Here is a 57,671-nt window from a genome sequence, read left to right as displayed (position 1 = left end):
GCTGGTCAGCCTGCTGAAGGAGCTATTGAACCGGGATAAGCTGAAGGTCACCGTCCGTAAAGAAACCATCCGTCTGCTGGGTGTGTATAGAAGTGAGGATAGTCTTCCGCTGCTCCTGCACGAGTTCGGGAAACCAAACGTGCACAAGGATGTATTGATTGCTATCGGACATGCAGCCAAACAACTGCTGGACGATGAACGCAGCTGGGAGATTCTAAGCGCCATCGCAGCTTCTCCGCAAAGTGATGTGGCAGTTAGCTTATTGTCCCAGCAGCCTGCTGCGCTTCCGGTTGACTATAGACCGCGCTATCTGTCCTTAATTCTGGAGATTGCGGGTCACCCGGATGCATACGTCGGCAGACATGCCTTCGTTATTATGAGCTGGTGGACGGATGGACATGAAGAGGTGATTGCCGCTGCCGCTGCTCAGGCGATTACGGACCTGGAAGACAGTACCCGGTGGGAATTTGCGATGAACACCCTGATCGAAGCCTGCCAGGATGGCAAGATCAATGAGGCGGTAGCCGGGATCTGTCAGAAGCTGGCTGGTCCGGTGGTGAACGATGAATGGAATGCAGCTACGGACAGAGATGTGCCGCACCGGCAGCGGCTATCGAAATTAATAGAGAAGCTGGCCCTTCTGCCGAAGGAGACACGCCAGCAGCTTATTCCATTATACCTGGAGCTGATTCATATTCTGGCTCCCGACGAGACGCTGCAGCAGCTTGTAATGAAATTATATATCGCAATACTAGATTGGAATAACGTGGAGGAATCCGCCGCCTATCTGAACCGGATGGTACATAGTTTGTCCGATCAGCCGCAGCTGTTAGGCGAGGCGTATAGCCAGATCACGTATAATCTGGATACAAGCACCGGATACTGGACGCCGGAGACGCTGCTTGAGCTTGTAGACAGATTGCGGACGGAACCGCGGTATGAAGCCGCGTATATTGGACTTTCCTTGCTGGAAGCAGCGGGAGCTGCGCTTCGCTGGAGTCCGGAAGCCGCAGAGTATTTGCGGGGGTACAGGAATCACACGAATATCGCAGTCCGCACCCATGCGCTTAATATTTGGACGGCGAAGGAGTAGGTAGCAGGGGATTAAGCAAGCAACAGACAAGTCAGAAGCGTTACTCCAGAGACAGCCGCATATGCAGAATAGGCCAAGGCTTGCCTTGCTCATCCCGTTCAGACCGGTCATAGACCGCAAATCCTAAATGTTCGTAGAACCCGGCAGCCTGGGGATTGTCTTCATTGACATCCACATCGCGCACGTTCAGTGTGTGTATGGCGTAAGTGACCAGCTCTTTACCGATGCCTTGTCCCCTGACGGCCGGGTCTACGAACAGCATTTCAATCTTCTGCTCCTGAACACCGATGAAGCCGATAGGACGACCCTCCTGATCTGTATAGGCGAGCAAGTGGGAGATTTGCGCAATTCCTTGCTGCACCAGGGGGCGTAAATCTTCAATATCCTGTCCGGTGAGGAAAAGATGCGTAGCCCCCACGGCATTCTCCCAGATGCGCAGCAGGTGATCGGATACTTCCCGGGTTCTAAGTGTGACCTCTTGTATACGGTTCATGGTTCCTCCTTGGCAAATTTCTTTTGGTTGTTGATTCTAGCATACCGCAAGCACGACATTAACACCTATAAAAATTGGGGGTAAACCTTTAGTTTGCAGAGAGTAATGTAAACGCTTACTATATATAATCTATTTTGAAGGAGGACAGGCCAATATATGGCATATAGCTCAGGATAAGTTATATTCCGTGAACAGAAGCTACTGGCAAGTGAGGGCGGGTAAGACAGGCTGTACCCACAAAATATTCTTGGGAGGTAATTCAATGTTTAAGTTAAACAAGAAGATTCTAACGGTAGTTATGGCAGCCACTATGAGCTTCAGCGCATTCGCAGCCACCGCAGGTGCAGCAACTGATTATTGGCAGAACTGGACGGATGGCGGCGGGACGGTCAATGCTGTGAACGGGTCTGGCGGGAATTACAGTGTGAACTGGTACAATACCGGCAATTTCGTGGTCGGTAAAGGCTGGAATGTCGGATCACCGAACCGCACGATCAATTACAATGCAGGCGTCTTTGCCCCGTCCGGCAACGGATATCTGACGATGTACGGGTGGACTAGAAACTCACTTATCGAATATTACGTGGTTGACAACTGGGGTACCTATAGACCTACCGGACAATACAAAGGCACGGTGAACAGTGATGGCGGCACTTATGATATCTATACCACTATGCGGTACGATGCTCCTTCCATTGACGGTAATGCGACGTTCCCTCAGTACTGGAGTGTCAGACAGTCGAAAAGACCGATCGGAAGCAATTCAACGATCACCTTCAGCAACCATGTCAACGCCTGGAAAAGCAAAGGGATGAATCTGGGAAGCAGCTGGTCTTACCAGGTAATGGCAACTGAAGGATATCAGAGCAGCGGCAGCTCCAATGTAACGGTATGGTAACGGGAAGCTGACAGGCGACTGGCCGGTTCCGGCATTCGCGAAGGCCAGTTAACCGATAATAGGGCTAAGGCCGGCCGGTCACACAGCGGACGGCCTTATTTTGCAAGCGGTTACTTGCAACCTGCCTTAATCGCTTCTAAGGAGATGTATCCATGAGAAAACTATTGATTATTCTGGCAATGGCCTTAATGGTTGTGATCAGTGCCTGCTCGCAGGACAAGCCTCCCAAGGAGGAACGCCTGGTCTGGGTCAAGGGCGGTTCTTTTGTAGATACCAAATCTAATTATCACGGAACCAATGTGACTCTTCCGGATTTCTATATCGGCAAATATGAGGTGACTCAACAGGAATGGCTGGACGTAATGGGGAATAATCCCTCCCAGTTCCAGGGGGACAAGCTGCCGGTGGAGAGTGTAACCTGGTATGATGCCGTGGAGTACTGTAATCAGCGGAGTATCAAGGAAGGCCTGGACCCCTATTATAATATAGACAAGAACACAGTTGACCCTAATAATACAAGCGACCGGGATTTCATGAAATGGACAGTAACGGCCAATGAAGGAGTGAACGGCTACCGTTTGCCGACAGAAGCCGAGTGGGAATATGCAGCAGGCGGAGGCCAGATGAGCAAGAGCACCAGCTATAGCGGAAGCAATAAGCCGGAAGATGTGGCGTGGTACTGGAGGAATTCCGGTGATCAATTCTTAACGGGGGACTGGAACTGGCCGGCGATTGAGAACAATCATAGCCAGACGAGATTCGGCGGCCTCAAGCAGCCCAATGAGCTGGGACTTTACGATATGTCAGGGAACGTGAGGGAATGGTGCTGGAACTGGTACGGAGAAGCGGGTCCGGATAACAGCAACGGATCACTCCGGCTGGTGAAGGGCGGCGGGTGGATCGGCGGCGTTAACAATACAGAGGTCGCCTTCCGGGGCAAGTTCGAGGCGAGCAGCCGGGGCAATGATCAGGGGTTCAGGGTGGTCCGCAGCAGGTAAGCAGCCATAACTGTGTAATTTGTACATTGAATTTCAAACTGTACATATGAAGAGTACCCTAATTTCAATTATGATGGAGAATGTACAACAAGAGGAATTAGGGGGATTGCAGTTGAAGTTGGAGAGGGGTCACTTTACACAAAGTGTGGTTGTCCGGTTAATTACATCCTATGCGGTGATTCTGTGCATACCTGTCATTCTCAGTGTGATCATCTATGGTCAGACGCGGGAAGTTGTGAAGAATGAAATTAAGCTGGCCAGCAGAGCGATGCTCCAGCAGGTGAGATATATTGTGGACGGGGAGCTGCTGCAGACAGAGAGCCTGGCTACACAGCTGGCTGTTCATAGCGAGGTGAAGAGCTTTCTTTCCTCTGCTTCCGGGAACGCTTACAAGATATATGAACTGAAGCAGGAGCTGGGCAGAATGTTAACGGCCAACAACTTCATTAAGGAGATTAACTTGTACTCCAAGCCGCTGCAGTCTGTTCTCTCCAGTGAGACTTATATAGATGAATATTCATTCTACGAAATGAAGCTGCAGACGGATAGCTTTGTCTATGGGGATTGGCAGGAGCTGACCCGGGAGTATCATTCGGGTAAGTATGCACTGCTTCCGCTTAAGAATCCGGATAACAAAGTCACCTACACGCCATTCTATATCCGTTCACTGCCGATTCAGGCAACGGCTGATGTGACAGGTGCACTGATTATACCGCTTAATGTGGACACAATGATGACGATGCTTGCGAACATCGACTGGGTAGAGCGGGGCCGGGTATTTATTATGGATACGAACGGCCAGATCATGATTCAGAATACGGGCGGCACGATGATTGAACCGTCGGCCTACCAGGAGTGGGATGAGCGGGGCACCGGCACCTTTACGGGCACTTTCCAGGGTGTGGAGTCGATGATCACTATTGAGTCATCGGATACGACAGGCTGGAAGTATATCAGTGTATTTCCGACCGATGTCTTCTGGGAACATGCCGGAGGGATGCGGACGATGAATATGCTCGGGCTACTGCTCTGCTTCGTGATTGGCAGCGCGGTGATCTATTATTTCGCCCGGAAGAATTATAATCCGGTCAAAGAACTGGTCAGCGTCTTCGCCCGTAATCCTGTGCAGGACACTGGTAAATATCTGGATGAGTACTCCTTCATCCGCAGAAATGTGCTGGAGACGATCAGGGAACGTGATGCTACGAACAAGAAGCATGATCAGCAGCTGCGGGTGCTGCAGAATTATTATCTGGGCAGGCTGCTGAAGGGGCAGGCCGACCGGAATACCCCGTTCACGGAGCTGGCGAAGACCTATAAGCTCCAGTGGACAACCGGTTCCTTTGCCGTGCTGTTGTTCTATATTGACAGCGGGGACGACGGGATAACCGATCTGGAATTATCACAATTTATTGTGTCCAATATTGTTGCGGATCTGATCGGCAGCCGCTGGACGATCAATTTCACAGATGTAGACGGCATGCTTGCAGCTGTTGTGAACATAGATCCGGAGCGTGCAGGGCAATGGAAGGATGAGATCGAGGATGATTTAGCCCAGGCTTATGAATTCATCACTCTACGGTATAAGCTCCGCTTCACGACGGTAGGCAGTGAATTGCAGACGGGTCTGGAAGGGGTGCATCTTGCGTTCCTTCAAGCGCTGGAGGCCCAGGAATACCGCAGCGTGCTTGGCGATGAGATGCTGATCTGGCACGGAAGCATCAAGACGAGCGAGAGCAGTTATTTCTTCACAGTGAATGACCAGATTCTGCTGATCAATTTGCTGAAGGCCGATGAGTTTGAGCAGGCGAACCATATGATTAACAGTATCCTGCAGCAAGCCTTCCAGAGGGAGCAGTCTCATGAAATCTCAAAGTGCATCCTGCTCGATGTAGCCACGACGATGATTAAGGCAATTCCGGATCAGGAACAGACCCGAATAGCCTGGGATGAATGGCGGCCGCTCAAACGGCTGCTCTCCTGCTCCACGAAGCCGGAATTCGAGCAGGAGCTGCTCGATATCTTCGAGCGGGTATGCACGGTGCTCCGCAGCAAGCCTAATCTGCAGGCGAGTGCCGGAATCGGCGAGAAGGTTACAGCGTTCGTACAGGAGAATTACAGCGATAAGAACCTGAGCGTGTCCCAGATAGGCGATCATTTCAGCCTGACCCCGCAATATGTGTCCCGGCTGTTCCGTGAACAGACGGGACAGGTCGGGCTGCGCGACTACATTAGCCAGACCCGGGTGGAAGCGGCCAAGGCCCTGCTGCTGGAGGGGGCCAGCATTGATGATACGGCCGAGAAGGTCGGATTCGCCAGCAGCCATGCATTCATTCGCGTATTCAAGAAGTATGAGGGAATTACCCCTGGGAAATACAAAACCATTCAATGATAGGAGCACAGATGACTTCCGGATGCCGGAGGTCATCTTTTTTTTGCGGCTGTATCTGCTTGAAGCCAGGAGGAATATGCGAAACCGTCTATCCGTTTCAAGGTGTCCATCGTCATTTGCGGTTAACGTACATCATTTCCGGTATTGGACATTGCTGAGCGGCAGTGTCAGCCAGTACATTGGTGGAGCAGTAAGCGATTACATGGAACGGCAGAGAAGCCGCCCGCAAGCGTCAGGCTGCCGCTCCTGTTAGAGTGAATTATTCGTGAGGAAGTGATGATGACATGGCAGCTCCTGCTAGAATCAAGCCCGCAGGCATGGCCCCGCGTACCAAGGCTGACCGGGTTCCGCTCTGGAAGCATGTTAGACAAGAATGGAAGCTGTATTCGTTTCTGGTGATTCCGGTAGTCTACTTTATTATTTTCAAATACGCGCCGATGCTGGGGAATATTATTGCCTTCCGCAAATACAGAGGCGGGCCCAATATCATGGGGACCGAATGGGTCGGGTTTACTTATTTTGAGATGTTCATGAAAGACCCTACGTTCTGGCGTGCATTTTTCAATGATCTTACCTTAAGTGTAAGCTACCTCCTCGTGAAATTCCCGGTTACGCTGTCCTTTGCACTGCTGCTTAATGAGATACGGAGAATCAAGTGGAAGAAATTCGTCCAGACGGTGTCCTATCTGCCCCATTTCATCTCTATGGTTATCGTCGCAGGGATGATTAAAGAGGTGGTCTCCTTAACAGGACCGCTTAACAGCCTTCTGGCCTCCGTTGGACTTGAGAAAATCTCCTTCATCTCCTTGCCGGAGTGGTTCCCCGTCATTTACGTCACCTCCGGCGTCTGGCAGAGTCTGGGCTGGGGGACGATTCTCTATCTGGCCGCGATGACTAGCATTGATCCGTCTCTGTATGAAGCCGCCAAGATGGACGGTGCTAACCGGTTCAAGCTTGCGAAGCATGTAACAATACCCGGTATCCTGCCTACCATTATGGTGCTCCTGATTCTGGATATCGGCAGCATTCTGGGCTCTAATTTCGAGAAAATCCTGCTGCTCTACAACCCGCTCACCTATGAGACAGCAGATGTCATCTCTACCTATGTGTACCGGATGGGAATCACCGGAGGGAACTTCAGCTACGCGACGGCCGTAGGCCTGTTCGAAGGTATTATTGGCCTGATCCTGGTGACGATTGCGAATACTGTATCCAAAAAAACGACGAAATCAAGCCTCTGGTAGAAAGGAGCCGAACCCGTGAAGCGATCCTCCACCTTTAACCTGTTTAACATCATTAACAGTATTTTTATGATTCTGATTGTCATGTTTACCTTGTATCCCTTCGTGTATCTTGTGGCCCAGTCCTTCAGCTCGGAAGCGGCTATCTATGCAGGCAAGGTGACTCTATTCCCGGTAGAGTTTACGACCAAGACCTATGAAGTGATTTTGAGCAAGCCCGATTTCTTCCATTACTACTGGAATACCATCGTATATTCCGTAACAGGCACCCTAATTGCAGTGACTGCAACCGCAGTGATGTCGTATCCGCTGTCCAAGGATAAGCTGCGGCTGAACAGATTCTTCATTCCGTTCGTGCTGTTCACGATGTATTTCGGCGGCGGCCTCATCCCGAACTATATCCTGGTGGCCAAGACATTGGAGCTGCGGGATACGATCTGGGCGATAGTCATTCCGGGAGCGATCAGCGCGTTCAATGTCATCCTGATGAAGACGTTTTTTGCCAGTCTGCCTTACGAACTGGAGGAAGCAGGGCGTGTAGACGGCCTGGACGTCTTCGGGATATTCACCAGAATCATTCTGCCGCTGTCGAAGCCGATTCTCGTAACAATCATGCTGTTCGTAATGGTCGGCATGTGGAATAACTGGTTCGGGCCGTCCCTCTATCTGCAGTCCAAGGAGAAGTGGCCTGTCGCCCTGTATCTGAAGCAGATCATCGACAATGCCGTCAGTCCGACTGAAATCGGAGCCTCCTCCGATCAGACGAGCCAGATTGCGGCAAGCATCAAATCGACAGCAATGGTCTTAACTTCACTGCCTATTATCTGTGTGTATCCTTTCGTGCAGAAGTATTTCGTACAGGGCATGATGATCGGCGCGGTCAAAGGATAAACGGTATCACCGGAGGGGGTTACGGCCCTCTCTGTTATATATAGCTCTATACCCAAAAAGGGAGGCAAACCATGAGATTCAGTAAACCACTTGCAATGGCATCGCTGGCGTTGATGTTGTCTATGACCGCTTGTTCATCCGGAAATAATGAGGCTTCAGGCACCAGTAATTCCCCAGCACCGAATGCTGCGGGCACGAATGCACCGGCAACAGCTGCGGCGGAAGATTATACCTTTGGTGCAGATCAGACCTTCCACTCGAATGAACCGGTAACCTACTCCATGATGTACAGCGACCATGAGAATTATCCATATCATAAAGACTGGCGGCTGTGGAGTGCGATCCAGGAGAAAACGAATGTAAACTTCGATTTGGCCATTACGGCAAGAACCGAATATGAGAACCAAAAATCCCTGCTCGTGAACAGCGGAGATGCTCCTTATATTATTCCTAAGACTTATGATGAATCCGCTTTCGTAGCCTCAGGCCAGATTGTGCCCGTGAGTGACTGGGTGCAGTACATGCCGAACTACATGAAGGCCGTGAAGGATTGGGGCATGGAGGAGGACCTGAAGGCTAAGCTGAAGGAGGACGGGAAGTATTATGTGCTTCCAGGCATGTGGGAGATTGCCGGCGGCGGTTATTCCTACATTATCCGCAAGGATGTGTTTGAAGCAGCGGGCGTGGACGTTGAAGGACAGCAGGGCAACTGGACGTATGAAGACTTCTATGAAGCGATGAAGAAGGTCAAAGACTTCACAGGCAGCAATTATGTGATCTCTGACCAATTCAAGGGAGATTCCGCTCTGAACATTGCCGCAGTTCAATATGGCGTTACCGCCGGCTGGGGATTATCAAGCGGTCTGGTCTTTGACCAGGAGAAGCAGCAGTTTGTGTTTGCCGATGCCTCCAATGACTTCAAGGACTTCCTTGGTTACTTCAATAAGCTGGTGAATGAAGGCATTATGGACCCGGAATCGTTCACCCAGGAAGACGATGCGGCCCAAGCGAAGTTCTTCAAGGGCGACACCTATGTGATCAGCGGAATCTATCAGGTTATGGCCGATTTCAAGAGCAAGATGCAGGTTCCGGATAGCGAGCTCTACATGATCACCCAGCCGGGCGGACCCAAAGGCAAACTGCAGGTCGAAACCTCCCGTCTGGAGAACGGAATTATGATCAGCCAGAATGCGCTGGACGACCTGGGTGAAGAGGGCTTCATTAAGATGCTGCGCTTCATCGACTGGTTCTGGTATTCCAATGAAGGCCAGATGCTCAGCTTATGGGGTGTAGAAGGGGAGACTTATACCTTGGACGCAGATGGAAATGTGGTGCTGAACCCGGAAATCTATTACAACGGGATCAATGAAGGTGCGCCTAAGCAGCTCAATGTCGATTACGGCTTCGCCGGAGGGATGTTCGCTTATGGAGGCTCGGAGAAGCTGAAGATGTCCAAGATGACCGATGGTGAAAAAGACTTCGTGAGCCGTGTCCAGTCGACACGGGATACCCGCAAGCTGGCACCGCCGATCATGGCGACTCCTGAGGAGAATGAGCAGATGAAGCTGATCTCGACGCCGCTGATGGATTACGTCAAGACCATGACGCTCAAATTCGTGACCGGCCAGGAGAAGCTGGACAACTGGAGCCAGTATACGGCCCAGGTTGAAGCCAACGGCAGCACGCGGTATGCGGAGATGGCCAATGATATTTTTGCCAAGACAAAGAGTCTGTTAGGCTATTAATGATTAACCGGGTGAAATAAAAACAAGGAAGTCACAGGAATCCCCTTTCGGGCAGACTTTCCGGCAGCCTCATCGTATGATGCGGTGGCTGGAGAGGCGCCTGGAGGGGATTTTGGTCTACTTGGTTATAAGTCACGAAGGAGTACGAATTTGTTTATGACAGAAGCCATGCATAGAGGGTCCCCTCCTGTTAAGAAAAAATAATTATACATATTTTAACATGGGGTAATCTAGTGTACGCTTATAAATAAAGATTACCTGTAGAGAGTTTATTAATTATGTTAGGAGCCGAAAATATGCCAAATTATGATTTTCATAATTGCTTATCTCCACGAGAGTTTGAGGAATTGGCTAGAGATATATTGGAAATAAAAGAGAAGGTTATATTTAAAATCTCTAGTCGAGGAAAAGATGGTGGAATCGACCTTATACATCGTGAAGATAAAACAAAAATAATCGTTCAAGTAAAGTGCTACCAGAACAACTATAAACAACTACGAAGTGTTTTAAAGTATCAAGAGAAACAGAAAGCCAAATTCCTAAGTCCTTCTCGCTATATTCTCGTAGTTTCTCTTGAGCTTAGCAATGAGCAACGAAGTGAGATTATTAGTCTTTTTGAAGGTTTTATAAAAACAGAGGATGATATTATTGATAGGAATGATTTGAATCAATTGCTTGGAAAAGAACAGTATCACAAGGTAGAACAAAACCATTATAAATTGTGGATTAGTAGTACTGGTGTGTTAATTTCAATTATTGAAGGGATTGTTCATCGCGCTAGCTTAGTTAATTCGAAATTTGAACTTGATCAAATAAAGGAAACGGTGAAGGTTTTTGTTCAAAATCCTAGTTTTGGGCGATCACTAAGATTGTTAGAAAAGTTTAGATATATATTGATTTCTGGAGAGCCTGGTGTTGGGAAAACGACACTGGCACGTTGTCTAGCGGCGTATTACTTACAACATATGGGGTATGGTGATTTCATTTATGCGGACACGGTAAGAAATGCGCTTGAGATGTTCAAAGAGAAAGAAAAACAGGTTTTCTTTTTTGATGATTTTTGGGGAAGTGTATTTAAAGATGAGAAGCTCCCGCATAACGAAGAAAAGCACATGGTGAAGTTTATTGAACTTGTTTCTAGATCAAAGAATAAAATATTGATATTGACGTCACGTGAATATGTACTTCAGCAAGGCTTAGCAGAGTATCATGATGAACAGCTCAATAGAACATTTGATATCGGAAAATGTATGCTTCAAATGGAAGATTACTCTGAGGTGATTAAAGCTAAAATTATATTTAACCATCTATATTTCTCCCAACTTGAATGGGATTATGTCGAGATTATCGCTAATCACTATGAACCGATTATTAAACACAGTAATTATAGTCCAAGGATTATAAATGATTTTCTAAACCATGGAATGAACCTTATCGAAGATAATTCTCCTTCTGAGTTCTATAACGCCTTTAAACAATACTTAGATGAGCCATTATCTTTCTGGAAGAGCATTTTTATGCATCAGACTCGTGGAGCACAATTAGCTGCACTTATTTTGTTTTTATCTTCGCAACCCATGAGATTATGTGATTTAAAGCATTCTTACTACACTTGTTTAAATTTCATGAATGAAAGTAATACTTCTATTAGAAATTTGGAATTCGAAAGTATCATTGCACAATTAGAGAAAACAATGATTAAAACCTATTTGAGTAATGGAACAGCCATTATTTTGGTTGAATTTCAAAATCCATCTGTTAAGGATTTCTTATATTTATATCTATCTGATTCTTTAGAGCTCTTTGGCCAAATATTAATCCAAGGCTGCCCATTTCTAAATCAACTTCTGTTTATGTTTAAGACGACGGTTTCGGGGCGTAGCATTGAAGATAGCTCTGGAGATGATATCTTTATTCAAAAGAAAATAAATCTAACACCTACGCTGGAAATTATGCTCACAGATAAGATTATTACTGATTTTGATATTTTGAATTATTCCTATTTCGATAATGATATCTTTGAGAATAAATCGTCTGTGTATACAAAGCCAGATGACTGCATTGTCAGAAAATTAAATGATATTATGTTTAACTTTGACGTTGAGAAAAATAGTAGAATGAAAGAATTTGTGAAGAGCAAAATTCAGTATTTATGTGAAAGGCTTCATGATGAAGACTATCCATTTAGTTATGGTGATATGATTGAATTTCCCGATTTAATTAATAGAGTACTTTTGTTAAATATTGATTTAGATGAAGAAATAATTTTAGAGGACTATCATAGATGCTCCAGATTTGCTGAGCATTGGCTAACCTTCACAGAATTTGCAGGGATTTTTCCTAAAGCATATGCTAACTTCAAGAAAAAAAACTATAAGGAGATAAAGGCGAAAATCAAGTACTTATTGCTTGATGATATTGAGTTTTTTGCATCTGACATGCAGTATGAACGAATCGACTTTCTTATTGATATAATTTATCCCCGAATTTTAGATACGTTTAAATTACGTGATAGTAAATCCTTTTGGAAAGTTTTTAGATTCACTATGGGTTATGATAATGAAACGAAAAAAAACAATCAGTATGAGGCAGAAAGAAATATGAGAATAATAGAAAGAAGAGAATCTGAAGAGAAAATAAAAGAAATTATAAATGAGGAAAAAAGGGCGCTATTAGGAAGTAAAGCCGAAGCCTTAGAAGATCAAGAAATTATTGACTTTATAATTAAGAATGCACAAACTGCATCAGAGGCGGAAGAAATAGTATCATTATATGAAGATGAAGAACCTTGGTTTATTTACCCTTTTTATGGGAGCTGGAATAGATTATCGCTCTTATTAGAATTTTACCATGATCAGAAACAGATACCTGCAACGAGCCTATTGTTTTTTGAAATGTTAGCTGCTTTTCTAATTAAAGATAGTGATTCCACAAATCATGTTAATAATCTTCGAGAAATGTTTTCGGAATTTGCTTTGGATATGTTAAGAAAGGGTCAAACTATTTTTTCTGCAGAAACTCTCGAGAAGCATAAAGTCTTTCAAACCGCCTTTGAAAACAATCAGGTTGACCTTTTAGAAATATTATCATTTCCTTTCATCATTCAGAAAGGGAAGTGGTATATGTTTCAGACAGTAGTGTTTCAAGCGTATTTGTCACTAAAGGTATTTCTTACTCACAATACTAGTAAGCATTCAACTTCTTATAAAGAATTTCTGGACTTACAAAATGATTTCTGGGACTTCAAACACGATGTTTGGTTATTATGTTCTGAAATGGATATTGTGAGATTTAATGAGTTTTTTTTGGTTTCTGCTTTTCAGGAATATTTAAATATTATAGATTCAAGCAACCCCAAAACAGTTACTTCTTCGACTTTCAAATACCTTGGTCTTACTTTAAACTTTAATATTCCTTCAGATACCGCGTTTCCTGAAAATTCTGGTTCAAGTTGTAAGAGTTTAGAGGCTTCGATATTTGAATTTATTGGTCATGATTTACTCGATATTGAATTTTTAATGGATTCCTCTAGTGAAGAAGAAGTTAAAGAAGAGTCGTTAATGGATTTGAGCCAATTTATTCTAAAGTACGGTTCTAAAAGCTATGGAGAAAATGAATTTAAAATTGATTTAGCTGAACATAATGCTAACCATGAGTTATTGGAAATCTTCAATTCTTTAGGTGTATGTGATTTTTTATGGAATACTTATCACCAAGTTCAGGTCATGGTAAAGCAAGCAATAGAAGCAGATTATAATTACAGACTAGATTCATATAAGCAAGCTCCGCAGGTTCGTAGATTTTTCAGTGAAGAGTAGAGGATAATAAATTATGAGGAAGGAAGAATTAATTATTCAATCTATTGATAATTAACCCATCAAAGATTTTTTGGCGATATCGCCATACTATAGTTTTGATTTAAAGCATAATTTCATAGCAAACGGGCTTTTCCCGTGTGCTATGAAATAGCTTAAATATCAGCTTTCGAGAGGTAAGATGATCTTACCTTGCAGGAAACATTTCCATTCTATGCAGATCAATAACCATATCTCCATTTTTTAGAATATCCAGTCCAATAAGACCGTTGATATAATTAATACCTTCGTGAAAAATGCCGAAATCAATGGGAATATCATTCATAATCAATTCACCGATTTGGATTTGATCAATAGTTTTCTGGAATGTATATTCATCTCCGCCAATCCCAAAGCTACGCACAAGTTTATCGCCATTCTCAAATTTGATGCCTAGTTCAGAAACAATATCAGATGACAGGAGCGAGTGAGCCGCACCTGTATCGACAACTAATTTATCTATGGTTAAGGAATGATTTCTATAGTTAATTGTCATCTTTGTCTGAAGCAGACCGTGTATGAACTCAATTTGCATCTTGTCTTCTCCTATATAGAGGATGGTTTCTAAGTTCGACAGTGATATTCTCTTGTCCGGTATGATAAACAATATTATTATTCTTGCAATTTAGTAATAATCGGGTGGCCTCGTCAGGGTCCTGAATGGCACGGACCAGTGCGACATTATCTATGAACTGAATGTTATCTTTGGTATGAGAATCCAATATTTCGAGCAGTACATACTGATCGGGATAAATTGAACGAACCTCTTGCCATTGCATCTAGATCACATCCTTGTATTTATTCTTGTTTCCTATAATTATACCCTACTGTAATACGGGAGTGAACCTCATGTGATGTTATTACCGCTCAGAACATTACCAGATCCCATTTCGATTCTGGAATGGCGGGTTCCCGGCATTGGCGGGGGCCAAGGAAAGAGAGACTACGCCAGTGCTTCTGGCAGATGTTTTTTCCACTTTCTGATTTTCGCACGGAAGGATTTGAATGGAGCGGCTGAGTTGATGTGAATCCAGCGGGCCATAGGCCAGTTCTCCTTGGTTCCGGTCCATTGACGCGCGCCTTGGGTGAACAGCTCCTGATCTGTCAGCGTACCAATCCAGTCCAGCCAGTCCTGCTCTGATTGCCGGAAGATGCCGCGCAGTTCGGACAGGGAATATTCAGCATATTTGCTGTAAAAGGATTGATACAATCCGCCAAGTTCATTCCATTTATAACCCGGAGCGGGCATGGAGAAGGTCTGGCCTTCCCGTTCACTCTTGTCCCAATTCCTCACCAGCTCCAGCCATCCCAGCTGATAAGCGATGATCTCGGCCGGGGTTTTGTCCACCTCGGGAATTCGTCTGTCCTTGTATGTATTGTTAATTCCGTCGAATTCGGCATCCAGGAGCAGGTACAGGTTATGGATCGTATCCATCAGCTCCTGTCTGGACGAGTATTCATAGCTTGCCATAGCCATCACTCCTTTACTTCGGTTATACCACAGGGTTGTGACAACAGTCTGTCCAGTTTGGCCAGTGAGTAGAAACTGTACTCGATTGTGTGAGTCAACGTCTGCTCCAAATCCTTTGTACGCCGATAAGATGATCTTCATCGAAACTTAGTTTATAGATATCTGGCATATCCAGCTGCTTCCAAAAGCTGTAATCATAGCGCTGATCCAGAGCATTCATGATTAAGACCATAATATTACCGTGAGTTCCAATGACCACGTTACAGCCTTCGTATTGCTTCAATACTTTGCAGAGGGCTCTAAAACCTCTATTCTGGGCAAACAGACTGGATTCTCCGCCTGCCCAGGCAAAAGAAAAGTCCTCCCATACCCTTTTAATCGCCATATCGAAGTTACTTACAGGCTCTCCAGACAACATTCTTTCTTTGAAATCTCCCTCGATTACAATATCAAGGTTCAGTGGTACAGCTAATCCTTGAATAGTCTGGATAGCCCGTTTATAGGGGCTCGAGATTAGAGTATTAATATTCTCATGGAGAAGTAGAGAGATAACTCTCTGTGCATCAGCTAGTCCACGCTCGGATAAAGGTCTATTAAGCTCGTCGATAGAATAAGTAGAGTGGGCGTGCCTAACCAAATACAGATTTGTAGCCATTATTTATCACCTCATCTGCTAATAGTTGTACTGCATTGTACCATGAATGAACCGGGGGATTCAGCGATGAATGAGGAGTATAGAGAGCGGATCGGGAAGGTTATTGCTTACATAGAGGATAACAGCAGTCAGCCGCTGAGGCTGGATGAACTGGCGGAGATATCCCATTTCTCCAAATATCATTTCACCAGAATCTTTACAGCCGTGGCGGGCATGACGCCCATGGTCTTTGTGACCAGGAAGCGTATAGAGCAAGCGCTGGTACTGCTGACCGGAACGAATCAGACCATTCTGGAGATTGCGGGGAAGTGCGGATTCGAATCGGTGTCGGCTTTGGGTGTCCAGTTCAAACGGCATTATGGATGCACCCCCGGCAGTGTCAGGAATAGCGGGCAGAAACATAGCAATTTCGCAACAGCCTTCAGCAATAAGCAAGCAGATAAGACGCCTATGGCGGATTACAATAGAACAGAAAGAAGGAATCCGCTGTTAAGGAGGGCATGGGACAGCATGGTAGAGATCAGGCACATCCCGGAGGTCGAAGTTGCCTATATCAGGCATATTGGAAGTTACCTGGACACGTATAGCGCCTGGGACAAGCTGAAGCGTTGGGCCGCACAGCAGGGGCTCCATCCGGCCAATCAGCAGTTCATCGGAATATCGCTGGATGATACGGAGTTCGTTCAAGAGTCTGTCTGCCGGTACGATGCTTGCGTTACACTTCCCGGGGGTTTTGAGCGCGAGGCTCACCGGAAGGAGGCAGAATTCAAGACCTTATCCGGCGGGCTGTATGCGGTGTATTCCTACTACGATACGGTAGATAGATTTGTCCTTGCGTATGACAGCATGTTCAGCGTATGGTTACCCCGCAGTGGCTATGAAGCCGATGACCGGCCATGCCTGGAGTACTGTCTGAATGATCCGGCGCAGGACCCGGAGGGTAAGTGCAGGGTTGAGCTGTACATCCCCATTAAGCAGGAAGCCTAACAATCAGAGAATGGAGTGCCAGCCAGTATGAATCTGGAAGTTGTGTTTGACCAATTCCCTGTCCTGCGGTCAGAGGAGCTTGTATTGAACAAGGTTGAGGAGCATCATCTGGATGACCTGTTCGAGATTTACAGCAATGACCATGTGTTTGAATATTGCGGGATCATTCCCAAGCACAATAAGACTACGGTGAAGAACATGATCGGTCATTATGAACGGGATTATCTCAAAAGATCACGGATCAAGTGGGGCATCTTCGCCGCAGAGGAGGAGTCACGCCTGCTCGGGATTATTGAAGCCTGCGATTTCAATCAGAAGGTGAATATGGTGACCATAGGCTATTTCCTCGCGGAAGCCCATTGGGGACAAGGCCTGGCCTCCAGAGCGGTGGAGCTGCTGACGGAATTCCTGTTCGAGCAGGTTCAGGTGAACAGAGTACAGGCTGAAGTGATGCTGAACAATGTGATCTCCAAGAAGGTGCTGCTGAAGAACAGATTCGTCAAGGAAGGGATGCTGCGGCAAGCGGCCCTTTGGTCCGGCAAGGGAGTGGTCGATCTGGAGATCTACAGTATACTGCGGGAAGACTATATGAAGCCAAAGACACAGACAGCTGTGCTGCTCGCAGCGGACTGAGGAGCCGCCCTCGCGGTCCATCATCCATTCATGCCAAAAACCGCAGACAGGGGCGAACCCCTGCTGCGGTTTTTGGTATTTGCTTATTTGAGCCTAGCCTTATTTACAGTCCACACTTAGGCTTGCATCTTCTGCGCCGAATAGAGCCGGTGGTAAAGGCCGCGGCGGGCAATCAGCTCCTCATGCGAGCCGCTCTCGGCAATGCCCTTGTTCGAGACATACATGATGCGATCGCAGTTCTTCACCGTAGACAGACGGTGCGCGATGATGAACGAGGTGCGTCCCTTGAGCAGCTCATTCAGCCCCTTCTGGAGCAGACGTTCGGTCTGCGCGTCGATGGAGGAGGTGGCTTCATCCAGGATGAGAATCCGCGGGTCAGCCAGCAGCGTTCTGGCGAACGAGATAAGCTGGCGTTGTCCTTGGGAGAGCTTGGAGCCGCGCTCATTCACCTCTGTCTGGTAGCCCTGGTCAAATTCACGGATGAAGTCGTCGGCACAGACCGCCTTCGCTGCGGCAATGACCTCCTCCTCGGTAGCATCCGGTCTGCCGTAGCGGATGTTATCCAGAATGGTTCCCGAGAAGATGAAGCTGTCCTGCAGCATAATCCCCATCTGTCCGCGCAGCGATTTCAGCGTGATCTGTGAGATGTCCTGGCCGTCGATCAGAATGCGTCCGCCGGTCAGATTATAGAAGCGCGAGATCAGGTTGACGACCGTCGTTTTGCCGGCACCGGTCGGGCCGACCAGAGCGATGCTCTCTCCGGCTGCGACCTCAAGCGAGATATTCTCCAGAATATTCAGCCCCGGATCATAGGCGAAGGTGACATCGTCGAAGGTAACCCGGCCCTGAACGGGCGGAAGGGCCTTAGCGCCGGGAATATCGCTAACAGTCACCGGCTCATCCAGCGTCTCGAAGATCCGCTCCAGATAAGCCACTGCATTGATGAAGTTGTTGTACAGGTTCGAGAGATTCAAGATCGGCTGCCAGAAGCGGGCCGCGTAGCTGCTCATGGCGAGGATAACGCCAAGAGTCATGCTCTGCGGGTCCAGGGTCAGCAGGCCGACCAGGAAGATCATAGCCGTAACCATAGTAGACAGGTTATCGACACTGAACGGAATCAGCAGGTTGTAACGCTGTGCCTTCATCCATGCGGTGCGGAAATTACCTGCCAGACGGGTGAAGATTCCTTCATTACGTGTCTCCCGGGAGAACATCTGCGTGACACCAATGCCGCTGATGCTCTCCTGCAGATAGGCATTCAGATTGGAGCTTTTGTTCGATACGGCCTGCCAGGCCCGGCGCTGCCGGGTCTTGATCAGCAGCATGACACCGAGGAAGACGGGCAGTCCGGCAAGAATGATGAGGGAGAGCCGGACATCCACGGCGAACATGAACACAGCGATGAAGATCAGATTCACAATTTCCAGAATGAAGTTAATGATTCCGTTCGATAACACATCGGATACCGCATTGACATAGTTCACGACCCGGATCAGGATCTTGCCCTGCGGCCGGTCATCGTAATATTTGAACGGCAGATCCTGCAGATGCTTGAACAGGTCTGTGCGGATATCGAAGATAATATCCTGTCCGACGCTTGTCATAATCCGTGAGCGGATCGTAGCGAGAATTACGCTGACCACGATAGTCGCCAGCATTAGCATGGACCAGCCTACCAGCGGGCCCATGGCTTTGGCCGGAATGGTGACGTCCACCACATGCTGCATAATAAGCGGTGCTGACAGGGCGATAGCCGCCGACAATGCACTAAGCACAAATGCGATAAGCATCGGCTTTTTTTTGCGTCTGATATAGACCATGGCCCGCCGGAAATGCTTAATGTTAAACGGCGATTCCAGATTCTCATCGACATCGAATTTATTCCTGGCCACTTTCGGTCACCTGCCTTCCAATACCCTCGTTCTGCAGCATAAATACATCATAATAGTAACCCCGCTTCGCCAGCAGCTCGGCGTGGGTGCCTTCCTCAATCAGACGGCCGCCCTCCAGAATAAGAATGCGGTCCGCCTGGGCGGTGGTCGATACCCGCTGCGCAATGATGATCTTCGTGCAGGGGTACTCCAGCTCGCGCAGGCTGCGCTGAATATGCTCCTCCGTCTCCAGATCGACAGCAGAGGTCGTATCATCCAGGATCAGGATCGGACGGCGGACCGCCAGGGCGCGGGCAAGCGCAATGCGCTGCTTCTGCCCCCCGGATAATCCGACGCCGCGCTCCCCGACCACGGTATCATACCCCTCAGGCATTTTGACAATGAAGTCATGGGCAGCAGCGAGGGCTGCAAAAGACTTAGCATCCTCCTCCGGAAGCTCCGGATCTCCATAAGCGATATTGCCGTCAATGGTATCGGAGAACAGGAGCACATCCTGTGTCGCCATACCGATATTACCGCGGAGTTCATCCAGCTCCAGCTCCCGGACATCTCTGCCGTCTACCAGCACACGCCCTCCCGCTACATCATAGAACCGGGGAATCAGGTTGATCAGCGAGGTTTTGCCGGAGCCGGTTGCGCCCATAATTGCAATAGTCTCACCGGGCTCAATTGTGAAGCTTACATCATCCAACACGGTAGCGCTGTCATATTTGAACCGTACATGGTCGAATTCAATCCGTCCCTCGTAGCGGCGCTGCTCTATCTGATTATGATCGTTGACAATCGCAGGCCGGGCATAATAGAGATCAATGATTTTGGACAAGCTGGCAAAGAAACGCTGAATATCATTAATGATGATCCCGATATTGCGCATAGGATTCGAGACCGCCCAGATTAGCGATGAGAAAGCCGTGAATTCACCGAAGGTAATCCGGCCCTCCATCACTAAGTAACCGCCGGCCAGCATCAGCACGACGTTGAAGCCTTGAGCGAAGGTCTCCAGATAAGGGAAGTAGTCAAGCCAGACGAGGGCTGCTTTTTTGTTCGCCACAGCGTAATTGACGTTCTTCTCTGTGAATTTCTCGATTTCAAACTCTTCACGGGCAAAAGCCTTGACCACACGGTTCCCGGAAATATTCTCCTGGGTCGTCGTGTTGAGCTGGGACAGCCGTTCACGCAGGTCGATGTACATCGGGCGCACTTTTTTGGCGAAGATGAAGGCCACGATGAAGATCGGCGGTGACAGGATCAGCATCCACAGTGTCAGCTGGACATCAATGGTAAGGAAATAAATCACGGCCGCCAGAAAAATCGTCAGCGATTCAATAATCGTCTTGAAAATCCACGCCATTGAGTGCCGCACCATATCCAGGTCGCCTGTCATCTTGGTCATCAGGTCGCCGGTGCGGTTACGGTCGTAATACTCCCGGTCCTGACCCTGAATCTTGTTGTACAGATAAATACGGATGTTATACATCATGTTCTGCGAAGACAGTTCATACTGCATCGTCGTGAAATAGGCCAGCCCGGTGCGGAGCAGCGAGAAGCCGATCATGCCCAGGCAGAGTGCCACGAGCAGTCCGCGTCCGGTAGCAAGATTCTGTCCTGCCTGGTCGCCGGCAATGAACGTATCGACGATACGCTGGCTGATGTAGGGGTTCACAATCGTAAGACTTGAGCCCACTACCGAGAGACAGATTGCCACGACATACCGCGCCCGGTTGCCTTCCAGGTTCTGCCACAGCCATTTGAGTTCAAACATTTGATCACCTGTTTTCTGTTGTTCTTGATAAATAAACACAGTGATTATAACACTATGGTTCAGAATGTATAGGTTTTCGGGCAAATTTTTATTACAATTCGCAAAACTTTTTGCCGGAGTAATTCTGCATTGCGTTAATGTATATCACAGCTTACAATAACTCTTACAGATTATGATAGTTACGTTGTTCACATGCGAAGCATACCTATGAGGGGGAGCATTTTGTTGGAAGAGAAACAGTTGACAAGAGGACTGAAGCCGCGGCATATCGAGCTGATCGCACTGGGCGGCACGATTGGCGTGGGATTGTTCATGGGCTCGGCAAGTACGATTAAGTGGGCGGGGCCTTCCGTGCTGCTGGCCTATCTTTTGGCGGGAATCATTATGTTTTTTGTGATGCGGATTATGGGCGAGATGCTGATTGTTGAACCGGTGACCGGCTCGTTTGCCACCTTTGCCCACAAATATATCAGCCCGCTGGCCGGCTTCCTGACCGCCTGGAGCTACTGGTTCCTGTGGGTGACTGTCGGGATGGCGGAGGTTACGGCGATTGGAATCTATGTAGGGTACTGGTTCCCGGACATTCCGCAGTGGATTCCGGCGCTGATCGGTGTCGGCATCATTGCGGCAGCCAATCTGGCGGCGGTGAAGCTGTACGGGGAGTTTGAATTCTGGTTTGCGATGATCAAGGTGGTGGCCATTGTCGTGATGCTGGTGATTGGAACCGGGGTGATCTTCTTCGGTCTGGGGAATGGCGGGCAGCCGCTTGGACTCTCTAATCTGTACAGCCATGGCGGTTTTTTTGCCGGGGGGCTTAAGGGATTCCTGTTTGCGCTCTGTATTGTCACCGCGGCCTATCAGGGGATTGAACTGGTGGGGATTACGGCAGGGGAAGCGGAGAATCCCAAGCATACGCTGCGAAAAGCGATCAAAAATATCATCTGGCGCATTCTGATTTTCTATGTGGGAGCCATCTTCATCATTGTGACCATTTATCCATGGAATGAGATCGGCGAGATCGGCAGTCCGTTCGTGTTGACCTTTGCCAAGGTGGGCATTGTCGGCGCTGCGGGCATCATCAACTTCGTTGTGCTGACAGCAGCCATGTCGGGCTGCAACAGCGGGATCTACAGTGCGGGCAGAATGCTGTATACCTTGGCCCAGAATGGACAGGCTCCGAAATTCTTCGGCAGAGTCTCGGCCAGCGGCGTGCCCAGGAACAGTATTATCACAACCATTTCCCTGCTGCTGGTTGGCGTGCTGTTCAACTACCTGATGCCGGATTCCAAGCTGTTTCTCTATATTTACAGTGCCAGCGTGCTTCCGGGAATGATTCCGTGGTTTGCCCTGGCCTTCAGCCAGTTCAGATTCCGGGAGAGGTGGAAATGCGAGATGGCAGCCCATCCGTTCAAGTCCCGCTTTTTCCCGGTCAGTAACTACATTATTATTATCTTCCTGTCGCTGGTGATCATCGGCATGTGGTTCAATCCGGATACCCATCTGTCGCTGATCGTCGGAGCCTCCTTCCTGGCTATTGTGGTCGCCGGTTATTATGCTTTTGGGATCAGCAAGCGGAGTCTGCCGCAGGATGCGGATGATGCATAAGTCCGTATCTTAGCAGAGTGGCAGATGGACGGTAGGTGCAGCACAAACGGGTCCATGCGCTGGAAGGCTGCTGCTGAGCAGATAACTGAAAAGAGCACGCTCCTGGTAACCCGGGGGCGTGTTTTCTATGCTTCGTACAATAAATACTCCTGATCGTTCTCGCGGAAATGGATGCCGTCCTTTTGAAGGATGGCATCCATTTATACTTGTAAGTTTTGCGCTACACATTACCCTCCTACGTCTAACTCGCTCCTTCTACTTCCCGCTGAAACGGCACGATCCTTGCTCAGACCAGCCAAAGCCTGGCCGATATCGAAATAAGTGGAAAAATGTCATCTAATAGTAGGATGTTCGTTGTTTAAGGAAATTTTGTTGGAAATTATACGTTTAATCTGGCGGAATTCAGCTACTCTAGCAGATATGGCGAAATTAAGTGTCATAAATCCAACTATACCTGATGAGACAGAAATAGCCTGATCAATAAGTGCCCAAAATCCAACTAAATTCGCTTGAACGGGAACTGAAGCTTCTGAAGCTGCAGCAGCAGCAAAATCAGCAGGCGGCGATAGCCAGCCAGGGCGGATGCCTCCAAAGTAAAGCACCTTCGGAAGCATCCGCAGCCACCCGTATTATTGCCTAACTTATGAGTTCAAGACGACGCAGCAGCGGCAGCGGAGGCGGCAGCTACGGCGATTGCGGTCTGCTGGGCAATGATGATATTGGTCAGGCTGGTAGATAACATGGATTCAATGATGCCGTTCTTCACATCATCTACATATTGATAGGATACGAGGGCGGCAGACAGCAGGAGCAGCTCCTGCTTATTGACCGACCAGCCGCCGAACCCCTTCTGCGGACGCAGGAACTCATAGGTGTCCGAGACATCGCTGACCAGCTGCTCTTGCTCATAAGGGAGCAGCGACAGGATGCCCAGTGAAGAGAGCGTATACTCTTTGTCCAGCCGGATATCCCGTGCGCGGAAGGCCTCCCGCAGGCTAAGGACCCGGCTTGTGAGGTCACCGCCGCCGAGCACCAGCACCTGTGTCAGTGCCTGCACGCTATTGCCGGAGAAGAATTCAGGCTTCAGTGTCACGTAGAGCTGCTCTAGCTGTTCTATGCCTTGCTGAATGTTGATATCGGAGAGGCCCAGCATGGCAGCGAAGATGTAATCGTCCCGTCCGGTCAGGAACCGGTGCTTCGCCCGCATCCCCTCATAGAATGCTTCAGTGCGTTCTATTGCCGTGGCATATTGATCGTAAGGGGTATGCGCAGCGATCTGATAGGCGGCAATTACCAGGTAGTCCGAGGCTCTGAACTTGCGTTCCTTCATCAGGTCATATACAGCCAGGGTATTCGCAAGCTGCTGTTCCGGCCGGGCTGAAAGGGAGAGCAGAGCCGCAATACAAATGGCTGAGGTTCCCCGGAAGGAGGAGAAGCCTCGGGTGTTGTCCTTAATCATCTCGTGGTACATGCGGATCGCTTCCACATTGGCCATCTTGCCCTCCACCGCGTAGAGCAGGGCTGCGAGACGGTTAACGGAGGCATTTTGCCAGGGGAATTCCTGTTTGATCTGCTGTGCATTAGTTACGAATAGTTCAAGTCTTGCTATGTACGCTTCCTTCATGGGGTGCCCCTCTCATCTGTCAATGTTATTAGGTTTATTCTACTATAAAACCCAGAACGATGAAATTGAAACGGCTCGGGCTGACTTGCCGCCAAACCTATGAGAGCGTATTCTTAAATCAAGATATACTAGAGAGCAGAATGATAATCCGGAAAGAGAGGCACGAGAATGATAAGAGCATCTGAAGATAATGAATATTATGAGCTGTCGAGTCCGACGATTCTTCCCAAGGCTTCGGGGTTCCTGTGGAATGAGCAGATGATGATTCATATGAACTGCCGGGGATATGCGGTAGCCCAGTTCATGCAGCCCGAGCCCGCCAAGTACTCGTATGCGCCGAATCTGGAGGCCAAGACCTTCATGCAGCCGGAGCAGCCTTATTATGCCCACCATCCCGGCCGGTTCGTCTATGTGAAGGATGAGGAGAGCGGAGAGGTATTCTCTGCCCCTTATGAGCCCGTCCGTATGCCCCCCGACCACTACACCTTTGCTGTAGGCAAACATAATATTATATGGACCATTGAGAAGAATGGTATCGCGATTGAGATGACTCTGAGCCTGCCTACCAATGAGCCGATGGAGCTATGGCGGGTGAAGGTGACCAATCTGTCTTCGGCTCCGCGCACAATCAGCATCTATCCCTACTTCACCATCGGCTACATGTCATGGATGAATCAGTCCGGCGAATACAAGGAAGACTTGCAGGGAATCGTGGCTACAGCCGTTACGCCTTATCAGAAATATCAGGACTATGCCAAAATCAAGCACTTGAAGGACAAGACCTTCCTGCTGGCTGACCAGCCCCCCGCTTCCTGGGAAGTGAACCAGGAGGCCTTCGAGGGCGAAGGCGGAATCAGCTCACCGGCAGCACTTAAGAGCGAGCAGCTGTCCCGGGGCGAAGCCCGTTACGAATCGCCGGCAGCCATTCTGCAGTACAGCATCGGCCTGAAGCCGGGGGAGGAGCGTGAATACCGCTTCATCTTCGGGCCTGCCCGGAGTGAGCAGGAGATTGCGGAGATCCGCCAGCGGATGTTCCTGGACACCGGTGAAGGGGGAGAAGACGGATTCGAGCTTGCTGAGCGTGAATATGCGGAATACATCCGCGAAGGCAGAGGCAGCATCGAGATTTCCACGCCGGATGCAGACCTGGACAACCTGGTCAACCACTGGCTGCCCCGGCAGATGTATTATCACGGGCAGACTAACCGCCTGACCACAGACCCTCAGACCCGGAATTATCTGCAGGATAATATGGGGATGAGCTATATGAAGCCGCAGATGGCCAGACGCGCGTTCCTGACGGCTTTAAGCCAGCAGGAGGTGAGCGGAGCCATGCCGGACGGCATTATTTTGCATGAAGCCGCGGAGCTGAAATATATCAATCAGGTGCCGCATACGGACCACTGTGTCTGGCTGCCCATCTGTCTCAGTACCTATCTGGATGAGACTGACGATTATAGCATTCTGGATGAGAGAGTTCCTTACGCAGGCGGGGATGAAGCGGGGACAGTCGCAGAGCATATCGACCGGGCGATGCACTGGCTGCTCCATGAGCGGGATGAGCGGGGTCTGAATTATATCAACCAGGGTGACTGGTGTGACCCGATGAATATGGTAGGCTACCGGGGCACAGGCGTATCCGGCTGGCTGACGATAGCCACGGCGTATGCCTGCATGATCTGGGCGGAGATTTGTGAGCGGAGCGGACGCCCGGATACCGGCAAGACCTTCCGCCACGCGGCGGAAGAGGCGAATGCGGCAGTTAATCAGTATCTCTGGGACGGCGAATGGTATGCGCGGGGAATCACCGATGATAATGTCGTGTTCGGGATCAGTGAAGATAAGGAAGGCCGGATATTCATTAATCCGCAGGGCTGGGCACTGCTCAGCGGTGCGGCGGATGAAGAGAAGCGGCAGAAGCTGATGAAGTCGGTCACGGAGCAGCTGGAGACCCCATACGGAGTGGAAAAGCTGGCCCCTTCCTACACAGCCATGCGTGAAGATGTCGGCCGGGTTACCCAGAAGCATCCGGGGACGGCGGAGAACGGAGCGGTCTATAATCATGCCGCAGCGTTCTATATTTATGGCCTGTATGCAGTGGGCGAGCAGGAGCAGGCCTACCGCCTGCTGCGCAAAATGCTTCCCGGGCCGGACATCCAGGATATCATCCGGCGGGGACAGCTTCCGGTGTTCATTCCGAATTATTACCGGGGCGCGTATAAGCAATTCCCGCAGACTGCCGGACGCTCCAGCCATCTGTTCAATACCGGAACCGTTCCCTGGGTATACCGCTGTCTGATCGACGGATTGTTCGGGCTGCAAGGGAACCGGGAAGGGCTGCAGGTGAGACCGCAGCTTCCTTCCGCCTGGCAGGAGGCGACGGTGAAACGCAGCTTTAGAGGCGCGGAGCTGCACATTGAGATGAAGCGGGAGACAGGGGTCACGGCAACGGAAGTGTACCTGGACGGCCAGCAAGTGGAGGATGGTGTGTTGAAGGGGCTGAAACCGGGTATGCAGTATCATGTACGGGTCAAGCTTCCGGCAGTTGATCCGGCGGAATGAAGAGGGGGCGGAAGGCACCCGGCTAATACAATAGGCTACTACAATAGAGGAGGCTGCAATTCATATGACAAATCATATTCCGGAAGTACGGATGAACGATGGACTGAAGGTACCTGCGATTGGCTACGGAACGGCCTGGATCAAAGGTACGAAGGGCGTGCAGAATCTGAAGACTGCCCTGGATTTGGGGTATCGCCTGATTGATTCGGCATTCAACTATGAGAATGAAGGCGTTGTCGGGGAGGCGGTACGGCAGAGCGGGGTCCCCAGAGACCAGCTGTTCATCACCTCCAAGCTGCCCGGACGCCATCACAAGTATGATGAAGCCGTCGAGACTGTTCAGGAATCGCTGTACCGTGCAGGACTGGATTATTATGACCTGTATCTGATTCACTGGCCGAACCCCAAGGTGAACCTGTATGTGGAAGCATGGCAGGCGCTGATTGATGCCCAGAAGCAGGGATTGATCCGTTCTATCGGAGTCAGTAACTTTTTGCCGGAGCATCTGGACCGTCTGATTAAGGAGACGGGTGTCGTGCCCAGTGTGAATCAGATTGAGCTGCATCCCTATTATAATCAGGCAGAGCAGCGTGCTTACCATAAGGAGCATGGAATCATTACAGAATCCTGGAGCCCGCTGGGACGCGGCACGGAGCTGCTGAAGAATGAACAGCTGAGTGCGATCGCTGCAGCCCATGACAAATCGGTATCACAGATTGTTCTGCGCTGGCATGTGCAGCTGGGGGCGGTTCCTATCCCAAGATCGGCGTCCGAAGAGCATCAGCGGGAGAATCTTGAAATTTTTGATTTCGCATTGTCAGGGGAAGAGATGAAGTTGATTTCGGAGATTCCCACAACCGGACCGCTGTGGGATCAGGACCCGCAGGTATACGAAGAATTCTGAGAATGGCTTATATGAAGAGGTACAGCCCCTTGCTCCCGAAGCAGGGGGTTTTTTGTAGTGCGGCCCATACATAATTCGTTTAATAAAAAGGGAAGCTGGTTACATAGAAAGTGTCTGAAGCCTATTCAGAATCAGAACCCAGCAGAGGAGGAAACATCATGAGTGATCAATATAAGATTCAGGACCCTGTTAAGCAATACGGCAAGGCTACACCGGAATTCGAGCAGCAGCAGCCAAGTCCCGGGCTGGAGACCAAGATGCATCCGCGTCCCGATGACGGGGCGGGAACGTACCAGGGCAGCGGAAAGCTCACCGGTCGCAAGGCCGTGATCACCGGAGCGGACAGCGGAATCGGGCGGGCGGTAGCGATTGCTTTTGCCCGTGAAGGCGCCGATGTGGTACTTGCCTATCTGCCGGAGGAAGAAGCTGACGCGAAGGAAGTGGTCCGGCTGGTGGAGGAAGCCGGCCGCAAGGCGGTTGCCCTGCCGGGCGACCTGAAGGACGAGAAGTACTGTGAGCAGCTGATTGCCAAGGCCGTCGAGGAGCTTGGCGGGATTGATATCCTGGCTAACATTGCCGGTAAGCAGCAGTTCGTGAAGGATATCGCGGATCTGACTACAGAGCAGTTCGATGCTACCTTCAAGACGAATGTCTACGCGATGTTCTGGCTCTGCAAGGCGGCGGTGAAGCAGATGAAGCCCGGCAGCACCATTATCAACACCTCATCTATTCAGGCCTATGAGCCTGCACCGATACTGCTTGATTATGCGACCACTAAGAGCGCAATCAATACCTTCAGCAAATCGCTGGCCCAGCAGGTGGCTGCCAAGGGAATCCGGGTCAATGTAGTCGCACCCGGGCCTGTGTGGACCCCGCTTCAGGTGAGCGGCGGACAGCCGGAGGAGGTCTTGGGAGAATTCGGAGCCAAGACTCCGCTGGGACGTCCCGGCCAGCCGGCGGAGATGGCCCCGGCATACGTATTCCTGGCCAGCCAGGAATCCAGTTATGTCAGCGGCGAGACGCTGAATGCCAACGGCGGAATGCCGACTCCATAATCAGCTTTATGCTTGAACCTCCGCAAGGAGGTTTTTTGCTGCTTGATCGTTTCACTTGCTGCGCTTTTGCATTCACAGGGGGTTCGTGTGCTACACTTGGATATAGGCAGTTGTGGAGAAGACAGGAGGAGACAGCATGGCGTTCGTAACGGTGAAGGGCGAATATAAGCGTTATAAGATGGGGGAGACCCTGATTGTTGCCAATGACGGCATTGAATTTGAGATTGAAAAGGGTGAATTTGCTGTCATTGTTGGACCCAGCGGAGCTGGGAAGTCAACAGTGCTTAACATACTGGGCGGAATGGATTCCGCCGACGAAGGCCAGGTCATTGTGGACGGTACGGACATCGCACGATTCAGCGCTAAGGAATTGACCGGCTACCGCCGTAATGACGTAGGCTTCGTGTTTCAGTTCTATAATCTGGTCCCAAACCTGACGACACTGGAGAATGTCGAGCTGGCTTCACAGATCTCCCCACGGGCGCTGGATGCGCGGAAGGTGCTGGAGGATGTGGGTCTTGGAGCGCGGCTGAATAACTTCCCGGCCCAGCTGTCGGGCGGGGAGCAGCAGCGTGTCGCTATTGCCAGAGCGCTGGCCAAGCAGCCGAAGCTGCTGCTCTGCGATGAGCCGACCGGTGCGCTGGATTACAATACGGGCAAGCAGGTGCTCAAGCTGCTGCAGGATACCTGCCGCAATACCGGAACTACAGTGATTGTCATTACCCATAACCTGGCGATCGCCCCGATGGCTGACCGGGTGATTGAAATCAACAACGCCAAGGTACGGAAAATGGTGAAGAACCCAGCACCGGTATCCGTGGACGACATCGAATGGTAAGGAGCCGGGAATCATGAAGAAACGGGCATTATGGAAGGATGTTTTTCGGGAGATCCGCCACACCAAGGCGAGGTTTCTCTCAATTTTTGCAATTATTATGCTGGGGGTAAGCTTCTTCTCCGGGATCAAGTCGGCGGGGCCGGATATGCTGGATACCGCAGCGACGTATTATAAGGATCTGCGGCTGATGGATCTGCGGGTCCAGTCCACTTACGGGCTGTCGGAGCAAGGGATAGCGAAGCTGCGGGACATACCCGGGGTGCAGACGGTTCAGCCTGTGTACAGCTCCGATGTGTTCCTTGGCGACAGCGGGCTGATTGCCAAGGTCTATTCGTATGCGGATGATAATAAGCTGAACGGGTATAAGCTCACCGCCGGGCGCCTGCCCGCAGCCACGGGAGAGATGGTGCTGGATGAGCATCTGCAGGAGGAGAAGAAATTCTCGCTGGGCGATTCGGTTACCTTCGGCGGGGAAGCCGGGGAGAAGCCCGAACAGAGCTTCCGGACACAGACCTACACCGTAGTCGGCTTCGCGCAGAGTCCGCAATATATTGAGACTGCGAACCGCGGAACGAGCCGGATTGGCAAAGGGACCGCCGATGCGTTTGCCGTCATCCCGGAAGAGGATTTCATCCTTCCGGTATATACGGAAGCCTATCTCAGCTTCAAGGATACGGCGGCACAAACCGCCTATACGCCTGCTTATGATAACCTGATCGAGCGGCATCTCTCAGAGACAGAGGAGGCGCTGAAGGATTATCCGGCGCAGCGCCTGGAGGAATTGAAGGCGGAAGCCGCAGCGAAGCTGGCTGCGGGACTTCAGGCAGCGGATGCCTCGCAGCAGCAACAGGCGGCAGGGCCTTCGGCATCCGCCGCGCAGAGCCAGCCGGAGCTGCCGAAGGTGTATGTGACGGACCGGACGATCAATCCCGGATACGCCGAATACAAGGATAATGCGGACCGCCTGTCCGCGATTGCATCGGCCTTTCCGGTATTCTTTTTCCTGATTGCAGCACTCGTCAGCTTAACGACTATGACCCGTATGGTAGAGGAGCAGCGGCTGCAGATCGGGACTCTGAAGGCACTGGGTTACGGGGCTATGGATATTATGGCCAAGTTTCTGGTGTATGGCACACTGGCCAGCCTTGCGGCTTCCATTGCCGGTCTGGCCATCGGCTTCACGTTCTTTCCGGACATTATCTATAATGCCTACAGCCAGCTCTACAACCTGCCGGATGTGATCAAAAGCTTCTATCCGTCCTACGCCGTGATTTCCATAATCGTGGCGCTGGTCTGTACCACTATGACGGCCATGATCGCCTCCCGGGTAGAGCTGCGCAGCAACGCATCCGTGCTGATGCGGCCCAAGGCACCGAAGAGCGGTCAGCGGATTATGCTGGAGCGGTTCAGCTTCTTGTGGACCAGGCTCAGCTTCGTGCAGAAGGTGACGGCCCGGAATCTGTTCCGCTACAAGCAGCGGATGTTCATGACCGTCATCGGAGTGGCCGGCTGTACAGCGCTTATCCTGACGGGCTTTGGACTGAAGGACTCCATCGGCAGTATCGCTGAGCGGCAGTTCGGCGGGATTATGAAATACAGCGCCCTCGTAGCCTTGCATGACAATGCACCGGCCGCCGATACAGCTTCCTACCAGAAGCTGATTGAACAGGAGACTGCGGTTACGGGAACGCTGGATGTGCTTCAGGAAGCCGTGACGGTCCGGGCCAAAGGCGTTAACGACCAGGAGGCGCGGATCTTTGTGCCTGCTGATACGCAGCAGCTGGCCTCCTTCGTTAATCTGAAGGACCGTACCACTGGTAAGCCGCGTGTATTGAATAGCGAGGGTGCAGTTATTACAGAGAAGCTCGCCAAGCTGTACGGTCTGGCTCCCGGAGACAGCCTGAGCGTCCTGGACAGCAACAATGAGGAATTCCAGATCAGGATTGCAGCGGTCACCGAGAACTATGTGCTGCATTATGTGTACATGACTCCGGCGTACTTCGCAGAAGTATTCGGGCAAGAGCCGGTCTTTAACACTCAATTGCTGAACTACAGCGGCAAGGATAAGCAGTGGGAGAACAGCTTCGGAGAGAAGCTCACTGCGAATGGACAGGTGGCGTTGGTCAGCTTTTCCAGCGGGGTGGGGGAAGCCTTTGAAGGAACCATGGAGAGTATGGATATTGTCATTGTGGTGCTGATTGTATCGGCTGCTGCGCTTGCCTTCGTGGTCCTGTATAACCTGACGAATATCAATGTGTCGGAGCGGGTCCGGGAATTATCAACGATTAAGGTGCTCGGTTTCTATGATAAGGAAGTTACGATGTATATTTACCGGGAGAACATTCTGCTGACGCTGCTCGGCATCCTGTCCGGCAGTGCACTGGGGATTATTCTGCATAGCTTTGTGCTCTCGACGGCTGAGCTGGATGCCACAATGTTCGCACCGCTGATCAAGTGGCAGAGCTATATCTATGCAGCCTTACTGACTGTTCTGTTCTCGGGGATTGTAATGGTGTTCATGCATCTTAAGCTTAAGCGGATTCATATGATCGAAGCGCTGAAATCTGTAGAGTAGCACAAGCAGGCGAATGAGGAAGGATGATTAGCTGAGGGCGGAGCTGCCCCTAGCTATAATCCTTCTTTTTTGCGTCTAAAAACAAGAGGGATGACAGGGAGATTCATAGTCGGAAGATGGAATTATATGGTGGCTGGTGTCGAAATAACGCAAAAATAATAGAATGGTGTCATGAAAACTGACCTAATTGACGCATTGTGAAAATGATTAGGACCAATATAAACGCTTACATCGCATGAAGTTGGAATTAAATGTTTTTGTAGCAAAAAAATAAGATTTAAAGATGACAAATAAATCTATTGACGTAAGAAATATTCACATGTAATATAAACCATAATTTATACAGGGATTGTTTTTGGCCCCTAACCGGGGAAATTGTCCCTGACTCTAATTGACCTGCGGTCTATTTATCGCAGCCCTACAATATATATTAGATGTGATGTTATGTCACATATATTGCGAAGGCGGTCATTAGCAGACTCAGGCACATCCTAATCCAGAACATCCCAGTCTCCCGAGAAGTTTGGAAGAGAAGGTACAAGCACTTAACTAAGGAGGAGTAAAGGAATGGCGAAAAAGAGAAAATGGTGGTCTGGTTTACTTGTCTTATCATTGGTAGGGGTTCTGTTCACAGGTTGCAGTACCAATAACACTGCAAGTCCAACAAGTGCTCCTGCAGCAACTGAGGCTCCTGCCGGGAGCGAGGCGCCGGATGCTACTGAAGCACCTGCGGCAGACGGGCCTGTGGATGGCGGAACCCTTGTTACAAGTACATTTTCCGATATTGTTAATCTTAATCCTCTCTTAATCAATGACACCTCTTCAGGCGATGTGGCCCAATTCGTCTTCGCCAAGCTGTATAACCTGGACCGCGAAGGCAATGTGCAGGCAGAGGATTGGTCTCTGGCTGCCGCGCTTCCTGAGATCTCCGAAGATGGCTTGACCTATACCGTGAAGCTGAAGGATACCGCCAAATGGAGTGACGGCCAGCCGGTCACGGCGGATGATGTAGTGTATACCATTGAAACGGCCAAGAACCCCGAGACCGGCTCACCGCTGACCAGTGCCTTTGATAAGGTGAAGAGCGCAGAGAAGGTCGATGCCCAGACTGTAAAAATCACCATGACTCAAGTGTACGCGCCATTCCTGTACGCGCTGGTTCAGGAGATTGTTCCGGCCCATATCCTTAAGGATGTGAAGCCAACCGAAATGCAGAAGAATGCCTATGGTACAGATCCGGCCAAGACCGTTACCAGCGGACCCTGGAAATGGACTGCCTGGAAGCAGGGCGAGAGCCACACCCTGGATGCCGATCCGAACTACTGGGGGACGGTGAAGCCGCATATCGCTCAAATTGTGTACAAAGTCTACGCCGACCAGAACACTGAAGTTCAGGCGATTATGAAGGGGGATACGGATCATATCAGTGCGATTCCGGTAACGCAGGTCGAAGCCGTTAAGGCTGCCGGAAACATTGATATTATCCAGAAGCCCGGCGCGCAGTATGAATATGTAATGTTCAACTTCGACGGCAAGAACTTCCCGGATAACTACGGCCTGTTCGCCGGACAGAAGACCAGACAGGCAATCGCCCATGCCCTGAACCGTCAGGGGATGGTGGACAACATTCTCAAAGGTGTAGGCGCCCTGATGAATGCTCCTTTCCTTCCCGACACTTGGGCTGATCCGAAGGATGCCGCTGTGAATTATGATTACAATGCCGAAACCGCCAAGAAGCTCCTGGCTGAAGACGGCTGGGTTGCCGGAACGGATGGCATTCTTGCCAAAGACGGACACCGCTTCTCCTTCGAGCTGCAGTACAATGCCGGCAACAGCCGCCGCGAGCAGGTTGCCGCTGTGATCCAGCAGAACCTGAAGGATGTCGGGATTGAAGTGAAGCCTAAGGCAATTGACTTCGCAGCCTGGATTGACCAGAACGTCACACCGGGTAAATTCCAGGCCCTGCTGCTTGCGTGGTCGCTGAATACACCGGACCCGGATGCAGAGAGTATCTTCTCCTCCAAATACTTCCCGCCTGCCGGACAGAACAGCGGCTGGTACAAGAACGAGAAGCTGGACCAATTATGGGTAGACGGGTATTCCACGGTTGACCAGGATAAGCGGAAGGACATCTACAAAGAAGTGGGTAAAGAAATTTCCACCGACCTTCCATATGTATTCCTCTATCAGTATGGTCAGGCGATCGGAACAGGCTCCCGGGTGCACTGGGCAGAGGAGGATGCTCCCGAGCCGTCACTGGGCTACGGACAGTTCTTCCATGCGATCAAATGGTGGGTAACTGACTAACGTTCCGGCTAACGGAATAGACTTGCGGGAGGTGAAAGAGAATTCTCTTTCACCTCCCCCTTTTGTATAACCGGGGGAGTCTTCCGTAATCTATCGCCTTACCATCTCTAGGAGGATAGCCTATGACAGAATATCTGATACGCCGAGTGCTTCAATCGGTATTGGTCATTTTTTTGATCACCATACTAACCTTTCTTCTCATCCATGCAGCACCGGGCGGACCGACTCAAGTGATGCTGGCTCCGGGCTTGTCCCCGGAAATTTTTGAGCAGCAAGCCAAGAACCTTGGGCTGGATCAGCCTGTTCCGGTACAGTATGTGCGCTGGATCGGCGACCTGCTGCAAGGTGACTTGGGTTACACCTTCAAGAACCATATTGCGATCTCAGACCTGCTCTGGCCGCGTATCGGCAATACCGTGATCCTGATGGGGGCGGCTTGGCTGGTATCGCTGCTGATCGCCATACCTTGGGGAATCTACAACAGTACCAAAGTGTATGGAATATCGGATCAAACGGCTTCATTCCTCTCTTATCTGGGCTTCGCCATGCCGACCTTCTGGTTCGGGATTCTGCTGCAGCAATGGCTGTCGCTCAAGCTGGACTGGTTCCCTCTATCGGATATGTATTCAAGAGGGAAAGAAGGAAATCTAGGTGATTTATTCATGCATCTGGTGTTGCCGGTAACCGTGCTGGCACTTGGTTTCCTGGCATCTTATATGAAGTACGCGCGGGCCAGTATGCTGGAGGTGCTCGATCAGGATTATATCCGCACGGCACGGGCCAAAGGTGTGAAGGAACGTAAGGTAGTCTTCCGCCATGCACTGCGTAATGCGCTGATTCCGATCATTACCATACTCGGCCTTGATCTTCCTCTGCTGGTGGGCGGGGCCGCACTAACAGAGAATGTATTCAACTGGCCGGGAATGGGCCGTTGGTTCGTGGAGATGGCAAGTGCGCGCGAATATTCGGCACTGATGTCTGTCACTATAGTGACGGCTGTTATGGTCGTCATCGGCAATCTCCTGGCAGATATACTGTATGTCGTAGTCGATCCCCGGGTGAAGCTCGGTAAGCAAGGGGGCAAAGCAGCATGAGTAAAGGGAATATAGAGCTAACCAAAGGGAAGGTATCCAAGCCGCTGGGAACACCGGATATGAATCCGATGCCCGGGGGGACTGACCCGGAGATTCCGGTAGTGGATTCCAAGCGGCCTCCGGGTCCCTGGAGAGTGTTGTGGAAGAAATTCTCGCGCAATCCGTTTGCGATGGGCGGTCTGATCGTACTGCTTATATTTGTAATCATTGCGCTCCTCGCTCCGCGCCTGACCCCATATAGTCCGGAAGCCATTGACCTGATGTTTGCCAATCTGAAGCCGGGCGCGGAAGGCCATGTACTTGGCACCGATGAGCTGGGCCGTGATATTCTTACCAGACTGCTGTACAGTGCACGTGTCTCGCTGCTCATCGGCTTCTCCGTTGCGTTTGTTTCTGTAGCGGTCGGATCGGTGATCGGGGCGATCTCCGGTTACTTCGGCGGATTCGTGGATACGGTGTTCATGCGCATTGTTGATGTGATGAACTCGGTGCCATCCTTGTTCCTTAATATCCTGGTTATGGCCCTGTTTGGCACACAGATTAAATTCATGATTCTTATTCTGGCATTTACCAGCTGGATGAGTATTGCCCGGCTGGTCCGCGGGACCTTCCTGCAGCTGCGTGAAATGCAGTATGTAGAGGCGGCCCGGGCCATTGGAGTCTCCAGCTGGGGAATTATATTCCGGCATCTGCTCCGGAATGCAAGCTTCCCGATTATTGTCAACGCGACTCTGATGGTCGGCGGCGCGATTCTGAGCGAATCCGCATTGTCGTATCTGGGACTCGGTATCCAGGCTCCGGCCACAAGCTGGGGACTGATGCTCAGTAATGCTCAGGAATTCATGCTGGTTGACCCGATGCAGGCAGTCTATCCGGGCGTGTGCATCCTGCTGGTAGTCTTGGCAGTTAACTTCATCGGCGACGGAATCCGGGATGCGCTCGATCCCAGACAGCAAGTGACCAAATCCTGGAGGAGGCTCGCGCAATGGCGGAAAAACTACTCGAAATCCAGAAGCTGACCGCCGGCTTTGCGGCAGAGAAGGGGCTGCTCAAAGCAACCGACGGCATCTCCCTTACAGTAGACAAGGGTCAGACGGTCTGTATTGTCGGAGAATCCGGCAGCGGCAAAAGTGTAACCTCGCTGGCCATCATGCGGCTGATTGATTATGCAGGCGGGATGATCCTGGATGGACAGATTAACTTCCATGGACAGGATCTGGCGGCGAAGAGCCAGGAAGAGATGCGGCGAATCCGCGGCAACCAGATCGCGATGATCTTCCAGGACCCGATGTCCTCGCTCAATCCGGTATTTACGATAGGGGAACAGATCGCTGAGAGTCTGCGGCTCCACCAGAACAAAAGTGATGCTGAGGCTATGAAGCTGGCCGTGGATCTGATCCGGCTGGTCGGTATTCCGGCCCCGGAGATCCGCGCCAAGCAGTATCCGCATGAGCTGTCCGGCGGGATGTGCCAGCGTGTAGTCATTGCGATTGCGCTGGCGTGTAACCCTGAGCTGCTGATTGCCGATGAGCCGACAACCGCGCTTGATGTGACCGTGCAGGCACAGATTCTGGATCTGCTGCGCAAGCTTCAGTCAGAGCTTGGGATGTCCATCCTGCTCATCACCCATGACATGGGGGTTGCTGCCGAGATGGCAGACCGTATTGCTGTCATGTATGCCGGTGCCATCGTGGAGGAGGGAACTGTTGAGGAGATTTTCGACCGTCCCAGCCATCCGTATACGGTTGGGCTGCTCCAGTCGATACCGGGGTTCGAGGGCGGCCGGGGAGGGGAGCTGTATACCATCAGCGGAACGATTCCGCCGATTGGCCAGCTGCCTGGGGGCTGCCGCTTCCATCCGCGCTGTCCCCATGCGGTGGATCTCTGCAGGAACCAGGAGCCGCCGGATTTCATGATCTCTGACGATCACCGTACCGCTTGCTGGCTGTTCAAGGATAAGCCGGTTCTGGCGGACTACAGCGATGAGGTGAAACGCGCATGATGAATAAGACAGCAAGCTTACCGCAGCTTCCGCCATCGCCTTCTTCGGAAGTGCTGCTGGAAGTTAAGGATATTAAGAAGTACTTCCCGATTACCAAAGGACTGCTTAACCGGACAGTTGGACAGGTCAAAGCGGTAGATGGCGTTAATCTGTCCATCCGCCAAGGAGAGACCTTCGGCCTGGTCGGGGAATCCGGCTGCGGCAAATCGACCTTCGGGCGGGTGCTGCTCCGGCTGCAAAGTGCGACCGGAGGGCAGGTGTTATTCAAAGGCAAGGATATTCATTCGCTGCGTTCGGGTGATATGCGGAAGCTGCGGGAAGAGATGCAGATTATCTTCCAGGACCCGTTCGGCTCGCTGAATCCGCGCTTTCTCGTCAAGGATATCATCGGGGAGCCGCTGCGCATTCACCGGAATATGCCCGCTAAGCTTATAGATGCCCGGGTGGTCGAGCTGATGGAGCTGGTAGGTCTGGATGCCAGCCGCCGGAACCGTTACCCGCATGAATTCTCCGGCGGACAACGCCAGCGGATTGGCATCGCCCGGGCGATTGCGCTGAATCCGAAATTTATTGTGGCTGATGAGGCTGTATCTGCACTGGATGTATCGGTTCAATCCCAGGTCATCAATCTGCTGATGAAGCTGCAGAAGGAGCTGGGCTTAACCTTCCTGTTCATTGCACATGGTCTTAACGTAGTCCGCCATATCTCGGACCGCGTTGGGGTCATGTACTTGGGCAAGCTGGTGGAGGTGGGGGAGACCGAGGAGCTGTTCGCGGCTCCGCTGCATCCGTACACGGCTGCCTTGCTCTCGGCCATCCCCAAGCCGACGCCAAGACGCAAGCAGGACCGCATTGTGCTGGAGGGGGATGTGCCTTCCCCGGCCAATCCGCCGTCCGGCTGCCGGTTCCATACCCGCTGCCCGTTTGTGCAGGACAAATGCCGCCAGGTGGAGCCGCTGCTTGAAGAGGTTGTTCCAGGCCGTCCGGTGGCCTGTCATTTCCCGTTGCTGGCCCACTCCTGATGGATTAAGGATTGCCATAGGTTATGTCAAAGAGGAACGCTGCTGAATGATGCGGCGTTCCTCTTTGCGTGTCATGCCGTAATAAACTAATCATTGTGTTACACGCCTATCTATAAGAAAATGAGAAAAAGGCGGATTCTTATAATTCCAGTCCTAATCAAGAACGCAACGGATGCGGAACCGGAGGCAATGGTGAAAAAAGTAAACACAGCAATTTCAGCACTCTTCATACTGGTAATGATCGTAGCCGTCTGGGTCTGGGCAGTGTCCGTGCATACCTGGACCCCCATGGGAACACTGGCCTCCCTGCTCTGCCTGACGTTGTTTATATGGACAGGCCTGCGGGCCATTCCCGCTCTGACGGGATACATCATCCGGCCTTATGCAACGGAAGCGGCAATTGGAGACGACTCGCAGGAGGAACGTCAGCGGACATGGTGGAGGATTGTGCTGTGGGTGGTGGCGAGCCGCGTACTGCTGATCCTGGTGGCTTATGTATTCTGGGTACTTAAAGAGGGAGGCGCCGAGAGCTTATTCTCCCGCTTCATCGACATCTGGCATATCCGCGGAATTGACGCGATGTCGTATCTGGGCATTGCCGAGCGGTGGTATGTTACGGAAGGAGACCCGAGATTCCACATCGTATTTCTGCCGCTCTTTCCGGTGGCTATCAAGCTGGCGCAGTTCTTCACGGGCAGCTATATGGCTGCCGGTTTTGCCGTAGCCAATCTGTGCACCCTTACGGCGGCATTGTTCGCTTACGAGCTGGCCCGGCTGGATATGGGACGCAGGAATGCCCTGCGCGTCGTGAAGTATATTTTCATCTTTCCATCGGCGTTCTTCTTTTTCATTCCCATGACGGAGGCGCTGTTCCTGCTGCTCTCCCTGATGGCTCTGTATTATGTGCGCAAGAAGCGCTGGCTGCTGGGCTGCCTGTGTGCTGCCCTGGCCGGCTTCACCCGTTCGCCGGGGATTCTGCTGGCCGTGCCGATTGCCGTGGAGTTCGCCCGGGATCTGGCCGCTGGTTACAGGCAGATGGACCGCAAGGCTTTTACCAACAGGCTGATCTTGGCGGGGGTCTCCCTGGTTACCGTCTCCTTCGGTCTGCTGGCCTATCTCTACATCAATTACAATGTGACGGGCAACGCGTTCCAGTTCAGTATTTATCAGCGGGAACACTGGTCCCAGCGGTTCTACTTCTTTTTCGATACGGTGAAATATCAGATGGAGTATGCCGTGAATACCTTCAAGGATGCGGATTACCGTTCCTTCCTGGGGCTGTGGCTGCCGAATCTGACAGGGATCTTCCTGGTCCTCTTCCTGATGATCCGCAGCGCGAAGAAGCTTAATCCCGCCTACATGGCGTACATGATCGTCTATTTCGTTTACGTGGTGGCCCCGACCTGGTTGCTGTCCGCTCCGCGTTACTTCGCTGTAGCTTTTCCGCTGGCCTTCGCGGCTGTACTGTTGACTGAAGATAAGAAATGGAAAGATACTGTGCTGACCTCACTATTCATTGCGGGCGGGCTGCTGTATCTGGCAGTGTTTGTATCCGGGTATCCGGTCTATTAGAAATTACAGAAATGATGGTGGCTATGCAGATTCAACTAGAAGATCAGATGATTACGCTACATGTCCAGTATGCCAAGCGCAAGAAGATTTCCGTTACCGTGGACGGCTCGGATCTCATTACCGTGAAGGCTCCTAAGGGAACAAGTGAAGAGATCATTCTTGGTGCGGTAGAAGGCCTAGGCCCGAAGATTCTGGAGAAGCTGCGCAGCAATGCAGCGGCCCGGCAGGTGCCGAAGGTCAAGGCGTATCAGGGGGAGGAAGCTTATCTGTATCTGGGGAAGGAGTACGCGCTGCATGAGCTGATTGCGGTGGATCAGAGGGATGCGGAGGAGCTGAAGCTTGCGCTGAAGAAGTTCTATATAGCCAGCCTCAAAAAAATAGTCGCGCAGCGCATCACCCCTTATCAGACCCGGCTCAAGGTGAAGCCCAAAAGTATCGAAATTGTGGAATCGCGGACTAAGTGGGGGAGCTGCAGCTTCGATGCCAAGCTGACGTTCAACTACCGCCTTGCCATGGCGCCGCCTGAAGTGATCGACTATGTCATTGTTCATGAGCTGTGTCATCTGCTGCATATGAATCATGACCGTTCCTTCTGGCGGCGCCTGGGAAGTATAATGCCGGACTACAAGGAGAAGGAGGCTTACCTGGCCCGGCAGGGGCAGTTCATGACACTGTAACCTCTGCAAGCGGAAGAGTGCTGCTTAAGCTTAAGCGATGGATGTAGACGGATGTTTGGCGTTCACCACATACTCCAGGCTTCCGTGAGTCCTTACGAATAAGCCGCTTGGATAACTGCTGCTTGCCAGCGTAAGGTCCGGGTCATCCGGGGTGAAATGGAAGGCGATAGTCTCCGTCCCGTTGTCTGCAAGCTTCAAGGCAATCTCACGGATGGAGACGGGCTCTGTACTGATGAGATCATGGATCTCTAACCGGCCGTTCTCCTGCTGGCAGATGGCGATGACCTTCTCATTCTCCAGGTAATAGAGCTCCTCGCTGAAGACGTTCAGGCAGTAGAACATCAGCAGTCCATAGGCGCCGCTGACGCCAAGACGCTCAGATACCGGGATTCGCTGCTTCCCAAGGCTGGTGATCAGCTTCAGATCCTCCTGGCTAGCCAGATCCAGCTTGCGGATTGCCGCAGACCCGGCAGAGCCCGGAGGGCAGTCCATGGTGAAGATCTTCTCTTCCACCGGACGGAATCCGAACTTGGGATAGAAGTCCAGCACCGTATCATTGGCAAAAAGATACATGAACTCACACGCTTGCCCGTAATCCTCCAGCACTTTGTTCATGAGCCGGGAGGACAGGCCCCGTCCCCGGTAATCTGGATGAGTCATCACCGTCCCGATCTGCACAGCGCGGGACTTCACACCATTAATCACCAGCTCCAGCAGACTCACGGAGACATTCGCTACGACCCGGTTCCCCTCTATGTATGAATAAGGAATGTACCCTTCATTCCAGAAGCCCCCCTCATACCAGCGCTCCAGTTCAAGCTCGAACGTATCGGCAGCCAGCTCGAAGAAGCTGTTTCTTAGCGGCTCATTGCTTTTATAATCCTTAATAAATTCTAATTCCTTCATGTTCTATCCTCTCTATTAAATATATTTGTCTTCATTAGTATAAGGTATTCCTTGTCCCGGGTCATTTTTGAGAGAATCATTACCATATATTTTCACTATAGTCAATACGCTAAAGGATACCTAAAAGTACTCTCTGGTACTATTCACATTTAAGGGGTAGAACGTTATCTTAGGTAGTAAGAAGTGTTCACTATTAAGAATCTAAGAATCGGTATTGAATATACAGACAGCTGGAGGTCATACCATGAGCGCAATCGCCGGGATCTACTCTATGCAGCATGGGCCGCTGGACCCGGAGCTCGGACCGCGTCTTATGCAGCAGCTGCAGCGTTATCCGGCGGACGATTCCAGAGGCTGGATGGCGGAGGGAGTGTTCCTCGGCTGCCACGCGCAGTGGATTACCCCGCAGTCACGGGACGAGCGGCTTCCCTATTATGATCCGCAGCGGAATCTTGCGATTGTGGCTGACGCTATCATTGATAACCGCAGTGAACTATTCGGACAACTTCAGGTTGTCCGGGAGGATTGGGATTCCATTCCCGATAGCCTGCTGATTCTGCTGGCCTATGAGAAATGGGGGGACCAGGCTCCGGTTCATCTGATCGGAGACTTCGCCTTCATGATCTGGGATGCGGACAAGCAAAGGCTGTTTGGAGCCAGAGATTTCTCAGGCACCCGGACGTTGTACTTTCACCGCTCCGGCAGCCGGTTTTCCTTCTGCACCGTGATTCATCCGTTACTCACTATAATGGATGGCGGGCCGGGCCTGAATGAAGACTGGGTCTCGGAGTATCTGGCGGGCCAAGGCCGGACGGATGTGGCCGATATGTTCTCCACGGTGTACCAGGGCGTGCAGCAGCTGCCCCCGTCCCATTCGATGACGGTCAGTGCGAAGGGGATTACGTTCTCCCGCTACTACACCTTCCAGACTCCGTCTCCACTGAAGCTGCGCAGCAATGGCGAATATGAGGAGGCGTTCCGTGAGGTGTTCGGGCGTGCCGTCAGTGACCGGCTGCGTACCCACCTTGCCGTTGGCGCCAATCTTAGCGGGGGGCTGGATTCCGGCTCGGTGGTGAGCTTTGCTGCCGAGGAGCTTCGCCGCTCCGGCAAGCCGTTATACACCTTCAGCTCCTATCCGCTGGATAACTTCACCGGGTTCAAGCTGGGCCAGCGGGTAACGGATGAGCGTCCTTATATTCAGGAGACCATCGACTATGTCGGGAACATTAAGCCCAGCTTTTTGAATTTTCCTGACCGCAGCTCTTATGGCGAGATTGACGAATGGCTGGATATTATGGAGATGCCCTACAAATTTATAGAGAATTCTTATTGGCTCAAAGGCATATATGAACAAGCGCAGCTGAAGGATGCCGGTATTCTGCTCAGCGGACAACGGGGCAACTGGAGTATCTCCTGGGGACCTGCCTTGGATTATCATGCGAAGCTGCTAAGGGAGTTCCACTGGTTCTCCTTCTACCGCGAGAATAAGCTGTACAGCCGTACGATGGGTGCCAGCCGCAAAAGAATGCTGAAGCTCGTCAGCCGCAAGGTATTCCCTGGTCTCGGGGGGCTGGTCTCCGGGAAGCAGGAGGCTCCGCTGGAGCTGATCCATCCTGAATTCGCACGGCGGACAGGAGTGCAGGAGCGGCTGAAGGAGCTTGAGAAGCCGCTGGAATCTCAGACGGTATACGATATCCGCAGAGAGCATTTTCAGCAGCCGCATGTCTGGAATGTGAATGGAACAGCGGCTACCAAGCTGTCTCTGAAGTACAGGGTATGGGATCGTGACGCTACGAATGATCTGCGTGTCATCAACTTCTGCATGTCGGTGCCTGAAGGGCAATACGTCCAGAACGGCGTGGACCGGTCGCTGATCCGCCGGGCGATGGAGGGACGGCTGCCCGATAAGGTCAGACTCAACCAGACCCGGCGCGGTATCCAGGGGGCGGACGGAATTACACGTATGCTGCCCCAGTGGGAGAGCTTCCAGCAGGAGCTGAGGGAGATGCTTCAAGACCCCCGCACTTCGTCTTACCTGAATCATACCGGGCTCGCCGGATGCTTGGACCGGCTGGGTAGTGAGCCCGCACCATTATTAATATTCAACACAGATTTCCGCCTTCTTACACGAGGACTAGTGTTCTACCGCTTCCTGAAGCGGCTGACCTGAAGGACGTTTCTTGAAAGGGGGTGACAAACTATGAAAAAGGAATACAGCAAGCCTGCATTGGAAGTATTGGATGTTAAAATGACTATGGCTGGTCCTGGGATCGCCATTGCCGACTCCTTCCAAGCGGATCCGGAAGAGATCGTCAGTCACTCCTAATCTGCTTTTTGCAACTCACAGCCCTCATCCCTCTTAGCTTGCTGGAGGGGGATCAGGGCTGTCCCCATATCTACAATACAAGAACTGCTCATCCGCATAAGAAGACGGGTGAAATTGACAAAGATGGAGTGAACAGTATGGCTGGCACAGTGCAATGCCTCGGATACAAGGCCTTTGGTCTGCAGATCCTCAGTGAGTTCCCGTTGCCGGAACTTTCCCGTACGGATCACCCCGGAAGGATAGGCAGCATCTTTGTTGCTCAAGGCAGCTTGTCGGAGCGATGGGAAGCGATACCGAAGATTTCACCGAACCTCGGCATAGCGGAGAATGAAGTTATGTTTATGGTGAAGGGCACCGCTATCTTTTCCATACAGAATGGCACTACCATTACAGTATCTCCCGCAGCAGACGCCGATCCGGATAGCATCCGCTTGTTCATTCTGGGCAGCTGTATGGGGGTTGTGCTGATGCAAAAAGGGATACTGGCTCTTCATGGCAGCGCGCTTGTTCTGGACAATAAGGCTTATGCGCTGGTTGGGCGCTCGGGTGCGGGCAAGTCTACACTCGCCTCCTATTTAATGGATCAGGGCCATCTCCTGGTCAGTGACGACGTTATTCCCGTGTTGGTGCATAATGGACATCCATTAGCTGTTCCAGGTTATCCGCAGCAGAAGCTGTGGCAGCAAAGCCTGGACTATTTGGGAATGAATTCGTCTGCGTATCGTCCGCTGTTCCAGCGGGAGACCAAGTTTGCCGTGCCGGTGCATGACCGGTTCCAGAGTGAACCGCTGCCGCTGGCCGGAATATTTGAACTGTCTGTAGTCCAGGACGGGCCGGTGGCGGTAGAGGCGGTCAGCGGACTGGAACGGCTGCATACCTTATACAATCATACCTATCAAAAAGCGCTGGTAGACCCTATGGGTGTCCGGGAATGGCATTTCGGCATGCTGGCCTCGTTTGTTAACCGTCTGCCGATGTACCGGCTGACCCGCCCCGAGCAGGGCTTCAGTGCACCGCAGCAGACGGAATTGATATTTGAGACGATTACGCAAAAGGTGAAGGAGATGAACCTATGAACATGAATACCACAGAGGTGCTGTCGCTTGATTCGGTGCTGGTTCAGCGGGAAGGCAATATCGCCAGTGATATGGACGGCGAGAAGGTTATGCTGAATGTGAAGAACGGCAAGTATTACAACCTGGGCGAAGTGGGCGGAGAGATCTGGGAGGCTCTGGCTTCACCGGTGTCTATCCGCCGGATTGCCGAGGTGATGCAGGAGATCTTTGAGGTTCCGGCGGAGCTGGCTCAGCAGGATGTAACTGATTTTGTGCAGAATCTGCTGAATGAGGATCTTGTTGCCGTCGTCAGCGGGCCATGATGACCCTCCGGCGTATCGGTTTACTGCTGAAGTATGACAAGGCCGCGCTGGCGCTGATTCCTGAAGCGTTATGGCGGCTTTTGCTGGTTAGAATCCAGCTCTTCTTCCCCTTTGCCAAGACGGCCCCGCAGCTTGGGGTGAAGTCCCTGGAGACCCCTGAGGTATCCAGAGAAGCCGATATTCCCCGCATCCGGCAGATCACCAAGGCCATTCGGGTCATCAGCCGTTATACTCCCTGGAAAAGCACCTGTATGGTCCGTGCGGTAGCCGGCCTGAAGATGCTGGAGAAGCGGGGCATTGAGAGCACCCTGTATATGGGGGTGGCCCGTGATAAGCAAGGCAAGATGATTGCCCATGCCTGGCTGCGCAGCGGAGCCCATTATGTGTCCGGGGATGACGCCATGCAGGGATTCGTGGTAGTGGAGAAGTTCGCCAAGGTGTTACAAGCCGAGTAATCGAGGTGGGTCTATGCAAGCGATAATCTACTATGTCCGGCAGCTTCAGCGGTTGTCGGGAGTGAAGTTATATCTGAATCTGTTCGGCATGGTGATCAGCGGCCTGCTGGAGAGCTCTGCCATTCTGCTGCTTGTTCCCATGCTTGGCATGGCAGGCATACAGCTGGGGGGCACGGCTGCGGCCGGTTTCCAGCTCCCGATGCTAGGCTTCATCAACGATTTGTCACAGACCACAGCGCTGCTGCTGGTGCTGGGCAGTTATGTTGCGATTGTCCTCTTCCAGAATCTGATCTCACGATTCGTGGCGATCCGCAATGTGGAGATTCAGCAATCCTACGGCAGACAACTGCGGTATGAGGTCTACAGCGCGTTGCTGCGGGCGGAGTGGTCTTTTTTTCTGAAGAAGCGCACCTCCGATCTGATCAATATGATGACCACAGAGCTGGCCAGGGTGCTTGCGGGCATCAGCTGCTTCCTGCAGTTCCTCACTTCGCTGCTGTTCACCCTTGTGCAGATCGGCTTCGCCTTCTGGCTGTCCCCCAAGATGACGCTCGCGGTTCTTGTCTGCGCCGCCCTGCTGTCCATATTCTCCCGGCGGTTTATCCGTAAGGCGAAGAAGCTGGGCAGCCGCAGCACAGAGCTGGGCAAGACGTATTTGGGCGGAATCACAGATCAGCTGAACGGCATCAAGGATATCAAAAGCAATAATCTGGAGCAATCCCGGCTGGAATGGCTGCATGCCTTCACCGGAGAGGTGAAGCAGGAGCAACTGGACTACACGCGGCTGCGTTCCAACTCTCAGCTCCTGTATAAGCTGTCCTCTACGCTACTGATTGCCGTATTTATCTTCGTATCCTTCCGGTTTATGCAAGTGGAGGGGCCAAACCTGCTGCTGGTCATTCTGGTGTTTACCCGGCTGTGGCCGACCTTCTCCACCCTGCAGTCACTGATGGAGCAGTTGGCCTCCGTATTGCCTTCATTCAAACAACTGCAATTGCTGCAGGATGAATGTCTGGCTGCTGTCGAGCATAGTGCGGATCAAGGCGCAGAGCCGGTGCAGCCTATGACTCTGAAGCATGGTCTGGAGGCCCGGAATGTCGATTTCCGTTATCATGCCAGTGAGCCGCAGTATTCCCTTCAGAAGGTAAACGTGGAGATTCCCGCCAGGAAGATGACGGCGATTGTCGGGCGTTCGGGTGCCGGTAAAAGCACGCTCGTCGATCTGCTCATGGGACTGATGCAGCCCGAGAACGGGGAGATTCTGGCGGACGGCGAGCCGATCACAGGAGAGCGGCTGCTCGCCTACCGGAGATCCATCGGGTATGTGGCGCAGGACCCTTTCCTGTATAACGCGACCATCCGCGATAATCTGATGATGATCAAGCCGGATGCAGAGGAAGCGGAGCTGTGGGAGGCGCTGGAGTTCGCCTCTTCGGCGGACTTTGTCCGCAAGCTGCCGGACGGACTGGATACGCTGCTTGGCGACCGCGGCGTACGCCTGTCAGGCGGAGAGCGGCAGCGTCTGGTGCTGGCGCGAGCGATTATCCGTAAGCCGTCGATTCTTGTGCTCGATGAGGCGACCAGCGCGCTCGATACCGAGAACGAGAAGCGGATTCAGGAAGCGCTGGAGCGGCTGAAGGCTTCGGTGACGGTGATCGTCATTGCCCACCGCCTGTCCACGATCCGGGGAGCCGATCAGATTCTGGTCATCGACCAGGGCCGGGTTATTCAGCAGGGCGTCTATAGCGGACTGGCCTCAGAGAAGGGCGGCATGTTCAGCCGCTTGCTTAGCGGTCAGGAGGAGGCTGGATAGGTGAGGGCGCTGGATATAGAGACGTATTTTCACAGAAAACCGAAAACAATTTACGGCCACTAGGGTACAGGGGCAGGATATATCGCTGTCCGGCAGGAGACTTGGAGTATTTACTATTGTTCTTAAGATTACCCGCCGTACAAAAAAGGCACGTGCTGCATTTAACTAGCAGCATGTGCCTTTCTGTGTGCAGTGGTGAGCCGCGTTAATTCTCCTTGTCCACACCCGTTACCTTCCGCCAGCTCCACAGCAAAGGACGCAAGGGGAAATATAAGAAATGCAGCATCGTCGGCAGCGGCAGGGTCTTCGCATCCGCTGCGTAGGGATAGAAGAAGCTGGCGGAGCGGAGCATCCGGTTCCCGGGGGAGAGAATGCTCGGCAGATATCTGTTGAAGTGCTGCTCGACCTCCGGCTCCAGCGGAGGGGTGTTCAGATTCACGATCCGCGGGAGATAGAACAGGACATCCTGTGCCAGCCTGCTCGCCTTGGGGCTGTCCATCAGAGAGGATAAGCCCGGAGCAATCTGCGTCTCCAGCAGCTCTGTTGCCAGAATCAGCGTCTGGCCGCCCACAGCGCTGTGATTGTAGCGTTGCAGCAGGCGGGTCAGCCGCGCGGAGTCGGGTGGCTGCTGTCCCTGCACCAGCATCTTGATATCATGCAGCCATCTAAGCCTGGACCAGGCGTGTCTGGCTCCATGCACAGCCAGGAACATGAATAGATCCTCAGGGCCCAGATAGTGGACATTCTGGCCGAAATGGCTGCTGGTCCGCGAATGTTTCCACAGCTCGTCGAACGCAGGTTCCTTGGCCGGCCCCGGTCCTAATCTCCAGTGCAGCTCCAGGTTTATTTTGCTGACGGGATGAATGAACGTGGAGTGATGCTCCCGCCATTTCCAGTCTCCCAGTACGCTCTCAAATTTCTCTTCCTTCTCATAGCCCAGCCCGATCAGCAAGGTCTCGGCATCCTCCAGCTGTTCTATCGGCACCAGGAAATCAAGATCCCGCGAGGTGCGTTGTGAGAGATCGCCGTACAGCTCGTGCCCAAGCACCGGCCCTTTGAGGAAAAGACAGCGGATATTAATCCCGGCCAATTGATTGGCGATATTACCCATCTCACCGCTGAGCTGGAGCATCTGGACCGTATTTCTGCGGTATTGCCATTTCAACTGCTCCAGCACATTGGAAGGGACCACCTTCTCCTCCATCCGGCTGAGCCTGGGGTAGAGGTAAGGGTATACCCGGTGATGCCGGTTAAGCTCCACGAATAAGTCCCAGTTCAGACCTGTGAACAGCTGCGGATTCTGCCGCGCCGTCTCATCTGGATTCCCGGAATTCAGAAGTGCAAGAATCAGGTGGACTTCCTTAGATAAGCTTGCCTTATTAAGAGTATTCCGGTCCGTCATAGTGACTCTCCTTACCTGATTTTGAACAAGTCCGCACCGGATTTGTTCTATTAAAAGAATGATATTAGTGAGCGTACCATCGTTAACAGAAATTTGTCAATTTCTCAGCCCGGGTGTTCCTATGCTTATGTATCCTGCCGGCCAATAATAGTCTTGACTCATGAATGCCTGCTGCCCTTATAATGCAGAAGTACAAGAGAAATGATGGATGGGAGAACTGTTGAGGAATGGTACTGCTGGGAGCGATAGTGAATGGAATGGCAATAATCTTCGGAACCCTGCTGGGGAAGCTGCTGGAGCGCATACCGGAGAGTATGAAGAATACAGTGATGAATGCGATTGGACTGGCGCTTATGTTGCTGGGGGTGCAGATGGGGCTACGGAGCGAGAATTTCCTAATTGTCATCCTCAGTCTCGTAATCGGCGCTGTGGCCGGGGAATGGATTAACATTGAAGACAAGTTCAAGCGGGCGGGAGATTGGCTGGAGCGCAGGGCAGGAGCGGGCCGGCAGGGAAGCCTCTCCCTGGGGTTTGTTACGGCAAGTCTGGTCTTTGTTGTGGGGGCGATGGCTATACTAGGATCGCTGGACAGCGGGATCAAAGGCAATCATGAGATTCTCTATACCAAAGCCATCATGGACGGCTTCATCGCCATGATTCTGACTTCCACGCTGGGCATTGGTGTCATGTTCTCGGCCATTCCTGTTGTGCTATATCAAGGGGCAATCGCTTTACTTGCTACACAGATCACCCGCTTTGTCCCTGATGCGCTGCTGAACGACTGTATTGCAGAGATGACCGCCGCAGGCGGGGTGATGATCATAGGTATCGGGCTGAATCTGCTCGGCATTACCAAGATTAAGGTAGCTAACTTGCTGCCCGGCATCCTTGTGGCTGTGCTGTTGGTCATACTGGTACATAACTTTCGATAAAATACAGCTGATGCTCTCCCTCACTCTTTAATAGTAATAGCAACAACACCCTGCGCCTGCCCGCTTAGAGCGAGCGCATGGGCGCTGTGCAGTCCTTCCTCGCTGAACGGGAAGGACCCGCCGATCAGCAGCTCCAGCTTCCGCCCAGCTGTAAGCCGGGCCAGCTCCGACAGCTGGAAGGGATCGGCAGTGGGAGTGATATACGCTGCATGGATGCCTAGCTGTGTGGGCTGGACCGGATCGGGCGGCTGAGCGGTGGAGATCAGCCTTCCGCCTGGAGCGAGCACCGCGAAGCTCCTGCCCAGTATAGCGCCTCCTGCGTTATCAATCACCACATCAATGCTCTGCCCCAGAATGGCAGCGAAATCCTGTTCGCCGCCGCCGCTGTTCATCGCCTGATCTGCCCCAAGGCCCCAGACCACATCCAGCTCTGCATCGCTGCTGATGGTAGTAATCACCGTGGCTCCCCGGAGCTTGGCTAGCTGCACCGTGAAGCTGCCGGTCCCGCCCGCGCCGTTATGCACCAGCACACGGTCCCGGCTGGAGACCCGGGCAGAAGCCAGCGCCTGCCAGGCAGCAAGTCCGGCAGCGGGTAAGACTCCGGCCGCTTGGAAGGATAACCCTTGAGGCTTAAGTGCAAGTTCATCCTCCCTCGCCAATATATATTCAGCATAACAACTGCTCTGCACCGCGGATTTTAATCCGAATACCTCGTCACCAGGCTTGAAGCGCTTCACCGCCCTGCCGATGTCTACCACTATTCCGGCTACGTTCATTCCCGGCTTCATGTCTGCCGAATGAACGGAAGTGGCCCGCAATTCAACCAGTACTTCATATTCACTGGGAACGGGCAGAGGCAGCTCAATTTCCGTTAAGATCCCGGACGGGCTGGACTCATGAATGGCAATGGCTCTCATTTTGTATGCCTCCTTTTACTGCTGGCGGATTCGTCTGTCCATACTATACTTTTGCAGATCATTGAAGTCAAAATCAGTATCCAACGCAATCTGAACTATGCTAGAATATGACTCGAAAGTGCTAAGAAAGAGGAGGAATCCCCTGACCATGAACATGCACTGGAAGAAAAACATTACCTTATTCCTCGCCAGCCAGACCCTCTCGTTATTCGGATCTTCGCTCGTCCAATATGCGATTCTCTGGTATATTACCCTGAATACACAGTCAGGAGTAATGATGACATTGTCGATTATCTGCGGCTTTGTACCGATGTTTCTGCTGTCGCCCTTTGCAGGAGTGTGGGCGGACCGTTACAGCCGCAAATGGCTGATCGTCCTCTCGGATTCCATTATCGCAGCTTCCACGCTGATTCTGGCGCTGTTATTCCTGCTCGGCTACGATGAGCTGTGGATGCTGTTTGTGGTATCTGCCGTGCGGGCGCTGGGGGGCGGGGTACAGACTCCGGCCGTGGCGGCCATGCTGCCGCAGCTGGTGCCGGAAGACAAGCTGACGAGAATCGGCGGAATCAACGCCAGTATTCAGTCCATGGTGATGCTGCTGTCTCCGATGCTGAGCGGGGCGCTGCTGACCATGGCCAGTATAGAAATTATATTTTTCGTTGATGTGATTACGGCTGCTGCAGCTGTTCTGACGATGTTCTTCTTCGTGCGGGTACCGGTTCATGCCAAAGCTGCTGCTGAGCAGACGTTAAGTTACCTGGAGGATCTGCGCCAGGGCTTCAGTTATATCCGGCAGCATGCGTATATTAGAAGCTTTTTTATCTTCTGTGCCTTTTTCTTCGTGCTCGCCGCTCCCGTGTCGTTCCTGACACCGCTTCAGGTGACGCGGACCTTTGGCGGGGATATCTGGCGGTTAACCGCCATTGAGATTACGTTCTCCATCGGGATGATGCTTGGCGGTCTGCTGATGGCAGCGTGGCCGGGCTTCCGTAACCGGGTTCACACCATGACCATGTCGGCCCTTGCCGTCGGGTTATGTACTTTTGCTCTGGGAGTCATTCCGGTGTTCTGGATCTATCTTGGCGTAATGGCGCTTGTGGGGCTGGCGCTGCCGTTCTTCAACACCCCCTCCACAGTTCTGCTGCAGGAAAAGGTAGAGCCGGATTATCTGGGCCGGGTCTTCGGGGTGCTGGGCATGATCTCAAGTTCCATGATGCCGCTCGGCATGCTGGTCTTCGGGCCGCTGGCGGATCTGATCCGTATTGAATGGCTGCTGATGATTACGGGCATTCTGCTGTTCATTCAGGGTTTCTTCCTGCTGGGCAACAAGGTACTGATCGAGGCGGGCAAGCCAGCTGCTTGGCCTGAACCTGAGCCTGTTGCGGCCCGGGAAGCAGACTGAACTTTGCAGAATATTGCATATTCCCTCGAATGTTTGGACAAAAGATTGAAATCAAGGACTAGTGTACTGTAGAATTGCACTATATCAGATTTAACCAAGAAGGGGATTGTAAAGCTTGAATAACGAAGAAGTAATCCAAGAGCTGCCAGAGAATTATGAGGAACTGAAGAGAGCCGCCGGCCGCTCCGCAGACTGGAAAGCGCGTCTTGAAGCAGTGGAAGAGCTAGGCCGCTATAACCACAAACAAATTATTGATATCCTTAATCGTCTGATGATCAGCGATCCTGTATATACCGTTCAAGAAGCCGCGTACAACAAGCTGAGAGCCTTCGGTGAAGACGTCAAGGTCCCGTCGAAGAACAAAGCCGAACTGTTCAAAGGGGTCTCCAAGATTATTCTGCGTGTGAAGAAGAGTCTTCCCAAAGACCATTCTTACGAAGAGTTCAAGGAGAAGCTGAAGAAGATGCGAGTTGACGTCTACGATGCTTATGAAGGTGAGAAGGGCGAGAACTTCGATCAGTGGCTGGAACAAATGTGGATTTCGGCGACCAAATAGTCAGGACGCTGCAAGCGGAGAGAGAAGGAGCCATCCTTATCGCTCCGCTATATTTTTGTGAGGAAGGGTGATAACATGCTTACCGGTAAATTTCAGGAATTCCTTGAGCGATCCGCACAATTGCGGCCCGGCTACACCGCCAGTCTGGGGAAGGCCACGGCAGGGGGCAGTGCCGCTATTTCAGCGTATACTCCCGAAGTGCCTGCCCTTTTGCAGGCGGTCTATGATACCGTTCTGGGAACGGACAGCACCGAAGAAGATCCCAGTCTGCTGGAATTCATTCCAGGCTACCGGCTGATTCATATCGGGGAATACGGCCGTGAGATGAATGTGCTGTCAGGCATTCTGCAGGAGAAGGGGTATACAGGTCATGGAGTCGTGTTGCCGCTGCTGACGAACTACGGGAGTGATTACATCTGCTACTACCGTTCTGAGGAAGGCGTGGAGCGGGTATGTGATCTGCTGCATGACTACGGAGATCTGGTAGTGATGTACGATTCGCCGGAGAAGTTCCTGGAGACTCTGTGTGAATTCTATAAGCAGGAAGTTTATTTCCTGGATGAAGAGGGTTATCTAGACTGCGATTTGGTAACGGAAGGCGAGGTAGGCGCCGCGCTGAATCCGGATGCGAAATATTGGTCGGAGTAAGGCTATTCTGAGTTAAAATACAAAAAAGTCCCCGCCTCTACATCACGGTAGAGCGGGGCTTTTGCAGTTCCAGCTTCTCGCTATGCGGTGCCATCTTGTGATAGGTGACCAAGGCGTTCACGCTTGTTGAGCTGCCGGTCCCGCAGGACTTTCGAGCCCGGGGAGACCTTACTTCTCCGCGGCCTTCTTTTCCAGCTCACGCAGCTCGATTCTGCGGATCTTCCCGGAGGTGGTCTTCGGAAGATCTGTCAGGTATTCGATTTTGCGCGGGTACTTGTAGGGTGCGGTCTGTTCCTTAACATGGGCTTGCAGCTCTTTGGTCAGCTCCGCTGTCCCGGCGTGGCCGTCCTTGAGTACGACAAAAGCCTTGACGACCGAGCCGCGGATCTCATCTGGGCTTGCCACCACGGCGCATTCCTTGACGAGGTTATGCTTCATTAATGCTTCCTCCACCTCGAACGGTCCGATGGTGTAGCCGGAGCTGATGATGATGTCATCGCCGCGGCCCTCGAACCAGAAGTAGCCGTCTTCATCCCTCTGCGCCCGGTCGCCGGTTACGAAATACTCTCCATGCGAGCAGTTTGCTTTGCGCTCGGGATCTTTGTAGTAGCTCTGGAACAGAGCCGGCATACTCAGATGAACGGCAATATCCCCGACCACACCTGCTGGCAGCGGCTGGCCTGCCTCATCAATAACCTCGACAATGCCGGGAGCGATAGACTTGCCCATGGAACCGATTCGGATCGGTTCATCCTTCAGCGCCGCGATGATGAGTGTGCTCTCGGTTTGTCCATAGCCGTCGCGGATTGTAATATTGAAGTGTTGCTGGAATGTATGAATGACTTCCTGGTTCAGCGGTTCACCGGCGGATACGGCGCAGCGCAGATTAGACAGATCATATTGCGCCAGCCCTTCGGTCTTCGCCATCAGGCGGTACTCTGTCGGTGTGCAGCACAAGACCTGAATCTTTTCATCCTGCAGGAGCTGCAGGTAGCGGTCCGGATGGAACGGGCCGTTATAGACAAAGCCGGTCGCCCCATTACCGAGTACAGTCAGGAACGGACTCCAGATCCACTTCTGCCAGCCCGGTGCAGCTGTAGCCCAGACTGTATCCGATTCGCGGATATCGAACCAGAGGGAAGAGGTAATCCGCAGGTGGGCATATCCCCAGCCGTGTGTATGAACCACTGCTTTGGGATTGCCTGTAGTTCCCGAGGTATAGGCCAGGATGGCGATATCATCGCGGCGGCTGGCAACGGCAGGGAAGGAATCAGGTTGTCCTTCCATCAGACTCTCCAGGTCTACCCAGCCTGCTTCCGGCTCAGCTTCTCCGCCGGAGACGGACAGTCGGTAGTCCAGTGCAGGCAGGTCATCGGAGATTTTGTTCACTTCACCGGTAACCTCCGACCAGACGATAACTGCCCGGGCCTCGGAATGACGCAGACGGTAAGACAGATCCTTCGCCCGCAGCATTTCAGAGGAAGGGATAACAGCCAGTCCCAGCTTCAGACAGGCCAGATATATCGCGTAGGCGATGATACGGCGGGGCACCATGACCAGCACACGATCACCCTGCTTCAGCCCTAGTCCGGCCAGACCCCCTGCCAGACGGTTAGCCTGAGTCATGAGTGCGCCATAAGTGATTGTCTCCAGGTTCCCGTTCTCGTGTAACCATTTAATCGCAACCTTGTCAGCAGGGTGCTGCTCCATTTCCGAAGTAAGATTGTAGAATTCAGGTGCGATCCAGCGTTGATTATCCAAATGAACCTCTCCTATATAAACGTGATGATAGTTCTGATAACTATAGTATAGCACGATATCCTAGTACCAGATGCTAACTGACTGAAGGACACTGGAGAATGTTCTGTGACAGTCTTTATTCTACACATTCTGGGTACAATACAAACAGAACGCTTCCTATCGAAGCGGCAGAAAGCAGGCAGCAGCCATGGACAAGCAAACAACCATTAATGAAACAGAATTCAATGAGATATTCGCTATTATGGAAGCTTCTTTTCCGGTGAGTGAGCTTAGAACCTACAGCGGGCAGCGCGATTTGCTGAATCATCCCAATTATCATCTATATACCAGCAAGGATGCGGAGGGGAGGATACTGGCCTTTTTGGCGGCTTGGGAGTTTCCCGGGCTACGGTTTATTGAGCATATTGCGGTTAATCCCGCATTGCGGAGCGGAGGAATCGGCAACAAGCTGATGAGCAGCTACATCGCACGTTCGGGCAAGCCGGTGCTGCTTGAGGTAGAGCCGCCAGATGGCGAGCTGGAGCAGAGAAGGATCGGGTTTTATGAGCGGCTGGGCTTTCATCTGAATCCCTACGATTATATGCAGCCCCCGCTTCGTGCGGGACAAGCCGATCTGCCGCTGCGTATCATGACCTATCCTGAACCCGTTACAATGGAGGAATTCCACCGGTTCAGGGATATTCTGTACACGGATGTGTATCAAGTTAGCGGGCAGAGCCGTGTCTAGCTGCTGATTCATCGTCTGAATTACTTCTTTACAATCCGGATACAAGTTAGAAACAAGTTAATGGTTTAATTGATCTATAGCAAGGGACACACACACTAACATCACAACTAAGGGAGACGATAAGTAATGAAAAGCAAAAAAATGATTATAGCAACCATGGTATTCGGAATGGCGGTTACAGGCTCAGCCGGTGTATATGCAGGAACAAATATGCAGAAGATCACCGCATACCTCAATCACAGCATCGGTTTCAAAGTGAATGGAGCAGCCTACACACCACTGGACAACAATGGCAAAACATTGGCGCCAATCACTTATAAGGATACAACGTATCTTCCGGTACGGGCGATGGCAGATGCACTGAAGGTGCCGGTCACATTTAACGCCTCCACGAACGAGGTTACTCTGGGCAGCGGTTCGGGAACAACAACACCTGACAACGGTTCGGCGGTTAAGCTGACGGCAGTACAATACAGTGCAGCGCAGAAGGAACAGATTATCAAGGCTTTTGCCAACTACGAGGGGTTTGAGACTGCTTATGCCCCGACACAAATGATCAGCGGAGATGCCTTCCAGAAGGTTGCAGGCGGAGATGACGGTGTAAGCTTCCTGTTCAATAAAATGCGTGTGAATGTGTCTCCGCGTGATTATTCCTATGACTACGATGGAAGCACTGTGAAGCTCTCTAATGGAACAGAGGCGAAATGGTACACCCCTTCGGATACGCCTATGTTGACCTTCAAGCTGGCAGACCGGTTTGTGACCATCAGCTCACCGGACAAATCACTCAGCAAAGCGCAAATGGAGAAAGTGGCTGTAGGCGTAGCGAAATTGAGTAAATAATTACGACTGCTTCTAAATTCAGATACACATGTAAAAGGGATGTCCGCAGAGCCGTTAGAATAGGCCGCGCGGACATCCCTTGCTGTATTTTGGGACATGTTTTTGATTGAACGTTACCGGACGTTAACTGGAATTGTACTATTTATTGGTGCTATGTTGTTTATTCGCCAGGCGGGCGCCAGGAGATCCTTTACCACGGTTTCTGTTTTTCAGGGCTTTGCGCTGATTCTCCTGGAACTTCTCCACGAATTCATGTGTGTCCATTACAATCCTCCTGCCAATTTTGATTTAGATACATATGGGGTATTCTATCCATTCCCGCTAATAACATGCACTCTGAGGAGTGGAGGGAGTTGAGATCACTTGTTTCAAAATAATGCTTGCAATGAATCTCTATCCATGATATATTCTATTTCTGGCCGCGAAACATCAACGCCGAGCTCGAACAAGAAGTTGAAAAAAAGAGATTGCATTGATCGGTTGGATGTGATATATTATAAGAGTTGCTGGTGACGCGGTAAGCGGCGCTGACAACGAGCTTGATCTTTGAAAACTGAACAACGAGTGAGTATCGGAAATCACGAAAGTGAATTCCAAAAACGATGAATTTCACAGCGTCTTGACGCTTTAGAAATCTCATCGTAGAGAATGTAAATTCTCGTCAGATGTTTCAAAATGAGCAATCGCTCTTTCTAAATACCAATTTGGAGAGTTTGATCCTGGCTCAGGACGAACGCTGGCGGCATGCCTAATACATGCAAGT

At 51.5% G+C, this 57,671-nt stretch carries 49 protein-coding genes and 1 rRNA gene (1 of these 50 running past the window's edge); 36 read left to right on the top strand and 14 right to left on the bottom strand.

The genetic code is table 11. The features are described from left to right. Nucleotides 1-1,093, top strand: partial view of a HEAT repeat domain-containing protein gene (locus HQN87_RS23715; protein ID WP_254075633.1) — the 3' portion only. The gene continues 2,270 nt to the left of window position 1, outside the view; 1,093 of the gene's 3,363 nt are visible here — the last part of the coding sequence; its start codon lies beyond the left edge, outside the window; it ends in the stop codon at nt 1,091-1,093. A 40-nt stretch (nt 1,094-1,133) separates the two neighbouring features. Here HQN87_RS23715 and HQN87_RS23710 read toward each other — a convergent pair whose 3' ends face one another. After that, nucleotides 1,134-1,586 carry an acetyltransferase gene (locus HQN87_RS23710; RefSeq protein ID WP_173138350.1) on the bottom strand — a complete coding sequence of 151 codons (453 nt, stop codon included), beginning with the start codon at nt 1,584-1,586 and terminating at the stop codon, nt 1,134-1,136. Between the two features lie 262 nt (nt 1,587-1,848). Here HQN87_RS23710 and HQN87_RS23705 point away from each other — a divergent pair, with 262 nt between their 5' ends. From HQN87_RS23705 to HQN87_RS23675, 7 genes are all read left to right on the top strand, one after another. Next, nucleotides 1,849-2,484: an endo-1,4-beta-xylanase XynA gene (locus HQN87_RS23705; protein ID WP_173138348.1), complete on the top strand. Its 636-nt coding sequence runs from the start codon at nt 1,849-1,851 to the stop codon at nt 2,482-2,484. 152 nt (nt 2,485-2,636) lie between these two features. Beyond that, the gene (locus HQN87_RS23700; protein WP_173138346.1) at nt 2,637-3,482 is read left to right on the top strand and encodes a formylglycine-generating enzyme family protein; all 846 of its coding nucleotides are present in this window, start codon (nt 2,637-2,639) and stop codon (nt 3,480-3,482) included. A 112-nt stretch (nt 3,483-3,594) separates the two neighbouring features. Then, nucleotides 3,595-5,874 (top strand): AraC family transcriptional regulator, encoded by a 2,280-nt coding sequence (locus HQN87_RS23695; RefSeq protein ID WP_173138338.1) that lies wholly within the window; start codon nt 3,595-3,597, stop codon nt 5,872-5,874. Between the two features lie 317 nt (nt 5,875-6,191). Then, nucleotides 6,192-7,118, top strand: coding sequence for an ABC transporter permease (locus HQN87_RS23690; protein ID WP_173138486.1), 927 nt, complete (start codon nt 6,192-6,194; stop codon nt 7,116-7,118). A 15-nt stretch (nt 7,119-7,133) separates the two neighbouring features. Next, complete coding sequence (locus HQN87_RS23685; RefSeq protein WP_173138336.1) at nt 7,134-8,006, top strand: carbohydrate ABC transporter permease; 873 nt, start codon at nt 7,134-7,136, stop codon at nt 8,004-8,006. A 71-nt stretch (nt 8,007-8,077) separates the two neighbouring features. Continuing rightward, nucleotides 8,078-9,751, top strand: a complete 1,674-nt coding sequence (locus tag HQN87_RS23680) for an ABC transporter substrate-binding protein (RefSeq protein ID WP_173138334.1) — start codon at nt 8,078-8,080, stop codon at nt 9,749-9,751. Nucleotides 9,752-10,047: 296 nt separating this feature from the next. Further along, nucleotides 10,048-13,569, top strand: a complete 3,522-nt coding sequence (locus HQN87_RS23675; RefSeq protein ID WP_173138332.1) for an nSTAND3 domain-containing NTPase — start codon at nt 10,048-10,050, stop codon at nt 13,567-13,569. A gap of 184 nt (nt 13,570-13,753) precedes the next feature. On the opposite strand, the gene HQN87_RS23670 is transcribed toward HQN87_RS23675, so the two are convergent. The 4 genes from HQN87_RS23670 to HQN87_RS23655 form a co-directional block, all read right to left on the bottom strand. Next, nucleotides 13,754-14,140: a retropepsin-like aspartic protease gene (locus tag HQN87_RS23670; protein WP_173138330.1), complete on the bottom strand. Its 387-nt coding sequence runs from the start codon at nt 14,138-14,140 to the stop codon at nt 13,754-13,756. Then, entirely contained in the window at nt 14,130-14,384 is a 255-nt protein-coding gene (locus tag HQN87_RS23665) for a hypothetical protein (RefSeq protein ID WP_173138328.1), read from the bottom strand. The genes HQN87_RS23670 and HQN87_RS23665 overlap by 11 nt, the downstream gene beginning before the upstream one ends. Nucleotides 14,385-14,548: 164 nt before the next feature. Continuing rightward, nucleotides 14,549-15,076, bottom strand: a complete 528-nt coding sequence (locus HQN87_RS23660; RefSeq protein ID WP_173138326.1) for a ClbS/DfsB family four-helix bundle protein — start codon at nt 15,074-15,076, stop codon at nt 14,549-14,551. Nucleotides 15,077-15,170: 94 nt separating this feature from the next. Continuing rightward, nucleotides 15,171-15,731 carry a histidine phosphatase family protein gene (locus HQN87_RS23655; protein WP_173138324.1) on the bottom strand — a complete coding sequence of 187 codons (561 nt, stop codon included), beginning with the start codon at nt 15,729-15,731 and terminating at the stop codon, nt 15,171-15,173. A 42-nt stretch (nt 15,732-15,773) separates the two neighbouring features. On the opposite strand from HQN87_RS23655, the gene HQN87_RS23650 reads away from it, so the two are divergent. Together HQN87_RS23650 and HQN87_RS23645 are read left to right on the top strand one after the other, a co-directional pair. Beyond that, on the top strand, nt 15,774-16,718 hold the full coding sequence (locus tag HQN87_RS23650) for an AraC family transcriptional regulator (protein WP_254075632.1): 945 nt from the start codon (nt 15,774-15,776) through the stop codon (nt 16,716-16,718). Between the two features lie 27 nt (nt 16,719-16,745). After that, the gene (locus tag HQN87_RS23645; protein WP_173138320.1) at nt 16,746-17,351 is read left to right on the top strand and encodes a GNAT family N-acetyltransferase; all 606 of its coding nucleotides are present in this window, start codon (nt 16,746-16,748) and stop codon (nt 17,349-17,351) included. 116 nt (nt 17,352-17,467) lie between these two features. Here HQN87_RS23645 and HQN87_RS23640 read toward each other — a convergent pair whose 3' ends face one another. After that, on the bottom strand, nt 17,468-19,243 hold the full coding sequence (locus HQN87_RS23640; RefSeq protein ID WP_173138318.1) for an ABC transporter ATP-binding protein: 1,776 nt from the start codon (nt 19,241-19,243) through the stop codon (nt 17,468-17,470). Continuing rightward, on the bottom strand, nt 19,230-21,005 hold the full coding sequence (locus tag HQN87_RS23635) for an ABC transporter ATP-binding protein (RefSeq protein WP_173138316.1): 1,776 nt from the start codon (nt 21,003-21,005) through the stop codon (nt 19,230-19,232). Before HQN87_RS23635 ends, HQN87_RS23640 begins: the two co-directional genes overlap by 14 nt. Nucleotides 21,006-21,230: 225 nt before the next feature. Here HQN87_RS23635 and HQN87_RS23630 point away from each other — a divergent pair, with 225 nt between their 5' ends. After that, nucleotides 21,231-22,610, top strand: coding sequence for an amino acid permease (locus HQN87_RS23630; RefSeq protein ID WP_173138314.1), 1,380 nt, complete (start codon nt 21,231-21,233; stop codon nt 22,608-22,610). Nucleotides 22,611-22,942: 332 nt separating this feature from the next. On the opposite strand, the gene HQN87_RS23625 is transcribed toward HQN87_RS23630, so the two are convergent. After that, nucleotides 22,943-23,224 (bottom strand): hypothetical protein, encoded by a 282-nt coding sequence (locus HQN87_RS23625; RefSeq protein WP_173138312.1) that lies wholly within the window; start codon nt 23,222-23,224, stop codon nt 22,943-22,945. Between the two features lie 35 nt (nt 23,225-23,259). Beyond that, a complete protein-coding gene (locus HQN87_RS23620) occupies nt 23,260-24,234 on the bottom strand; it encodes a DUF4003 family protein (protein WP_173138310.1) in 975 nt (324 codons plus the stop codon). 168 nt (nt 24,235-24,402) lie between these two features. On the opposite strand from HQN87_RS23620, the gene HQN87_RS23615 reads away from it, so the two are divergent. The 12 genes from HQN87_RS23615 (at nt 24,403) to HQN87_RS23560 (ending at nt 40,842) form a co-directional block, all read left to right on the top strand. Beyond that, on the top strand, nt 24,403-26,796 hold the full coding sequence (locus tag HQN87_RS23615) for a GH36-type glycosyl hydrolase domain-containing protein (protein ID WP_173138308.1): 2,394 nt from the start codon (nt 24,403-24,405) through the stop codon (nt 26,794-26,796). A gap of 64 nt (nt 26,797-26,860) precedes the next feature. Continuing rightward, complete coding sequence (locus HQN87_RS23610) at nt 26,861-27,700, top strand: aldo/keto reductase (RefSeq protein WP_173138306.1); 840 nt, start codon at nt 26,861-26,863, stop codon at nt 27,698-27,700. 158 nt (nt 27,701-27,858) lie between these two features. Beyond that, the gene (locus HQN87_RS23605; protein WP_173138304.1) at nt 27,859-28,755 is read left to right on the top strand and encodes an SDR family oxidoreductase; all 897 of its coding nucleotides are present in this window, start codon (nt 27,859-27,861) and stop codon (nt 28,753-28,755) included. A gap of 136 nt (nt 28,756-28,891) precedes the next feature. After that, nucleotides 28,892-29,593 carry an ABC transporter ATP-binding protein gene (locus tag HQN87_RS23600; protein WP_173138302.1) on the top strand — a complete coding sequence of 234 codons (702 nt, stop codon included), beginning with the start codon at nt 28,892-28,894 and terminating at the stop codon, nt 29,591-29,593. Between the two features lie 13 nt (nt 29,594-29,606). Continuing rightward, complete coding sequence (locus HQN87_RS23595) at nt 29,607-32,168, top strand: ABC transporter permease (protein WP_173138300.1); 2,562 nt, start codon at nt 29,607-29,609, stop codon at nt 32,166-32,168. A gap of 567 nt (nt 32,169-32,735) precedes the next feature. Continuing rightward, nucleotides 32,736-34,475 carry an ABC transporter substrate-binding protein gene (locus tag HQN87_RS23590; RefSeq protein ID WP_173138298.1) on the top strand — a complete coding sequence of 580 codons (1,740 nt, stop codon included), beginning with the start codon at nt 32,736-32,738 and terminating at the stop codon, nt 34,473-34,475. Between the two features lie 122 nt (nt 34,476-34,597). Beyond that, nucleotides 34,598-35,569, top strand: a complete 972-nt coding sequence (locus HQN87_RS23585) for an ABC transporter permease (RefSeq protein ID WP_173138296.1) — start codon at nt 34,598-34,600, stop codon at nt 35,567-35,569. A 59-nt stretch (nt 35,570-35,628) separates the two neighbouring features. After that, on the top strand, nt 35,629-36,588 hold the full coding sequence (locus HQN87_RS23580) for an ABC transporter permease (protein WP_173138484.1): 960 nt from the start codon (nt 35,629-35,631) through the stop codon (nt 36,586-36,588). Next, nucleotides 36,555-37,571, top strand: coding sequence for an ABC transporter ATP-binding protein (locus tag HQN87_RS23575; protein WP_173138294.1), 1,017 nt, complete (start codon nt 36,555-36,557; stop codon nt 37,569-37,571). The genes HQN87_RS23580 and HQN87_RS23575 overlap by 34 nt, the downstream gene beginning before the upstream one ends. Next, entirely contained in the window at nt 37,568-38,593 is a 1,026-nt protein-coding gene (locus HQN87_RS23570) for an ABC transporter ATP-binding protein (protein WP_173138292.1), read from the top strand. The genes HQN87_RS23575 and HQN87_RS23570 overlap by 4 nt, the downstream gene beginning before the upstream one ends. 192 nt (nt 38,594-38,785) lie before the next feature. Further along, the gene (locus HQN87_RS23565) at nt 38,786-40,165 is read left to right on the top strand and encodes a hypothetical protein (RefSeq protein ID WP_173138290.1); all 1,380 of its coding nucleotides are present in this window, start codon (nt 38,786-38,788) and stop codon (nt 40,163-40,165) included. A 23-nt stretch (nt 40,166-40,188) separates the two neighbouring features. Then, nucleotides 40,189-40,842 carry a M48 family metallopeptidase gene (locus HQN87_RS23560; protein WP_173138288.1) on the top strand — a complete coding sequence of 218 codons (654 nt, stop codon included), beginning with the start codon at nt 40,189-40,191 and terminating at the stop codon, nt 40,840-40,842. A gap of 30 nt (nt 40,843-40,872) precedes the next feature. On the opposite strand, the gene HQN87_RS23555 is transcribed toward HQN87_RS23560, so the two are convergent. Then, on the bottom strand, nt 40,873-41,748 hold the full coding sequence (locus HQN87_RS23555) for a GNAT family N-acetyltransferase (protein WP_173138286.1): 876 nt from the start codon (nt 41,746-41,748) through the stop codon (nt 40,873-40,875). Between the two features lie 244 nt (nt 41,749-41,992). On the opposite strand from HQN87_RS23555, the gene HQN87_RS23550 reads away from it, so the two are divergent. From HQN87_RS23550 to HQN87_RS23525, 6 genes are all read left to right on the top strand, one after another. Continuing rightward, nucleotides 41,993-43,918: an asparagine synthase-related protein gene (locus HQN87_RS23550; protein WP_173138284.1), complete on the top strand. Its 1,926-nt coding sequence runs from the start codon at nt 41,993-41,995 to the stop codon at nt 43,916-43,918. Nucleotides 43,919-43,948: 30 nt separating this feature from the next. After that, nucleotides 43,949-44,074, top strand: a complete 126-nt coding sequence (locus tag HQN87_RS23545) for a paeninodin family lasso peptide (protein WP_173138282.1) — start codon at nt 43,949-43,951, stop codon at nt 44,072-44,074. 137 nt (nt 44,075-44,211) lie between these two features. Beyond that, nucleotides 44,212-45,150, top strand: a complete 939-nt coding sequence (locus HQN87_RS23540) for a phosphoenolpyruvate carboxykinase (ATP) (protein ID WP_173138264.1) — start codon at nt 44,212-44,214, stop codon at nt 45,148-45,150. Then, nucleotides 45,147-45,452: a lasso peptide biosynthesis PqqD family chaperone gene (locus tag HQN87_RS23535; RefSeq protein ID WP_173138262.1), complete on the top strand. Its 306-nt coding sequence runs from the start codon at nt 45,147-45,149 to the stop codon at nt 45,450-45,452. Before HQN87_RS23540 ends, HQN87_RS23535 begins: the two co-directional genes overlap by 4 nt. Further along, entirely contained in the window at nt 45,449-45,907 is a 459-nt protein-coding gene (locus HQN87_RS23530) for a lasso peptide biosynthesis B2 protein (protein ID WP_173138260.1), read from the top strand. Before HQN87_RS23535 ends, HQN87_RS23530 begins: the two co-directional genes overlap by 4 nt. Nucleotides 45,908-45,920: 13 nt before the next feature. After that, nucleotides 45,921-47,720, top strand: coding sequence for an ABC transporter ATP-binding protein (locus HQN87_RS23525; protein ID WP_173138258.1), 1,800 nt, complete (start codon nt 45,921-45,923; stop codon nt 47,718-47,720). A gap of 205 nt (nt 47,721-47,925) precedes the next feature. Here HQN87_RS23525 and HQN87_RS23520 read toward each other — a convergent pair whose 3' ends face one another. Beyond that, a complete protein-coding gene (locus tag HQN87_RS23520) occupies nt 47,926-49,122 on the bottom strand; it encodes a nucleotidyltransferase domain-containing protein (protein ID WP_173138256.1) in 1,197 nt (398 codons plus the stop codon). Nucleotides 49,123-49,349: 227 nt separating this feature from the next. Between HQN87_RS23520 and HQN87_RS23515 the strand changes: the two genes are divergently transcribed. Beyond that, nucleotides 49,350-50,054 (top strand): DUF554 domain-containing protein, encoded by a 705-nt coding sequence (locus tag HQN87_RS23515; protein ID WP_173138254.1) that lies wholly within the window; start codon nt 49,350-49,352, stop codon nt 50,052-50,054. A 20-nt stretch (nt 50,055-50,074) separates the two neighbouring features. On the opposite strand, the gene HQN87_RS23510 is transcribed toward HQN87_RS23515, so the two are convergent. Beyond that, nucleotides 50,075-50,971 (bottom strand): NADP-dependent oxidoreductase, encoded by an 897-nt coding sequence (locus HQN87_RS23510; RefSeq protein WP_173138252.1) that lies wholly within the window; start codon nt 50,969-50,971, stop codon nt 50,075-50,077. Between the two features lie 148 nt (nt 50,972-51,119). Between HQN87_RS23510 and HQN87_RS23505 the strand changes: the two genes are divergently transcribed. From HQN87_RS23505 to HQN87_RS23495, 3 genes are all read left to right on the top strand, one after another. Continuing rightward, nucleotides 51,120-52,373, top strand: coding sequence for an MFS transporter (locus HQN87_RS23505; RefSeq protein WP_173138250.1), 1,254 nt, complete (start codon nt 51,120-51,122; stop codon nt 52,371-52,373). A 115-nt stretch (nt 52,374-52,488) separates the two neighbouring features. After that, nucleotides 52,489-52,929 carry a HEAT repeat domain-containing protein gene (locus HQN87_RS23500; protein WP_173138248.1) on the top strand — a complete coding sequence of 147 codons (441 nt, stop codon included), beginning with the start codon at nt 52,489-52,491 and terminating at the stop codon, nt 52,927-52,929. A 75-nt stretch (nt 52,930-53,004) separates the two neighbouring features. Further along, nucleotides 53,005-53,577: an SMI1/KNR4 family protein gene (locus HQN87_RS23495; protein WP_173138246.1), complete on the top strand. Its 573-nt coding sequence runs from the start codon at nt 53,005-53,007 to the stop codon at nt 53,575-53,577. A gap of 168 nt (nt 53,578-53,745) precedes the next feature. Here HQN87_RS23495 and HQN87_RS23490 read toward each other — a convergent pair whose 3' ends face one another. Then, entirely contained in the window at nt 53,746-55,287 is a 1,542-nt protein-coding gene (locus HQN87_RS23490; protein WP_173138482.1) for an acetate--CoA ligase, read from the bottom strand. Between the two features lie 238 nt (nt 55,288-55,525). Between HQN87_RS23490 and HQN87_RS23485 the strand changes: the two genes are divergently transcribed. Continuing rightward, a complete protein-coding gene (locus tag HQN87_RS23485) occupies nt 55,526-56,065 on the top strand; it encodes a GNAT family N-acetyltransferase (protein WP_216857425.1) in 540 nt (179 codons plus the stop codon). 126 nt (nt 56,066-56,191) lie between these two features. Continuing rightward, a complete protein-coding gene (locus tag HQN87_RS23480; protein ID WP_173138244.1) occupies nt 56,192-56,908 on the top strand; it encodes a stalk domain-containing protein in 717 nt (238 codons plus the stop codon). A 138-nt stretch (nt 56,909-57,046) separates the two neighbouring features. On the opposite strand, the gene HQN87_RS23475 is transcribed toward HQN87_RS23480, so the two are convergent. Next, complete coding sequence (locus tag HQN87_RS23475) at nt 57,047-57,172, bottom strand: DUF4023 family protein (RefSeq protein ID WP_173138241.1); 126 nt, start codon at nt 57,170-57,172, stop codon at nt 57,047-57,049. Nucleotides 57,173-57,609: 437 nt separating this feature from the next. Between HQN87_RS23475 and HQN87_RS23470 the strand changes: the two genes are divergently transcribed. Then, a 16S ribosomal RNA gene (locus HQN87_RS23470) occupies nt 57,610-57,671 on the top strand; the annotation flags it as partial.

This window comes from Paenibacillus tritici (assembly GCF_013204885.1).
GTDB classification, from domain to species: Bacteria; Bacillota; Bacilli; order Paenibacillales; family Paenibacillaceae; genus Paenibacillus_AQ; species Paenibacillus_AQ tritici.
The sequence above is the reverse complement of the archived record's forward strand: the minus strand, read 5'-3'. Positions and strand labels throughout refer to the sequence as shown.

Excerpts from the sequence above, each read along its gene's own strand:
- HQN87_RS23710 (WP_173138350.1), bottom strand. The coding sequence starts at position 1,586 with ATGAACCGTATACAAGAGGTCACACTTAGAACCCGGGAAGTATCCGAT.
- HQN87_RS23705 (WP_173138348.1), top strand. The coding sequence starts at position 1,849 with ATGTTTAAGTTAAACAAGAAGATTCTAACGGTAGTTATGGCAGCCACT.
- HQN87_RS23700 (WP_173138346.1), top strand. The coding sequence starts at position 2,637 with ATGAGAAAACTATTGATTATTCTGGCAATGGCCTTAATGGTTGTGATC.
- HQN87_RS23690 (WP_173138486.1), top strand. The coding sequence starts at position 6,192 with ATGGCCCCGCGTACCAAGGCTGACCGGGTTCCGCTCTGGAAGCATGTT.
- HQN87_RS23680 (WP_173138334.1), top strand. The coding sequence starts at position 8,078 with ATGAGATTCAGTAAACCACTTGCAATGGCATCGCTGGCGTTGATGTTG.
- HQN87_RS23675 (WP_173138332.1), top strand. The coding sequence starts at position 10,048 with ATGCCAAATTATGATTTTCATAATTGCTTATCTCCACGAGAGTTTGAG.
- HQN87_RS23670 (WP_173138330.1), bottom strand. The coding sequence starts at position 14,140 with ATGCAAATTGAGTTCATACACGGTCTGCTTCAGACAAAGATGACAATT.
- HQN87_RS23665 (WP_173138328.1), bottom strand. The coding sequence starts at position 14,384 with ATGCAATGGCAAGAGGTTCGTTCAATTTATCCCGATCAGTATGTACTG.
- HQN87_RS23660 (WP_173138326.1), bottom strand. The coding sequence starts at position 15,076 with ATGGCAAGCTATGAATACTCGTCCAGACAGGAGCTGATGGATACGATC.
- HQN87_RS23655 (WP_173138324.1), bottom strand. The coding sequence starts at position 15,731 with ATGGCTACAAATCTGTATTTGGTTAGGCACGCCCACTCTACTTATTCT.
- HQN87_RS23650 (WP_254075632.1), top strand. The coding sequence starts at position 15,774 with ATGAATGAACCGGGGGATTCAGCGATGAATGAGGAGTATAGAGAGCGG.
- HQN87_RS23645 (WP_173138320.1), top strand. The coding sequence starts at position 16,746 with ATGAATCTGGAAGTTGTGTTTGACCAATTCCCTGTCCTGCGGTCAGAG.
- HQN87_RS23635 (WP_173138316.1), bottom strand. The coding sequence starts at position 21,005 with ATGTTTGAACTCAAATGGCTGTGGCAGAACCTGGAAGGCAACCGGGCG.
- HQN87_RS23625 (WP_173138312.1), bottom strand. The coding sequence starts at position 23,224 with ATGCTTCCGAAGGTGCTTTACTTTGGAGGCATCCGCCCTGGCTGGCTA.
- HQN87_RS23620 (WP_173138310.1), bottom strand. The coding sequence starts at position 24,234 with ATGAAGGAAGCGTACATAGCAAGACTTGAACTATTCGTAACTAATGCA.
- HQN87_RS23615 (WP_173138308.1), top strand. The coding sequence starts at position 24,403 with ATGATAAGAGCATCTGAAGATAATGAATATTATGAGCTGTCGAGTCCG.
- HQN87_RS23610 (WP_173138306.1), top strand. The coding sequence starts at position 26,861 with ATGACAAATCATATTCCGGAAGTACGGATGAACGATGGACTGAAGGTA.
- HQN87_RS23605 (WP_173138304.1), top strand. The coding sequence starts at position 27,859 with ATGAGTGATCAATATAAGATTCAGGACCCTGTTAAGCAATACGGCAAG.
- HQN87_RS23600 (WP_173138302.1), top strand. The coding sequence starts at position 28,892 with ATGGCGTTCGTAACGGTGAAGGGCGAATATAAGCGTTATAAGATGGGG.
- HQN87_RS23595 (WP_173138300.1), top strand. The coding sequence starts at position 29,607 with ATGAAGAAACGGGCATTATGGAAGGATGTTTTTCGGGAGATCCGCCAC.
- HQN87_RS23590 (WP_173138298.1), top strand. The coding sequence starts at position 32,736 with ATGGCGAAAAAGAGAAAATGGTGGTCTGGTTTACTTGTCTTATCATTG.
- HQN87_RS23585 (WP_173138296.1), top strand. The coding sequence starts at position 34,598 with ATGACAGAATATCTGATACGCCGAGTGCTTCAATCGGTATTGGTCATT.
- HQN87_RS23580 (WP_173138484.1), top strand. The coding sequence starts at position 35,629 with ATGAATCCGATGCCCGGGGGGACTGACCCGGAGATTCCGGTAGTGGAT.
- HQN87_RS23575 (WP_173138294.1), top strand. The coding sequence starts at position 36,555 with ATGGCGGAAAAACTACTCGAAATCCAGAAGCTGACCGCCGGCTTTGCG.
- HQN87_RS23570 (WP_173138292.1), top strand. The coding sequence starts at position 37,568 with ATGATGAATAAGACAGCAAGCTTACCGCAGCTTCCGCCATCGCCTTCT.
- HQN87_RS23560 (WP_173138288.1), top strand. The coding sequence starts at position 40,189 with ATGCAGATTCAACTAGAAGATCAGATGATTACGCTACATGTCCAGTAT.
- HQN87_RS23555 (WP_173138286.1), bottom strand. The coding sequence starts at position 41,748 with ATGAAGGAATTAGAATTTATTAAGGATTATAAAAGCAATGAGCCGCTA.
- HQN87_RS23550 (WP_173138284.1), top strand. The coding sequence starts at position 41,993 with ATGAGCGCAATCGCCGGGATCTACTCTATGCAGCATGGGCCGCTGGAC.
- HQN87_RS23545 (WP_173138282.1), top strand. The coding sequence starts at position 43,949 with ATGAAAAAGGAATACAGCAAGCCTGCATTGGAAGTATTGGATGTTAAA.
- HQN87_RS23540 (WP_173138264.1), top strand. The coding sequence starts at position 44,212 with ATGGCTGGCACAGTGCAATGCCTCGGATACAAGGCCTTTGGTCTGCAG.
- HQN87_RS23535 (WP_173138262.1), top strand. The coding sequence starts at position 45,147 with ATGAACATGAATACCACAGAGGTGCTGTCGCTTGATTCGGTGCTGGTT.
- HQN87_RS23530 (WP_173138260.1), top strand. The coding sequence starts at position 45,449 with ATGATGACCCTCCGGCGTATCGGTTTACTGCTGAAGTATGACAAGGCC.
- HQN87_RS23525 (WP_173138258.1), top strand. The coding sequence starts at position 45,921 with ATGCAAGCGATAATCTACTATGTCCGGCAGCTTCAGCGGTTGTCGGGA.
- HQN87_RS23520 (WP_173138256.1), bottom strand. The coding sequence starts at position 49,122 with ATGACGGACCGGAATACTCTTAATAAGGCAAGCTTATCTAAGGAAGTC.
- HQN87_RS23515 (WP_173138254.1), top strand. The coding sequence starts at position 49,350 with ATGGTACTGCTGGGAGCGATAGTGAATGGAATGGCAATAATCTTCGGA.
- HQN87_RS23510 (WP_173138252.1), bottom strand. The coding sequence starts at position 50,971 with ATGAGAGCCATTGCCATTCATGAGTCCAGCCCGTCCGGGATCTTAACG.
- HQN87_RS23505 (WP_173138250.1), top strand. The coding sequence starts at position 51,120 with ATGAACATGCACTGGAAGAAAAACATTACCTTATTCCTCGCCAGCCAG.
- HQN87_RS23495 (WP_173138246.1), top strand. The coding sequence starts at position 53,005 with ATGCTTACCGGTAAATTTCAGGAATTCCTTGAGCGATCCGCACAATTG.
- HQN87_RS23490 (WP_173138482.1), bottom strand. The coding sequence starts at position 55,287 with ATGGAGCAGCACCCTGCTGACAAGGTTGCGATTAAATGGTTACACGAG.
- HQN87_RS23485 (WP_216857425.1), top strand. The coding sequence starts at position 55,526 with ATGGACAAGCAAACAACCATTAATGAAACAGAATTCAATGAGATATTC.
- HQN87_RS23480 (WP_173138244.1), top strand. The coding sequence starts at position 56,192 with ATGAAAAGCAAAAAAATGATTATAGCAACCATGGTATTCGGAATGGCG.
- HQN87_RS23475 (WP_173138241.1), bottom strand. The coding sequence starts at position 57,172 with ATGGACACACATGAATTCGTGGAGAAGTTCCAGGAGAATCAGCGCAAA.